This is a genomic window from Caulobacter sp. CCG-8 (assembly GCF_037402475.1).
In the GTDB taxonomy this organism is placed as follows: domain Bacteria; phylum Pseudomonadota; class Alphaproteobacteria; order Caulobacterales; family Caulobacteraceae; genus Caulobacter.
On record NZ_JBBEUD010000014.1, the window covers coordinates 1 to 57,671 of the forward strand.

Below are 57,671 nucleotides of genomic sequence, written 5' to 3' on the forward strand. Positions count from 1 at the left end.
CGGCCGGAGCCGCCGTTCCGCTCGGCGCCAGCTATCGCCGCCCCGCCTCGCCCCGTCGCGCCGCCTCCAGCGTCCGGAGGGACCTATGACCGCCTGCCCCCGTATCGGAGTCCTCGCCGTGAAGCGCCCGCGCCTCGCCTTCCCGATCGCGACCCTGTCGATCGTCCTGGCCGCCCTGGCCGCCCCCGCCCTGGCCCAGCAGGCCGATCCGCACATCCGCACGTTCGCCTACAGCCCCGACCACGTGCAGCGCTTGACCGGCTTCATGGGCTTCCAGACCATGCTGGAGTTCGGCCCCGACGAGCGCATCGAGAACGTCTCGATCGGCGACGCCATGGGCTGGCAGGTGACGCCGAACAAGCGCGCCAACCTGCTGTTCCTCAAGCCCGTCGACCGCGCCCCGGCCACCAACATGACCGTGGTCACCGATCGCCGCCGCTACGTGTTCGAGCTGGCCGTCGCCCCGGCCAAGGCCTCGACCGCCGACGCCGCCTATGTGGTGCGCTTCCGCTACCCGGAAGCCCCGCCAATCGCCGTGGCCGCCGCTCCGGTCAAGCCGGCGCCGGTGGCTCGCAACACCGCCTACAGCCTGCGGGGCGCGCCGGCGCTGCAGCCGGCCCGCGTGTTCGACGACGGCGCTTCGACCTATTTCGCCTGGCCCGCCCAGATCGACCTGCCGGCGATCTTCATCGTCGGCGCCGACGGCGTCGAAGGCCTGGCCAACGCCGTGGTCAAGGACGGCTACCTGGTCGTCGATCAACTCGCGCCCCGTTTCGTCCTGCGCAGCGACAAGGCCCAGGCCGTGATCACCAACGACGCCTTTGGCGCTCCCGTGGGGAAAGCCCGATGACCCAGGACTTCGATCCCCGCCAGTCCCCCGACGTGATCGAGGACCTGGCCGCCGCCGACGCCCAGGCCCGCCCGCTGGTCGCGCGCGGCCCCGGCGTCTCCAACCTGGCCATCCTGGCCGGCTTCGGCGTGATGGGCCTGGCCCTGTTCGCCTGGATGTCCAGCCACCGCGCCGACGCGAAGACGCGCCCGCAAAGGATGGAAGCCGCCATCGTCGCGACGCCGGCGGCCGCCCCCGCGCCGTCGCCCATCGCCAGGGGTCCGCTCTACGCCGTGCCCGCCCCGCAGTTCACGGTCGACAACAGCGCGCCGGTCTCGGCCTCGCCCCCGCCGCCGATGAGCGCGACGGCGACCGGCGCGGCCGTCGACCTGAGCGCCCGCCGCCGCGCCCCGGCCCTGGTGGTCGATTTCGGCGGCGGCGAGCGTCCGGCGATGCTGGTCAAGGCCAGCGTCGAGTCCGGCGCATCCCCCGCCACGAAGATCGGCGGCCTGAACGCGGAGGAACGCTTCGCCGATCGCGTCGGCCTGGACGAGGCGGCCCCGGCCAAGGCCACGGCCATGCAGAACCTGGACGCCGTCGTGCCGCAGGGCGCGGTGATCCCGGCGGTCATGGAGACGGCGATCAACTCCGACCTGCCAGGCCTGGCCCGGGCCATGGTCACCCGCGACGTCAAGAGCTTCGACGGCTCGACCATCCTGATCCCGCGCGGCAGCCGGGTCATCGGCCAGTACAAATCCGGCGTGGCCCTGGGCGCGTCGCGGGTCTTCGTGATCTGGACCCGGGTGATCCGTCCCGACGGCGTGACCATCCAGATCGGCTCGCCCGCCGCCGACCCGCTGGGCCGGGGCGGCCTGGAGGGCAAGGTCGATCGCCACTTCTTCACGCGCTTCGGCGGCTCGATCCTGATGTCGGTGCTCAACGCCGGCGTGGCGGCGGTCAGCAACGTCCACACCAATTCGCAGATCTACATCGGCTCGGCCACCGAGGCGGCGAACCTCGCCAACTCGGCCAAGCCCAGCACGACCTCCCCGACCATCCAGACGCCGCAGGGCGCGCCGGTGACGATCTTCGTCGCCCGCGACCTCGACTTCTCCGGCGTGCGGAATCTCGGCTCATGACGATCCACGCCCTCCAATCGCAGCCTGGCGCCGGCGTCTATCTGGAGGCCTATCTCGCGCCCCTGGCCCCGTGGCTGGCGGAGCCGGGCGTGACGGACCTCTACGTCAACCGCCCGGGCGAACTGTGGGTCGAGCGGCTGGGCGGCGCGGTCGAGCGCATCGACCTCCCGGCCCTGGACGAGACCAATCTGTGGCGGCTGGCCCGCCAGGTCGCCAGCCTGTCGCACCAGGGCGTCAGCCGCGAGCATCCCCTGCTCTCGGCGGTGCTGCCCGACGGCGCGCGCGTCCAGATCGTCGCCGCCCCCGCCACGCGCGGCGGCATGGCCATGGCCATCCGCAAGCACGTGGTCTCGGACCTGTCCCTGGCCGACTACGCTCGGGCCGGCGCCTTCGCCGACGCCACGACGCCGCCGACCAGACCCGACGCGGCGCTGCGGGCGATGCTCGACGCCGGCGACGTCCAAGGCTTCCTGTCGGCCGCCGTGCGGGCGGGCAAGAACATCGTGGTCAGCGGCGGCACCTCCACCGGAAAGACCACCTTCCTCAACGCCCTTCTGAAAGAAGTTCCGCTCGACCAGCGGCTGGTGCTGATCGAGGACGCCCCGGAAATCCGTCTCGTCCACCCCAACGCCGTCGGCCTGGTGGCCGTGCGGGGCGAACAGGGCGAGGCGCGGATCGGGGTCGAGGACCTGCTCCAGGCCACCCTGCGTCTGCGGCCGGACCGCATCATCCTGGGCGAGCTCCGGGGCGCGGAGGCCTTCAGCTTCCTGCGCGCGGTCAGCAGCGGCCACCCGGGCTCGATGACCACGGTCCACGCCGACGACCCGCGCGGGGCCGTCGAACAACTGGCGCTGATGGCCCTCCAGGCCGGCGCCAACCTGCGACGCCAGGACGTGATCGACCATGTCGAGCGCGTCGTCGACGTCTTCGTCCAGCTTCACCGCCAAGGCGGCGTCCGCGCCGTCAGGGAGATCCTCTTCATCGATCGATAGCGGCCGCCTTCACCGCCTTCGTTTCCACTTTCAGCGCGCCTCCGCCGGGGGCGTGATCGGGGAATTGTGCATGCGTAACAAGTATCTTAGCTCCGGAGCCGGCCTGTCCTTGGCCCTGTTCCTCGCCGCCTGCGGCGGCGGAGGAGGCAGCAGCGGCGGCGGAGGCGCGACGTCGTCCGCCCAGGGCGAGGCGAGCGTCCGCATGGCGGCCGCCGCACCCGCGGCGATCACGCCGGCCGAGGCCTCGCGCCTGGCCAAGCAGGCGACGTTCGGCCCGACCCCGGCGCTCATCGACCACATCGTGGCGCTGAAGACCCCGGAAGCCTGGATCGACGAGCAGTTCACGCTGAACGCCAGCACCTACGCGGACCTGGCGGCCAAGCCGGTGGCGACCAACTTCTGCACCGCCCAGGGCCTGACCGGTCAGGACCTGACCAACTGCAACCGCGACAACTTCTCGGCCACGCCGATGGCCATGCGGTTCTACGCCGACGCCATGGGCAAGGACGACCAGCTGCGCCAGCGCGTGGCCTTCGCCCTGTCGCAGATCGTGGTGGCCTCGGACCTGGAGGTGCACACGACCGCCGGTCTGGCGACCTTCAACCAGATTCTGCTGTCGAACGCCTTCGGCAACTACCGCGACATCCTGGCCCAGACGACCCTGAATCCGTTCATGGGCAACTTCCTGGACATGGTCGACAGCAACAAGACCCAGCCCAACGAGAACTACGCCCGCGAACTGATGCAGCTGTTCTCGATCGGCACCGTGATGCTGAACCAGGACGGCAGCCCGCAGCTGGACGCCGGCGGCCAGGTCATCGCCACCTACAGCCCCGCGGACGTCAAGGAGGTCGCCCGGGCGCTATGCGGCTGGACCTACGCCCGCATCGACGGCGCGCCGACCACCGACGGGACCAAGCTCGACTATTCCAAGCCGATGGTGGTCAACACCTCGCGGGTCGACACGGGCGCCAAGACCTTCCTCGGCGCGACGGTCGCGGCCGGCGCCTCGCCGCAGGCCAATGTCGACGCCGTCGTCGACGCGGTGTTCAACCACCCCAACACGGCTCCCTTCATCTCCAAGCGGCTGATCCAGCAGCTGGTGATCGCCAACCCGTCGCCCGCCTATGTGGGTCGGGTCGCGGCGGTGTTCGCCAACAACGGCGCCGGGGTGCGCGGCGACATGAAGGCCGTGATCAAGGCGATCCTGACGGACTCCGAGGCGCGCGGAACCGCGCCCAACCCGGGCAAGGTCAAGGAGCCGGTGTTGTTCTTCACCAGCTTCGGCCGGGCCCTGGGCGTCCAGACCGACGGCTACGCCTTCTACTACCGGGACGCGGTGCTGGGGCAGATGCCGTTCCGCGCCCCGTCGGTGTTCAACTTCTATCCCTACGACTACCCCCTGGCGCAGAGCGCCGGTCTGGTCAGCCCGGCCGGCAAGCTGATGACCACGGCCACGGTCCTGGCCCGCCATAACATCGTCTACGACTGGACGATCAACGGCGACACGGTGCGCACGGAATTCAAGCCGCAGGCGGCCATTCCCGGCACCACCGGCACCACCTTCCCGTGGTCCGAGTGGGAAGCCCTCGCGGCCGACCAGGACAAGCTGCTGGATCGCCTCGATCTGGTGTTCCTGAACGGCACAATGACCAGCGCCCAGCGCAACGCGCTGATCTCGGCGATGAAGATCAACAACGCGGATGCGGCGCTCCAGGCCCGCAAGCGCGCCCAGGCCGCGCTCTACGTGCTGGCCACCTCCCCCCAATTCCAGGTCGATCGGTAACCGCCATGACCCTTTCCCGTCGCGATCTCGGCCGGCTGCTCGCCGGCGCCTCCGCCACCGCCGCCCTGGCCCACCTCGGCGTCACCGCCGCCCTCGCGGACACCTCGACCTACCGCGCCATGGTCGGGGTCTTCCTGTTCGGCGGCAACGACGCCTGGAACATGGTTGTGCCCAACGACAGCCGATACACGGCCTACGCCAGCCAGCGCGGCGCCATCGCGCTGAAGCAGGACACGCTGATGCCGCTGACCGGCACGGCCTTCGCGCTGCATCCGGCCTTCGCGCCGCTGAAGACCGCCTGGGACGAAGGCGCGCTGAGCGCGGTGCTCAACACCGGCACGCTCTACCAGCCCCTCACCAAGAGCCTGTTCCAGAGCCGTCCCGACCTGCGCCCGCTGAACCTGATGTCCCACGAGGACCAGCAGAACGAATGGCAGGGCATGCGGGTGCGCGAGAAGAACCTGGACGGGTTCATGGGCCGCATCCTGGACAAGGCCGTGCAGACCGACGTCCCGGCCCTGATCTCGGTCGCCGGTTCGCAGCTGGCCCTGATCGGCAGGACCGCCTCGCCGCTGGTCCTGCCCTCCTCCGGCGGCATCTCGCGCTACGGCTACGCCACCAGCCCGCCCGACGGCCCGGTGAAGGCGCGCCAGGCCGCCCTGGACGTCTTCGCCGACACGTCCGCCTTCGGCGCCGTCACCGACCTGACCGGTCGCGGCATGTCCTCGGCCTACGCCCAGGCCCGGACGGCCGACACGATCATCAGCGCCGCCAGCTCGACGGTCGACCAGTATTTCAAGAACCCGACCACCGGCGCGGCCCTGACCAGCGACATCGCCAAGCAGCTCCTGCGCGCCGCGCGCATGATCGAGGCGCGCAACACCCTGGGTCACGCCAAGCAGACGTTCTTCGTCAGCCAGGGCGGATACGACACCCACACCAACGAACTGGCGACGCACAGTACGCTCTACGCCGATCTGGCGATGGCCCTGGCCGGCTTCTACAACGCCATGAAGGCCCTGGGCCTGGCCAACAACGTGACCGCTTTCACGATGTCGGACTTCGGCCGGGTGTTCAAACCGAACAGCAACGGCGGCACCGACCACGCCTGGGGCTCGAACCATCTGGTCCTGGGCGCGGCCTTGGCCTCGCGCAAGGTCCACGGGCGCTACCCGGACACCACCTTCGGCGGCCCCGAGGACGCCAATACGGACGGGCGCTGGATACCCAGCATCGCGGTCGAGGAATACATCGGCGCCATCGCGCAGTGGTACGGCGTCAGCGCGAGCGACATGCCGTACGTCTTCCCCAACTGGTCGACCTGGAACGGCGGCGGGCGCGGTCCCGTGCCGCTCTTCGGATAGTCCGGCCGAAGGCCGCGCCCCCTGGGGTCGCGGCCTCGGCGGCCTAGGTTCGGGAAGATCGCCCTTCCTCGAAGGAACGGATCTTCCCGTACCGTCGCCTCACGGCGCCGTTTCGCCGCCCAGGGCCCGGTAGAGGTCGACCCGGTTGACCGCGCCTTCCAGCTGGATGGCGACCATCGTCTTCTGCGCCGCGTAGAGCGTGCGCTGGGCGTCCAGACTGGTCAGGAACGACTCGTCGCCGGCCCGGTAGCGGGCGTTGGCCAGCGTGTAGGTGTCGCTCGCCGCCTCGAGCTGCAGGCGATCGGCGGCCTGCTCGTCGCCGATCGTGCCCAGGCGGGCCAGGGCGTCCGCGGTCTCGCTGAACGCCGACTGGATCGTCTTCTCGTAGGTCGCCAGGGCCGCGTCGCGCTCGGCCTTGGCGAAGGCCACCCCGGCCCGACCCGCGCCGGCCCGGAAGATCGGATAGGTCAGCGCCCCGCCCACCGCGTAGTTGTAAGCTCCCCCCTTGAACAGCGACGACAGGGTCGTGCTGGCGTAGCCCGCCGTCCCGGTCAGCGAGATCGTCGGGAACAGCGCCGCCCGGGCGGCGCCCACCTCGGCGTTCATGGCCCGCAGCTGGTGCTCGGCCTCGGCGATGTCGGGGCGGCGCAGCAGGACATCGGAACTGATCCCGGCCGACAGCTGGGTCAGGGTGGGCGCGGCCTCCTCGATCGAGGTCGACAGCAGGGCCTCGTCGACCGGCGCGCCGACCAGCAACTGCAGGGCGTTGAGGTCCTGGGCGACGGCCGCGCGCTGGCGGGCCACGTCGGCCTGGGCGGCGGCCAGGATGGTCTGGGCCTGGCGCAGATCGGTGCGGGGCGCGACCCCGCCCCTCAGCCGTTCCTGGGTCAGGTCGACGCCGCGTTGGGCGTTGGCGACGGTCTGCTCGGCGATACGCAGCAGGCTGGCGTCGGCGGCGTAGGTCAGCCAGGCCTCGGCCACGTCGCCCACCAGGGTCAGGCGCACGGCCCGGGCGGCCTCCTCGGTAGCCATGTAGCGCTGCAGGGCCGCGCCGGTCAGCGAGCGCACGCGCCCGAACAGGTCCAGCTCGAACGCCGTGACGCCCAGTTGCGCCGAGTAGGAATTGCCCTTGTTCGAGCCCGTATCCGGGCCGTTGTCGCCCGTGCGGGCGTAGCGGCCCGTCACGTCCACCTGCGGGAAGCGGTCGGCCCGCTGGATGCGGTACTGGGCGCGGGCCGCCAGGATGTCGGCGGCGGCGACGCGGAGGTCGCGGTTGTTGGCCAGGGCCTGGTCCACCAGGGTGCGCAGACGCGGATCGGTGAAGACCTCGGCGTAGCGGATCGACGTCGCCGCCTCGGCCGGCGGGGCCGGATAAGGGCCGCCGGTCGGGAACGCCGCCGGCGCGGGCGAGGCCGGCCGCACGTACGGCATCTCCATGGAGCAGCCGGCCAGGACGGCCGAGGCGACGAGCAGGGTCACGACGCGGCGCATCAGGCGGGCTCCTCTTGGCCGGAGGCCGGTGGGACCGGCGGCTCCTCGCCGTGGCCCAGATGCCTGCGTCCTTCCCGCCAGCCGCGGCGCACCAGGATGAAGAACAGCGGGATGTAGAAGATCGCCAGGATCGTCGCCGTCAGCATGCCGCCGATCACCGAGGTGCCGATGGCGATGCGGCTGTTGGCGCCCGCGCCGGTCGAGATGGCCAGCGGCAGGACCCCGAAGATGAAGGCGAGGCTGGTCATGAGGATGGGCCGCAGACGGATCCTGGCGGCGTCGAGCGCCGCCTCCATGATCGGCTGGCCGCGCTTTTCGCCCTGTTCGGCGAACTCGACGATCAGGATGGCGTTCTTGGCCGCCAGGCCCATGGTCGTCAGCAGGCCGATCTGCAGATAGACGTCGTTGATCAGCCCGCGCAGCGTCACCGCCAGCACCGCCCCGACCAGGCCCAGCGGAATGACCAGCAGCACCGCCACCGGGATTGACCAGCTCTCGTAGAGCGCCGCCAGGCACAGGAACACCACCAGCAGCGACAGGGCATAGAGCAGCGGCGCCTGGCCCGAGGACAGCTGCTCCTGATACGACAGGCCCGACCAGGCGATGGTCACGCCCGGGATCTGGGCGGCCAGTTCCTGGATGCGCTTCATGGCCTGACCCGAGCTGCCGCCGTCGCCGGCCGAGCCCGAGAACTCGTAGGACGGGGTGCCGTTGAAGCGCGACAGGGTGGTCGGGGCCTGCGACCACGAGGTCGTCGAGAACGACGAGAACGGCGCCATCTGGCCCGCCGAGCCGCGGACGAACCACTGGCTCAGATCGGAAGGCTCGGAACGATAAGGCGCGTCCCCCTGGACGTAGACGCGCTTGACCCGGCCGCGGTCGACGAAGTCGTTGACGTAGCGGCCGCCCCAGGCGGTCGACAGGGTCGAGTTGACGTCGGCCTGGGTCAGGCCCAGCGAGGCCAGTTTCTGGGCGTCGGTGTCGACCTTGAAGGTGGCCACGTCGGGCAGTTCGGTCAGGCGCACCGACTTCAGGCCCGGATCGTTGTTGGCGGCCTGGAGCAGTTTGTCGCGCGCGGCGTTGAAGTCGGCCCGCGACATGCCGCTGGAGTTCAGCAGCTCCATGGTGAAGCCGTCGGACTGGCCCAGGCCCCGGATGGCCGGTGGCACCAGGGCGAAGACCTGGGCGTCGCGGAAGCCCTGGAAGGCCGAGGAGGCGCGCGCCACGATGGCGTCGGCGGTGTTCTCCTTGCCCTTGCGATCCTTCCAGTCGGTGAAGTTCAGGAAGCCCTGGCCGGTGTTCTGACCGTTGACCCCGCCGCCCCCGCCGCCGCTGACCGTGAACATCGTCTTGACGTTGGCGGTCTCGTTGTCGGTGAAGTAGCGCTCGACCTGGCGCTGGACCTGGGCCGTCCGCCCCTGGGTGGCGCCGGCCGGCAGACGCATCTGCAGCGAGATGCTGCCCTGGTCCTCGGTCGGCAGGAAGCCGGTCGGCAGGCGCACGAACAGCACCGCCAGCAGCACCGCCACCAGGCCGTAGATGGCCAGGAACAGTCCCTTGCGGCCGATCACCGAGCGCACCGCGCCCTGGTAGCGGCGGGCGGTGTCGTCGAAGGCGTCGTTGAAGCGGCGCCCGCCCTGGTGGGCCCATCGGGTCGGGGCCGGGAAGGTCCTGGCCCACCAGCCGCGCGGCTCGCGGTCGTCGACATGCTGCTTGGGCTTGAGCAAGGTCGTGGTCAGGGCCGGGCTGAGGATCAGGGCCACCAGCACCGACAGCACCATGGCCGCCACGATGGTCACCGAGAACTGCCGGTAGATGACACCCGTCGAGCCCCCGAAGAAGGCCATCGGCAGGAACACCGCCGACAGCACCAGGGCGATGGCCACCAGGGCGACGCTGATCTCCTTCATCGACTGGATGGTCGCCTCGCGCGGCGACATGCCCGGATTTTCCTCCATCAGCCGCTCGACGTTCTCGACCACGACAATGGCGTCGTCGACCAGCAGGCCGATGGCCAGCACCAGGCCGAACAGGGTCAGGGTGTTGATCGAGAAGCCCGCCAGGTAGAAGACCGCGAACGTGCCCAGCAGCACCACCGGCACGGCGATGGCCGGCACCAGGGTGGCGCGCCAGTTCTGCAGGAAGACGAACATCACCACGACCACCAGCACGATGGCCTCGAAGAGGGTCTTCACGACCTCCTCGATCGACAGCTTGATGAAGTCGGTGGTGTCGTTGGCGTAGGCGAACTTCAGGCCCGGCGGGAAGGTCTTGGACGCCTTCTCGACCTCGGCCTTGACCAGCTCGGCGGTCTTGAGGGCGTCGGCGCCGGGGGCCAGCAGCACGGCGATGCCGGCGCCGGGGTGGCCGTTGACGCGGCTGCGGGCGTTGTAGTTCTCGGCCCCCAGCTCGACGCGGGCCACGTCGCCGAGCCGGACGTTGGCGCCGTTGGCGTTGGCCTTCAGCACGATGTTGGCGAACTGGGCGGCGGTCTGCAGGCGCGACTGGGCCGTGACCGTGGCGTTCAGCAGCTGGGTGTCGGGCACGGGCTGGCCGCCCAGCTCGCCGGCGGCGACCTCGGTGTTCTGGTTCTGGATGGCGGTGACCACGTCGCCCGGGATCAGGCCGAAACTGGCCAGCTTCTGCGGGTTGAGCCACACGCGCATGGCGTACTGGGCGCCGAAGACGTTGATGTCGCCCACCCCCGGCGTGCGGGCCAGGTTGTCCTGCAGGTTGGAGACCAGGAAGTCGGAGACGTCCTGGTTGGTCAGCTTGTCGGTGGAGTCGTAGACGCCGACCAGCAGCAGGTTGTCGGGATTGGATTTGCGGACCGTGATGCCCTGCTGCTGGACCTGGGTGGGCAGGCGCGAGACGGCCTGCTGCACCTGGTTCTGCACCTGCACCTGGGCGATGTCGGGATCGACGCCCTTCTCGAAGGTGACGGTGATGTTGACCTGGCCGCGCGAGGTCGAGGACGAGCTGAAATACAGCATGCCGTCGATGCCGGTCAGCGACTGCTCGATCACCTGGGTGACGCTGTTCTGGATCGCGTCGGCCGAGGCGCCCGGATAGGTGGCGCGCACCGAGACCTGCGGCGGGGCGACGTCCGGATACTGGGCGATCGGCAGGCGCGTGATCGCACCCGCCCCGGCCAGCATGACGATGATGGCGATGACCCAGGCGAAGATGGGTCGGTCGATGAAGACGCGCGAGAGCATGATCGATCAACCGCCCTTCTTGTCGCCGGGCTTGCGGGGCTTGATGCGCTGGGGCGAGTCGGCGGGCACGGGCTTGACCTGGGCGTGCGGCTTTATCTTACCCAGGCCCTGGGTGATGATCTTGTCGCCCGGCTTGAGCCCCTTGGTCACGACCCAGTCGGGACCCAGGGTGCGCTCGGCGACGATCTTGCGCGGCTCGGCCTTGTTGTCGGGGCCGACGACGAAGACCGTCGCATTGCCCTTGGGATCGCGCGACACGGCCGACTGCGGCGCCAGGAAGGCGGTGGTGTCGACAGCCTGGGCGAAGCTGGCCCGCACGAACATGCCCGGCAGCAGCAGACCCTTGGGATTGGGCATGCGGGCGCGCAGGGTCACCGTGCCGGTGCCCTGGTCGACGACCACTTCGGAGAACTCCACGACGCCGATCTGGTCGTAGTCGCCGCCGTCCTCCAGGGTCAGGCGGACCTGGGCGCTGGTCGGCGCGGCGCCGCCGGCCGCCAGGGCCCGGCGCAGGGCCAGCACGTCGGCGCTGGACTGCTGGATGTCGACATATATCGGGTCCAGCTGCTGGATGGTGGCCAGCGGATCGGCCTGGCTGCTGGTGACCAGCGCCCCGACCGTGAACAGTGAACGGCCGATGCGGCCGCTGATCGGGGCCGGCACGGTGGTGAAGCGCAGGTTGATGCGGGCGGTGTCCAGCGCCGCCTGCTTCTGGGCCACGGTCGCGGCCGCCTGGCGGGCGGCGGCGACGGCGTTGACGTAGTCTTGCTTGCTGACCGCCTCGATGGCGACCAGGGGCTTGTAGCGGTCGGCCTGGGCCTGGGCGGCCTCCTGGTTGGCCTTGGCGCTCTCGAGGTCGGCCTGGGCCTGGTTGGCCGCGGCGCGATAGAGGCTGGAGTCGATCTGGTAGAGCGGTTGGCCGCGCTGGACCAGCGCGCCCTCGGTGAACAGCCGCTTCTCGATCACGCCCGAGATCTGCGGCCGCACCTCCGAGCTCTGATAGGCGACGGTGCGGCCGGTCAGTTCGGTGGTCAGCGGCACGCTGGTCGGCTGCACCACGACATAGCCCACGGTCGCGGGGCCGCCCCTGCCCGCTCCCCCCTTGTCGGGCTTGCCGCCGCAGGCGGCCAAGGCGGCCAGGGCCAGGAGGCCCATCCATCGCAAGTGCGCTCGGCCTCGCGGATTTCCACCTCGTCCCACGACCTCAATCTCCTGCATAACACGGCCATGACCTGGCCCAGATCCTGCCAAGCAGGTCGCGAGAACGGATGGCTAGACTGCGATCGAACCGAGCTCTCACCCCGCCCCTACGGGGCGAAGTTTGCAGGATCATTTCCTACCTGCGGTTCGACGGACATAGTGTGTCGGTGCGTTCGCCCTCATCCCACTGCGCCGCCCCCCACGGCTCGGTCGACTTTCGAAACGCGGTCAGGCGGCGCGGACTCGCCGGAAGACCTCGTCGGCGTCCATGATGGCGCGATAACGGGCGAGCAGCCTGTCCAGGGTGATCTGCTTCACAGGTCGGCCGTCGCGCAACTTCGTCCACGTCGTCTCGCTGACGCCGAAGGTCTCCCGCAGGCAGTCCTTGGTCGTCGCCCGCAGCACGTTGCGCAGATCGAGGAACGTCTGGCGATCCAGCGTCACCATGGGGCGATGCCGAGACGCCCTGCCGAACTCCGCCGTCGGAAAGGCGGATGGGCTGGAGGTCGAGAGCTCTGAACTAGGGTTGGGCTGCATAACGATAACTGTAGGTCCAGGTCACGGTTTGCTGCGGCTGGGCCGCCAGGGTCAAGAAGGGTTCGAAAGCGACGATGCTGCGGATCGACCACAGCTGGAGACTGGTCAGCGGACGGTCCGCGCGCACGCCGTACCCGACGCCATGGGCGTTCCGCACGGAGAGATCATAGGCCGACGACGCAGGATCGCCGACCGCGAACGGCGTCGAGAAGACCTCTTCGGCGCCAAGTGCGCGCTGGTAGGTCAGCGTCTGCCCCTCGACCGCGGCCACGTCCTTCAGCGGCTTGCCGGGCCGCAGGTCGAAGGCCGCGCCCACCCGCAGTCCCGCCTGGGCCGGCGCGCCGCCCAGAGTCAGGAAGTTGTGGTTGAACGTCGTCGTCGTGATCGATTTGGCGCCGATGTTCTTCAGGCTGTGACGGATCTCCAGCACCGGCTGGCCTGGCTGCAGGCGCAGTTCCTTGCTGTAGACATAGCCGTAGCCGCTGATCGGGTCTGACACCGTCTGGGTGAAGACCACCCGGTCGGCCTTTGCCTGGACCTTCCAGGTCCCATGATCGACCAGCTCATAGGCGCGGAACGAACTGTAGTTTGCGCCGTCGGTCGGCTTGCGCAGCACGCCCACGCCGATCTTGACGAAGGTCCCGCCGGGCGCGGCCTCGGCCCAGCCCAGAGGCTGGCTCGGGTCGTAGGCGTCGGCCGGCCCGACGGCCGCGGTGTTGGGCGAGGCGACGATCTCGTCGCCGCGGAAGGCGTAGTCGCGGACATCGGGCGCGACGCCGTCGAACCACAGGCCGTAGTACTCGTGGCCCTTGTAGGTGAGGCTGGCGATCATGCCGGCCCAGTCGAACCGCACGCCGCGATAGAAGCCCTTGTCGGGATCGGGCAACAGCACCGTCGCCGACAACAGCTTGTTGCCGATCTTGACCTGGGGCGCGGCCGCCAGGGCGGTCTTGGCCGGGATCACCGGCGCGTGCGGCGCCGGCGTGGACGCCTGCTGCGCCGCCTGCTGAGCCGCCGCGGGCCCGAGGCCGAGCGCCGCGCCGGCCAGCAGGCCCAGGCAGAGTGCGTGAAGGGTCTTGCGTGCCATCGGACGCCAACCATGCGTTAGAACGAAGGGGTCGCGCCAGGCGCGACCCCTTCAGGGTGGAGAGATCCGCGCCGGGGGGGGCAAGGCGCGGCTCTCTCCGGGGGAGGCGCCTAGAACCTAAAGCGCAGACCGCCGGTGAAGTAGCGGCCGACCACGTCGTAGCCCGTCGGCGTCGGATAGAAGAAGCCGGGGTTTCCGGTGAACGAGGTCGAGGCGTAGACCGGCGGCTGCTTGTCGAACACGTTGGCGACGGTGACGAACGCCGTGGCCTTGTGCTCGTTGTAGACCAGGTCGTAGCTGACGTTCAGATCGACATAGGTGATCGACGGGATGTTCGGGTCCGAATAGACCAGCGTCGGGTTCGAGCTCGGGACCAGCTTGGACCAGTAGCGCGCCGTGACGTTGGCCTGGAACCTGTCCAGCTTGTAGTTCACGGTCAGGTTCACGCGGTTCTTGGCCGGCGCCACCGAGCCCGGGCCGAGGCTCGCCGCCCCCGCCTGGTTCAGGGTCACCGCGCTGGGCAGGGCCCGCGACTTCAGGACCGGCTGGTTCGAGTACAGCATCCGGACGTCGATCTGACCCGGCACCGGCGAATGGATGTCTTCGAGGTTGAAGGCGTAGCCCGCCTCGATGTCGATCCCGTGGGTGTAGGTCTTCGCGATGTTCAGGCTCTGCGTCAGGATCAGGGTCGGGTAGTTCGCGGCCGACCGATCGCTGAAGGGCAGCGGCCGGACGTACAGCGAGCAGAGCACGCTGGTCCCGCCCGAACGTTCGCATTCCTGCTGCGTGGCGGTGTTGTTGCCGCCGACGCTGCCGATCGCGTTGTTGATGACGATGTTGTAGTAGTCCAGCGAGATGCTGAAGCCCGGCAGCCAGTGCGGCTGATAGACGACGCCGGCGACCTGGTTGTCGGCGACCTCGGGCTGCAGGTTCGGGTTGCCCTGGCTGGAGCCGTTGACGAAGCCCGCCACGCCGGTGTGCAGATCGGTGTAGCCCGTCAGGGCCACGGTCTGGCCGGCGTAGAGGTCGTTCAGCGTCGGCGCCCGGATGTCACGCGACTGGACCAGGCGGAAGCGCAGGTCGTCGATCGGGTTCCAGTTCAGGCCCACCTTCCAGGTCTTGGCCACGCCGCTGGTGCTGTAGTCGGTGTAGCGGAAGGCGCCGTTGAACTCGAGGTTCTTGGCCAGGACGACGTCCTTAAGCAGCGGGACGACCGCCTCGATATTGGCTTCCCAGACGCTGTTCGAGCCTTGGGCCGGCGCGACGATGTTCTGGGTCCAGGCCTGGGTGTTGCTGTTGAAGCCGCCGCGCAGGCCGGTGAAGTCGACAGGGTCCTGCGGGTTGGCGTTGGTCGTCTGGACCATGCTCTGCGAGCGGTATTCGTAGCCCGCGGCCACCGAGACCGGGCCGGCCCAGGTGTCGAACAGGTCGCCGGCGACGTTGAACGCCGCGTCGTCCATCTTGTTGATGGTCTGGAACTGGGTGGTGCCCAGCACGTAGTTCATCGCGGCCTGGGACCCGGCGCCCTGGCCGAAGATGTTCAGCGGCACGCACCCGGGATAGAGGCCCGGATTGGTCAGGCTCACGCGGCAGACGATGTTGCCGGCGCCGTCCTTGACCGCGTCGATCGCCGCGTAATAGCGCGGGTTGTTGATGTTGTAGCGGGTCGGCATCCGCAGCCGGCTTTCACCGTGCGTGTAGTAGGCCTCCCAGTTCCATTTGTCGTGGAACTTGCCCTGCAGGCCGAAGGTCGCCTGGAGCGCGTCGGTGAGGGCGTCGATCTCGGCCTTCTGGCCGATATCCACGTCGTAGAGGCCCAGGTTGAACGAAGCGGTGTTGGTGTTGGTCAGCACCGACTGGACGCTGGCCGGCAGGAAGGCGTTGCCGCTGTAGATCGTGATCGCATTGGGGCCGCCGGCGGCGCGGGAGATGTTGCGGCCGCGGTAGACCACGCGGGACTCCGAGCCCGACAGCTGGATGAAGCCGGTGACGTCGTCGCTCAGCTGATACTCGAAGCGGCCGAAGGCCTGGTCGGTGCGCAGGCGCGCCAGCAGGGTGTTGCCGACGACATAGCCGCCGTCGCCGCCGCTGGAGAGGTTGGAGTTGCCCGTCGGGGTGCCCGCGTTGAACGTCGCCAGCGAGCCGTCCGGCATGAACATCTGGCCGGCCAGCGGACCGGTGGTGATCAGGCCGCCGAAGCTGGTGTTGGAGACCCGGCCGTCCCGGATGAGGTGAAACGGATTGGCCGCGGTGCCGTTGCCGGCCTCCTGGTAGATGGAGTCGCCCAGCTCGCGGTCGTACTTCGACTTGATGCCTTCCGACTGGTAGTGCTCGAGGCTCCAGATCACGTGGCCGCGGTCGAAGACGTCGCTGCCGCCGGCCAGGCCGGCGCGCCAGGAGCTGTTGTCGCTGCGCGACGAGGTCCCGCCCTGGACCACGCCCTTCAGGCCCGAGAACTTCCTGTCGAGCACGAAGTTGACGACGCCGGTGACGGCGTCCGAACCGTAGACCGCCGAGGCGCCGCCGGTCACGATATCGACCCGCTGGACCAGCATCTGCGGAATGATGTTGGTGTCGACGTTGCCCGCCGCGTTGGTCGCCGGCACCCGCCGGCCGTCCATCAGGATCAGGGTCCGCTCGACGCCGAAGCCGCGCAGGTTGAGATAGTTGCCCTGGTTGGGCGTGCTGCCGGCGCCGAGCGTCGCCTGGCCGCGGGACCCCGCGAACGCCGGCAGCTTGTTGAGCGCGTCCGGAATGTTGGACGGCGTGTTGGTCTGCAGCGCCTCGGCCGTGGCCACGGTCACCGGCGTGGGCGCGTTGTTGCCGTTCCGGACGATCCGCGACCCCGTAACGACCACTTCCTCAACCGTAGCGTTCGAAGCGTCGCTGGCGTCGCTTTTGGCTTCTTGCGCAAAAGCTTGGGTAGAGATCGCTGCAACGCTCACCCCAAGGAAGAGCATCTTTGTTATTGAAAACGTTTTCATTTCCAACCCCTATTTTCTATTTTATTTGTTTTGCCACCGGATACGTCCGCAAAAACTCGTAGTCAATCGAATTTCTGAGGAATTTATCCTTATTTTTCCTAGACTTAACCCCACAATTACAGACGTGCGGGGGCGTCCGTCGGCGTAGAACGCCGGCGATGGGAGTCGTCCGCGAGCCAACCTGCTCGCAAGTTTTGGTAGGCCCGTCCGCCCTACTTTCGCAGGGAGGCCAGGTACGCGATCAGATTACGCCGGTCATCAGGTTTGGGCGTGGCGATCATCATTCTCGTTCCAGGGACAAAGCCCTGGGGCTTGGCGAGGAAGGCGTCGAGATTGGCCGCGTTCCATTGCGGGCTCGCGGTGGTCAGTGCTGACGAATACTTGAAATTGGGCTGGCCACCGGCCTTGGCGCCGTAGACGCCCACGAGCCGCGGCGCCATGGGTCCGCCGGCGCCGCCCGAGGCGTGGCACATCGCGCAACGCATCTCGAAAACCGCCTTGCCGGCCGCGATGTCGCCCGGCGGGGCCGGCGGGGCCTTGGCTTGAACGGCCTTGGTCTTGGCCGAACCGGCCTTGGTCTGGGCGGCCGCGGGCGAGGCGCCGACGCACACGACCATGGCGGCCATCGCCAGGCTCAGCATCGGCTTGGATCGCAGGGTTTTCATGACGTCGCTCCTGCCAGGATGAGGGACCGTGCGCTTCCCGGGGCGAAAGAGCGGCCCCGACGCTCGCGCGCCAGGGCCAGTTCCGCACGCAGGGACGAGGGCGGGCTGGAGATGGCCGCGACCGCAACGGGCGGCGCGCCATCGAAGAGGGAGGGCGTCGGACGGGTCATCTCAGCGGAACTCCACCGAGACATCGACCGGCCGAGCCAGAAGATGATAGCGAACGGTGACGACCTGCCCGGGCGCGGGCGCGTGGGCGGGGGTGAAGACGCCGACGCTCACGACGTCGCCGGGACGCAGCCGCCCGCCCTCGGCGCGCACCGCGTCACGGGCGAACAGGGCGATGTCGAGCAGGTCGCCCAGGGTCTCGCGCGCGACCGCCTGTTCGATCCGTTCGCCGTTCGCGTCCTTGACGATCGCGTCGATCGAAAGGTTTTCCAGCGCCGCCATGCCCTCCGGCGTCTGGGCCAGCGGATATTCCCGTCCCGCGACGCCGAGGCGCGCGCCCACGTCCAGGGCGGCGATCTGGTCGGCGCCGGGCTTGAAGCCGTCGGCATAGTTGCGGCTGGTCAGCTCGATGAAGGGCTTGAAGCCGCGCAGGGCCCGATAGGCCTCTTCGCGCGTCGTCGCCTCGTTCAGGCTGTCGTCGCCGACGACCAGCAGAAGGTCGGATTCCCAGACGCCGCCGACCCCGAACGCGGCCGGCGCGACCTGGCCTTCCGGCAGGATCATCTTGGCGTAGAGCTCGCCGAACCGCGGCCGCTCGATGCCGAACGCCTTGCGGGCGGCGGCGCTGAACATGCCGACCTTGTAGCCGACGCGCGGCCCCAGGTCCGGCGCCAGGGCGGCGACGAAGGCCTGGCGGAAACAGATCGCCTGGGCCTCGCCCTGGATGTCCAGAGGCCGGATCGGCGTGAGCGTGCGCCACAGGCCGGCGACCTCGGCGGCCTTCGGCTGGACCGGACATGGCGCCGCGAGCGCAGACGTCGCCGCCAAAAGACCGGCGGCGGCTGTCAACACCCCGATCAGGCGTCCCAATCCAGACATGGCCGAAGGGCTCCGCAAGAGACCCGCCTCCCCTACTTGCGCTTGGCCGGCGCGACCGTCAGCGCGTGCGGCGCGACGGTGGCGTCGATGGCGGACTGGGCGATCTCGGGCGTCCAGACGCGGCCGCCCAGCGGCGAGCGCGGGCCGTTGGTCGGGGCCTGGGGCGCGGTGGCCGGACGGCCCTGGAAGTAGAACCAGGACTCCACCTTGTCGCCGGTGTTGATCGCGGCGTGGACGGTCTGGCCGTTGTTGGGCGACAGCAGGCCCATGTTCGCGGGCCAGCGGCGGATCTCGCTGCCCACCTGCATGAAGGTCGGGCCGTCGGTGATCTTGACCCAGCCCTCCTCGGTCTCGGGCGTGTGGGCGTGGGCGCCCGCGACGGTCATCGGGCCCATGTAGACGATCAGGAACCGCTCGCCGAGATCGCTGAACGGCGACTTGGACATGTTGGTCCAGTGCACGCCCTGCTCGATGTAGAGGATCTTGGCGGTGTCGCGCACCAGGATCTCGCCGCCCGCCGGCGTCGGCGGCGAGGCGGTCGACATCATGATCATCTCCAGCGGCGCGTCGCCGACGCTGGCCAGGCGATGGACCGCGCCGGGCGGGATCAGCATCGCGTAGCCCGGCTTGAGGTCCCAGGCCCTGGCGCCGTCGTCCAGCCGCCCCTGGCCGTGGGTGACGTAGATGATCTGCTGCTCGGGCACGCCGTTCAGGGTCGAGGCCTCGCCCGGCTGGATCGTTCCCAGCACGACCTCCTTGCGGTAGCGCAGGACCGCGCCGTCGGGACCGGGCTGACCGGGGTCGCCGGCCGTCAGGATCTTCCGCGTCATGATGGCGTCGCGCGCGATGCGGGTGACCGAGCGCGCCGGGTCGCCGATGAAGCGGTCGACGTCCAGGCCCGTCTGCAGGTTCGACGGCGGCTCGCGGATCAGCGCCGGCGCCGAGGCCGGGGCGGCCGGCGACGCCGGGGCTTGAGCCTGAACGGCGCCGCCCAGGGCGGTGGCGGCCAGCAGGCCGAGCAGCAAGGTCTTCATCGAGGCCCCCTGGGGCTGGAAACGGAAGGTGGACGGGCGACGGTTAGTGGGCGCCCGGCTCGGCCGAATAGTGCTCGACCAGGTAGGCCTGGACGGTGGTCAGGTCGGTGGGCGTGATGTTCAGGCCGTTGCCGACCATGCGCTTGAGGACGCCGGGCCACTCCTCGGCGGCGTGGGGCGTGGCGGTCAGGACGCCCAGGTCGTGGCAGCCCGTGCACGAGCTTTCCAGGATGTCCTTGCCGCTGCGGGCCGGCGCCTCCGGAAACGCCGGCGGCGGGGGCGTGGCGGCCTGGGCGTCCGGCGCCGGCGAGGCGGCTTGCGGCGCCGGGGTCACCGTCTGGGCGCTGGCCCAGCTGAACAGGACCGAGGTCAGGACGGCGGCGGCGAGAACGTTTCGGATCGACATAAGGCGCCTCGTGGGATCAAGCGGTTACTGAAGGGCGTAGGTCACCAGCAGGTCGCTGGTGTTGGGCGAGCCGATATAGGAGCCGCCGGTGGCCACCAGCGACACGTACTGCTTTCCGTCGCGCCCCTTGTAGGTCATCGGGGTGGCGTGGCCCGAGGCGGCCAGCGGGGCCTCCCAGACCTGCTTGCCGGTCTTGGCGTCGAAGGCGCGGAAGCGCTTGTCGTCGGTGGCGGCGATGAAGATCAGCCCGCCGGCGGTCACGATCGGCCCGCCCACATTGGGACGTCCCGTCAGGCGCTTGTCGGCCGGCAGCTTGTCGGTCACGCCCAGGGTCGTGCGCCAGGCGATGTCTCCGGTCGAGACGTTGACCGCCACCAGTTCGCCCCACGGTCCCTTCTGGCACTGCATGCCGCCGTCGCGCACGTCGGCGAACCAGCTGTTGGCCGAGGTGGCCATCTGCAGCTTGCCGTCCGGGGCGAAGGCCAGGAACTGCAGGCTGCCCTGGTTGGTGATGTTGATGACGAAGTTGCCGTTGGCCTTGTCGAAGGCGCCGCCGCCCCAATTGACCCCGCCGCCGGTGCCCGGGAAGGTCACCGTGGCCTCGTTGAAGCCGACCGGCGTGTACATGGTGGTGCCGACCATGCGGTTGTCGGCGACCAGCTTCCTGCAGAAGGCCTCGTGCTCGGGGGTGATGTCCGAGATGTCCTTGTCCAGGTCGACGCCCTGCTTGGCCAGCGGGGGCGGCTTGACCGGGATCGGTTGGGTCGGCGAGGCCACCTCGCCGGGCACATGGCTGGCCGGCACCGGCGTCTCGTTGACCTTGAACAGCGGCTTGCCGGTGGTGCGGTCCAGGATGAACAGGATCGTCGACTTGTTGATCGCCGCCACCGCGGGGATCACCTTGCCGCCCATCTTCACGTCCATCAGCGTGGGCGCGGCCGGCATGTCGTTGTCCCACAGGTCGTGGTGCACGGTCTGGAAGTGCCAGATGTACTTGCCGGTCGCGGCGTCCACGGCCACCAGAGAGGTGCCGTAGAGGCCGTCGCCGATGCGGCCTCGGCCGTCGCGGTCGAAGGCCGGGGTGGCGAACGGCAGGTAGACAATGCCCCGCGCCTCGTCGACGGTCAGCATGTTCCAGGTGTTGACCCCGGCGACGTTCTTCCAGCTGTCGCCCTGCCAGGTGCCGAAGTTCGGCTCGCCAGGCTCGGGGATGGCGTTGAACTTCCACAGGGTCTTGCCGGTGATCACGTCGACGCCGCGCACGTCGCCGCGCGGGCCTTGCGGCGGGTTCTCCTGACCGCGCGAGCCGACGATGACCACGTTCTTATACATGACCGGAAAGGCGTCGGCGCTGAGCTGGCCGTTGGGATAATTGCCCAGCACGTCCGGCGTGCGCAGGCTCAGCACCCCGCCGTCGCCGAAGGTGCTGTTGAGCTTGCCCGTCGCCGGGTCCAGCGTGAACAGCTTCAGGTTCGCGGTGACGATCACCAGGCGCGGGCCGTTGGCCTTGTCGCCGGGCCAGTAGTGGAAGCCCCGCACGGCCCGGCCGCTGGAGATCATCTCGTCGTGCGGCAGGCGGAAGACCCACTTCTCCTTGCCCGTCACCGGATCGAGGGCGACCACGCGGCCGAACGAGGTCGACAGGTACATCGTGCCGTTGACGACCAGGGGCGTGAACTCGCTGGCCGAGCTGGGCACGGGCGGCGCGCCCATGCCGCCGGGGACCGGGGGCGTCGCCGTCCCGGGCGGCGGCTTGACCCCGCCGGGCATCGGCATCGGCCGCACGCCGGCCTGGGCGATCCAGTTGCGCTGGGCGCGGGCCTTCAGGTCCTCGATATCGGGCTTGGGCACATCGGCGGGACGCATGTCGTACGACCAGGCCGGCTTCAGGCGCGAGACGTTGGCCGGGGTGATCTGCTTCAGCGGCGAGAACCGGGTGCCGCCGGCGTCATAGCCGTAGTTCGGCCAGTCCGTGGCGCTCTGGGCCATCGCGGCCGTGCCCGAGACGCCCGCCAGGAGCATCGCGACGAACAGGGATTTGACGGAAGGCGACATGCGGCGGGTCCTGTGAACGCGGGACATAATCAAACGACGGACGGTTTGGTTTTCAGGGCGGGCGCGGCGCCCAGGTCGGCTTCCGACAGAGGGGCGTCGGGGTCGATGAACAGCCAGGCCAGGGCGCCGGCCAGGCACAGCACCGCGGCGAAGACGAACGAGGCGGTCCAGCCGAAGCGATCGGCCAGGAGCGGGGTCAGCGAGGCGGTGACGACGCCGCCCAGCTGGTTGCCCATGTTCATCAGTCCCGAGACCGAGCCGGCGGAACCGCCGCCGATGTCGGCCGACAGGGTCCAGTAGGCGCTCTGCGACAGGTAGAGGGCCCCTGCCCCGCCGGCCAGGAACAGGCTGGCCAGTCGGGCGTCGGCGACCTGGGTGGCCAGGGCCACGAACACGGCCGACAGGGCCAGGGCGAAGGCGGCGGTCCAGCAGCGGCCGATCCGCTTCCCGAACCGGGGCGTCAGGCGGTCGGCGATCCAGCCGCCCAGCGGCGAACACACCGCCATCGCCAGGAACGGCAGCATGCCGTAGATCGCGCTGGCCTTCAGATCCAGGCCCCGGACGCTGGACAGGTATTTGAAGAACCAGGTGAAGAAGATGTACGCGACGTAGCCGTAGGTGAAGTAGCTGAGCGTCAGCAGCGCCACCTGGCGGTCCTTCACGATCTTCAGCCACGGCGCGGGCCGGGCCGCGGCGACGCCATGACCGGCGCCCTGGCGGATGTAGGCCGCCTCGGCCGCGCCGACCGAACGATGGTGCTCGGGACGATCCCGGACGAAGACCAGCCACGCGGCCAGGACGGCCACACCCACCACGGCGGTCACATAGAAGGCCGAGCGCCAACCATGCGCGAGCATCAGGTGGGTGATCAGCGGCGGGGCCACGCCCGCGCCGATCCCGACGCCCGCGAAGATCACGCCGTTGGCCAGGCCGCGCTCCGACCGGGGCACCCAGGTGGCCACCAGGCGGTTGCTGGCGGGGAAGATCACGGCCTCGCCCACGCCCAGCACGAACCGGACGATCATCAGCAAGGTCAGCGAGAAGGTCAGCCCCGAAGGCACCGCGGCGGTCAGCGCCGTCAGCACGCTCCACCAGACGATGCCCACCGCGATCACGCGGTAAGGGCCGAAGCGGTCGGCGATGCGGCCGGCCACGGGCTGGGTGAAGGCGTAGCCCATCACGAAGGCGCTGAACACGCCGCCGAGCTGGAGGTTGGTGAGGCCGAAATCCTTCTGGATCATGGCCGCGGCGATCGAGATGTTGTTGCGGTCGAGGTACGAGACCGCGGCGACCACGAACATCCAGAACACCAGCGTCCACCGGACGCCGCCGACCTTCGATGCGCTCATGACACTGCTCCCACCCATCGGCCCGGTCAGACTTCGTCGAACAGGGAGACGTGGAAATTCTTGTCGGTCAGGGTGTTTTCGATCCCCGGCCATAGCTCGGCGTGGGTCGTGGAGTGGATCCAGATCTGCCGCAGTTCCTCGTTCTCATAGGTCAGCTGGAAGCGGTAGTTGACGCCGTCCGGCAGCTTGTCGCCCTGGATCAGGGTGCGCAGCTTCAGCATCTTCAGATCGATGAAGCCCTTGAACTTGGCTCCGGCCGGTTTGAACTTCTCGTGGAAGTGCTTGAGCATCTCCTGCTCGCGGGCGGGATCGACCTTCAGATCGCAGTAGAGCACGATCGGCTTGGTCTTGGCTTGGGCCGAGGCCCGCCCCACGCCGGCGCCCGCGCCGACGGCGGCGATGACGACAGCGGCCTTGGCGGCCACGCCCATGGCTTTGCGACGGTTCATAGACATCCTCCCAACCCTTTCTTGTTCTTGTGATTATCGGCTGTACAGCGGCGCTTCGCCGGGTATCGCCAGTTGCAGGCGGTACACATTTCCGGCGCCCATGATGTAGGCCGTCTTCCAGTCCGGCCCGCCCCACACGAGGTTGGCCTGGGCCCGGTCGGACGTCTTCAGCTGGCCCAGCACCTTGCCGTTCGGGGCGATGATGCGGATGCCGCCCGGGCCCGAGGTCCAGACGTTGCCCTGGCTGTCGACCTTCAGGCCGTCGGGCACGTCGATCGGGTTGGGGCCGGGATAGGTGATGAAGCGGCGGCCGTTCGACACCGTGCCGTCCGGGTTCACGTCATAGGCGTTGACGAACATCTCCGGCTCGCAGTTGGAGATGTAGAGCGTCTTGCCGTCGGGCGAGAACCCGATCCCGTTCGGGCGCGGCAGGTCGGTGATCACCGGGGTCAGCTTGCCGTTGGCGTAGCGGAACACCGCGTTGAACGGCAGCTCCTTGGCCGGATCCTTGTCCTGCCCCAGCAGACCGTAGGGCGGATCGGTGATCCACAGCGCGCCGTCGGGCGCATAGACCATGTCGTTGGGGCTGTTGAAGCGCTTGCCGTCGTAGCCGGTCAGGAACGGCGTCAGCGTCATGTCGTCGCCGACCTTCGCGATCCGCCGCGCGCCGTGCTGCTCGAGCAGGATGGCGCCGTCCGGGCCGACCACGCTGCCGTTAGACCCCTGGAAGGCGCCGGCGGGCGGGCTCTGCAGTCCGCCGGACTTGTCCAGGAGCAGCCGCACCTTGTTGTCGGCGCCCAGGGCGTAGAGCTTGTTACCCGTCAGGTCCGAGAAGCGCAGCTCGCCCCCGACCCACAGCGGTCCCTCGACGAAGCCGAAGCCTCCGGCCACCTTCTCGAGCGTCGCGCCGGGCGGGATGACGGCGTCGAGCGCGGGATCCAGACGCAGAACGTGAGGCTCAGCGGCCGCGCTGTCGGCCGCCAGGGCCGGGCCGACGCCCATCGCCAGCGAACCGCCGCAGGCGAAAGCCAAAACGCTCGCGGCGACCGCCGCGCGAAGACGCGCTCTCATCAAGTGTTTCCTACCCAACTGACCAAGGCCTCCGCTCCGGAAGCTCGTTATGTAAACGTTATCATTGCATCGACACGTGTCAAGCGGCGCCGCGCGACGGCGTCGATTTCACGCCGAGGGCGGCGGCCCCGTCGAAGCTCTCAGGGTCAATTTCGTCGGCAGAACAAGCTTTTGCTGTACGGCCTCGCCGGCCAGGATCCGGCCCAGTTGCAGCATCGCCTGGCGGCCCAGCGCCATGGTCGGAACGCCGACCGTCGTCAGGGACGGTTCGGTCAGGGCGGCGATTCTCTGGTCGTCGAAACCGACGATGGACAGGTCGCGCGGCGCCTTGAGGCCGGCCCGTCGACAGGCCCGCAGCGCGCCCAGCGCCATCTCGTCGTTCGCCGCGAACACGGCGGTGGGCCGATGCGGGATCATCAGGAAGCGCTCCATCGCCCGCTCCCCGGCCTCGACGGTGAAATCCCCCTGGAACAGCAGCTCCGGATCCAGGGGCGTCCCCGCGGCCGCGAGGGCCCGCCGGAACCCCTGCAGGCGATGCTCCGACATGCTGGACCCCGCCGCGCCGGCGATATGGGCGATGCGCCGATGGCCCAGGGCCAGCAGATGCGAGGTGGCCGCGAACGCCGCCGCCTCGTGGTCGACGCTGACGCTGGGCAGGTATCCGGCGCCGCATTCGTCCAGCGCCACGACGACCGGCGGCATGGGCGGACGCCCCAAATGCAGGCCGCCGGAGTCCACGCTGGTGGCGAGGATCACGCCATCGGCGCGCCGGCTACGGACCCGATCGACGAAGGCCACCTCGCGGTCGCCCCGGCGGTCGCTATGCCCGACGAGCGCGGTGTAGCCCAGCTCGGCGGCGGCCGCCTCCACCCCCCGGAAGATGTCCAGGAAATACGGGCTCAGGCTGGGCACCACCACCAGGACGACCCCTGTCGAGGCGCGCTTCAGGTCCTGGGCGATCACATTGGGACGGTAGCCCAGGCGATCGATCGCCGCGGCGACCAGCTCACGGGTTTCCGGCGTCACCAGCTGGGGCTTAGAGCACGCGCGCGACGCTGTCGCAACGGACACGCCCGCCGCCTCCGCAACCTCCCGAAGAGTGACGGCCCGTTCCCTTTTGCTCATGAAGTCTTGATTCACAATGATCTATGTTGAACCAGGGAGCGCATCGAAGCGTCTCTGAAACTCATATCAAGCAATTCAATCCAATTGTAAACGTTTCCATTTAAAGCAATAGGCGCGGCCGGCGCTATCGGGACATATTACGGCGACGTCGAGCTCAGCCCGGGGGCGGCCCGGTGGTCGATCGGATGATCAGGGAGGTCTGGAGAACCGTGTCCTCCTCCGCCGGCCTGCCGCGCAGGAGGTCCCAGAGCGACAGCATAGACCGGTAGCCGAGTTCCTCGGTCGGCACCTTGATGGTGGTCAGCGAGGGCTCGTAGAGACTGGCGATCCGCTGGTCGTCGAAGCCGATGACCGACACGTCGCGCCCGACCTGCAGGCCGGCGCGCTTGATGGTCTGGATCGCGCCGACGGCCATTTCGTCGTTGGCGGCGAACACCGCGGTCGGCGGCGGATTGCAGGCCAGCAGGGCCTCCATCGCCTCCTCGCCGAACGCGACCGTGAAATTGCCGGCCAGTTGCGGATAGGCGGTCGCGTCCAGCCCCGCGGCAGCCATCGCCGCCTGGAAGCCTTCGAGACGATGCGCCGCCATCGGCGATTTCTGCGGGCCGGCGATGTGGGCGATCCGGCGATGCCCCAGGGCCAGCAGATGGTTGGTGGCGTCCATCGAGGCCTTGCGGTGATCCACGCGCACGGTCGGGAACGCCTGCCCTTCAATCGTCTCGAGCGCGGCGACGACGGGCGGCATGTGCCGCTTGCGGGCCGCCATCAGGCCGGGCTCGGCGCTGGTCACCAGGATCACGCCGTCGGCGCGGCGGCTGGCCACCTGGTCGAGGAACAGCTGCTCGCGCGACGGATCGCGCTCGCTGTGGCCCATCAGCACCGTGTAGCCGCCTTCCCTGGCGCCGCGCTCCACCCCCCGGAAGACCTCCAGGAAGAACGGGCTGAGGCTGGGGACGACCACGAAGACCAGACGGCTCTCGCGCAGACGCAGATCGCGCGCGATCAGGTTGGGCTGGTAGCCCAGCCGGTCTATGGCCGCCAGGACGCGCTCGCGCGTCTCGGCGCGGAGCAGATGCGGATGGGAGAGCGCGCGCGACACCGTGGCCAGAGAGACGCCGAGCTCGGCGGCGACCTGCTTGATGTTCACCGAACCGGAAGGCGGTTGCTTCTTCGTCTGGCCCCTCAAGTGTTTCCGCCCTCGCTATGTGATCAACGTCACACGTTTCTCTTCCTAGAGGACCTTTTCGGACAAGGTCCAGCCCCGACGGGGAGCCGCCTCTGGTTTTGGGCGAAATCCATCCGCTTGGCCGGATTTTTCGTGTCTGGACGCGCCCTCGCCTTTTCGGCGACGCTCCCGTTCCGCCTCTTCGGTTCGCGGCGAGATTCTTGATCCGCCCGAGGTGATGCTTTGTCCGCGCGCTACGTCTTAATCCGTGCGCCGACGCTCGGCGCCGACAAGAAGGGTGGAACATTGAAGAGTTCGTGGTTCGCAATGGCGCTGGCTTCGGCAAGCGCGCTCGCCGTCGCCGGCGCCCAGGCCGCGCCGATCAAGGAGGCCGATCGCGCCGAGCTGATCCGCCGGGTCGACGCCCGCCAGCCGCAGCTCGCGGACGCGGCCATGAAGATCTGGGACTTCGCCGAGCTGGGCTACCTGGAGACCAAGAGCTCGGCCCTGCTGCAGGAGCAGCTGACGGCGGCCGGCTTCACCGTGACGCCGGGCGTGGCCGGTGAACCGACGGCGTTCGTGGCCAGCTTCAAGACGGGCCCCGGCCCGGTCGTGGCCGTGCTGGCCGAATACGACGCCCTGCCCGGCCTGGCCCAGGCCGCCGTTCCCGAGAAGCAGCCCCTGCCCGGCCGCGACGCCGGCCACGGCTGCGGCCACAACCTGTTCGGCGCGGCCTCGGTCAACGGCGCCATCGCCCTCAAGGAATGGATGGTCGCCCACGACGTGAAGGGCGAGCTGCGCGTCTACGGCACGCCGGCCGAGGAAGGCGGCTCGGGCAAGGTCTACATGGTGCGCGAAGGCCTGTTCAAGGACGTCGACATCGCCATTCACTGGCACCCCGGCAACGTCAACAGCGCCGCCCAGGCGCCGTCGCAGGCCAACCTCTCGGGCAAGTTCCGCTTCCACGGGGTGTCGAGCCACGCCGCCGCCTCGCCGTCCAAGGGACGCTCGGCCCTGGACGGCGTCGAGATCATGGACGTGGCCACCAACTTCCTGCGCGAGCACGTGCCGGACGGCACCCGCATCCACTACGTGATCACCAGCGGCGGCAAGGCGCCCAACGTCGTGCCGGACTTCGCCGAGGTCTATTACTACGTCCGCCACGTCGATCCGAAGATCGTCCGCGACGTCTGGGGCCGGGTCGAGAACGCCGCCAGGGGCGCCGCCCTGGCCACCGGCACCACGGTCGACTGGGAGGTCACCGGCGGCGTCTACAGCATGCTGCCCAACGACGCCCTGGGCCGCGCCATGGACGCCAACCTGCGCCGCGTGGGCGGCGAGCAGTGGACGGCCGAGGAGACCGCCTTCGCGACCAAGCTGGCCACCAGCCTGCCAGACGGCGGCGGCGACCTGGCCTCGGTCAAGACCATCGCCCCCTATGATCGCGGCGGCGCCAGCGGCGGTTCGACCGACGTGTCGGACGTCAGCTGGAACGTGCCGACCGTCGGCCTGGTCACCGCCACCTTCGTGCCCGGCTCGCCCGGCCACAGCTGGCAGAACGCCGCCGCCGCCGGCACGACGATCGGCGTGAAGGGCGCCGTGGTCGCCGCCAAGTCCATCGCTCTCACCGGCGCCGACGTGTTCAGCGATCCCAAGCTGGTCGCCAGCGCCAAGGCCGAGCTCAGGCAGCGCCAGGGCACGGGCTTCGTCTACAAGCCCCTGCTGGGCGACCGCGCCCCGCCGCTGGACTACCGCAAGAACGCCGGCGCCGAATAGCAAAAGGGCCGCTCCTCGGAGCGGCCCTTTCTTCTTGACGGATGGGGCGGCGGCTAGCGCGCGCCCACCACCGCGGCGTCGGGACGACGGGTGTCCGCCGCGCCGTAGAACAGGCCGCCGTCGATCAGGATCGACTGGGTGCTGCCCATGGTCATCGACGGCGTCACCTTGTGGCCCTTGGCCTCCAGCAGCGGCACGATGTCGGGCGAGAAGCCGGACTCCAGCTCCAGCGGACCGTCGACGCCCGACTGGTTCATGCGCGGACGCTCGGCCGCCTCGGCCACGTTCAGGCCGTGGTCGATCACGTTGCTGAGCATCTGGGCCATGGTGGCGATGATGTAGCCGCCGCCGGGCGTGCCGGTGACCAGCCACGGCTTGTCGTCCTTGAAGACGATCAGCGGGGTGATGGTCGAGCCCACCCGCTTGCCCGGCTCGGGCTTGTTGGCGGTGCTCGCCTCGGCGCGTTTGCCCCACGAGAAGTTGCCCATCGAGTTGTTGAGCAGGAAGCCCGTGCCCGGCGCCACCACGTGCGCGCCGAACGAGGCGCTGAGCGTGAAGGTGTTGCTGACCGCGTTGCCCTCGGAGTCGGCCACCGAGAAGTGCGTCGTGTTGGGGCTTTCGTAGCGGTAGGGATCGCCGCCCTTCAGGTCCTTGCTCGACAGCGAGGCGGTCATCGAGATCAGCTTGGCGCGCTCGGCCGCGTAGGCCTTGCTGGTCAGGCCGGCGACCGGCGTCGTCCACTGCGGCGGGCCGCCGACGTACTGGCGGTCGGTCCAGCCGATCTTCATGGCCTCGGACAGCACGTGCAGGCTGGCCACGCTGTTGGAGCCCAGGTCCTTCATCGGGAAGGTCTCGAGGATGTTCATCACCTCGGCCAGGGTCACGCCCGAGGCGGTCGGCGGCATGTAGGCGATCTTGTGCCCGCGGTACTCGCCCCAGATCGGCGGCGAGACGTTGGCCTTGTAGGCGGCCAGGTCGTCCATCGAGATCACGCCGCCGCCGGCCTTGACGCCGGCCACCATGCGCTTGCCGACCTCGCCCCTGTAGAAGGCGTCGACGCCCTTGTCGCGGATCTGGGCCAGGCTCCAGGCCAGGTCCGGCTGCGGCAGGCGCTCGCCGGGCTGGTAGGACGAGCCGTCCTTCTTGAAGAAGGCCTTGGCCGCGCCGGGGTCGGCCAGCATCGCCTTGCGCTCGCCGTTCAGGGCGTTGGCTTCGTCGTCGCTGAGGACCACGCCGGCCTTGGCCATCCGCACGGCCGGATCGACGACGACCTTCCAGGGCAGCTTGCCGTAGCGGTGATGCGCTTCCCACAGGCCCGCCACCGTGCCCGGCACGGCCACGCCCTTGAAGCTCTGGCTGAGCTTGCCGCCCGCCTTGCCATCGGGGCCGACCAGCAGGTCCGGCGTCGTGGCCAGGGGGGCCTGGCCGTAATATTCGATGGCGATCGTCTCGTTGGTCTTGGCGACATGGATCAGCATGTAGCCGCCGCCGCCCAGATTGCCGGCGCGCGGCAGGCTGACGGCCTCGGCGAAGGCGGTGGCGACCGCCGCGTCCACGGCGTTGCCGCCCTTGCGCAGGATCTCGGCGCCGACTTCGGCGGCGATGCGGTTCTGGGCGACCACCATGCCGCCGCGGCCGATCTCGGGATGGTGGATCTGGCCGTAGCCGACGATATCGCCGCCGGTGCCCTCCTGGGCCAGGGCCGAAAGCGGCGCGGCGCCCAGCATCAAAGCGGCGGTGAGCGCCAGCAGCGGGCGGCGCAGCGGAGCGCGGAAGCAGTTACGGATCATGGGCATACTCTGGAAAGCAAGGCGGCCCCGGCGTCGGGGGGGATGACGCCGGGGCCTCGGGAGCGTGGACTAGAAGCGCTTGCGGATGCTGGCGTACCAGTACCGGGCGTAGGGCTGGTAGAGGCTGCCCATGTACCCGTTCGACGAGAGGGGGGGCTTCTCGTCGGTGATGTTCCGCACGCCCAGCTTGAGGCTGGTGTCGGACGCCCAACCGTCCGTGAAATCGTACTGGGCGTACAGATTTCCGGTCAGCTGGGAGTCGACGGTCCAGGCCGCGCCCGCCGAGTCGAGCAGCGAGGTGTCCTGCACGTCGCTGGTGTATTGCGTGAAGGCGCCGACGGTGACCTGGTCGAGGCGCCAGGTCAGGGCGGCGGTCCACTTCAGCTCGGGCTTGCCGTTCTGCTTGAGCAGATCGCCGCCCCCAGTGATGGTCGTGCCGGCGTTGATCTTGCCGGCCGAGCGCGCGGCCAGCAGTTCGGCGATGGCCGGCGACGGCGACTGGTAGAACTTCAGCAGCTGGGCCGCGCCGATGTTCACGTCGAAGTCGCCGAACCGGGTGCCGTGCAGGCGCCACATCAGATTGTAGTCGATGCCGCGGGCTTCCTGCGGCAGCAGGTTCTCGTACTGGTCCTTGACGTACAGCACCGTGCCGACCGGCGTCAGGGTCGTGCCGTTGAAGGCGGCGATGTCGTCGGCGGTGGGGGCCGCGCGCACGACGTTCGGGTTCGAGCCGCCCGACATGCGCTCCAGGTAGTCCAGGATCAGGGCGTTGCCCTCGCCGAAGATGCCGACGATGCCCTTCTGCTTCACGCGCCAGTAGTCGACGGTGAAGGTGAAGTGGCCGAACTGGTCGTCGATGAACTTCGGCTCGAACACCACGCCGAAGCCGGTCGAGGTCGAGGTTTCCGGCTTCAGGTCCGGATTGCCCGACCGCTGGGCGGCCGTGCTCTGGGTGCGGGTGCAGTTGCTGAAGCTGGAGATGCGGCCCGCCTGCAGGTCGGCCTCGCAGCGCACATAGTCGGTGCGGGTGTTCGAGCGGGTCACCACCGTGGCGTTGATCTGCTCGAGGTTGGGGGCCTTGAAGCCCTCCGACCACGAACCGCGCAGGCGCAGGCCATCGACCAGGTCCCAGGCCACGGCGACCTTGGGCTTGGCCACGTCGCCGACGTCGCTGTAGTCCTCGTAGCGGCCGGCCAGCTGCATCTCGACATTGCGGACCAGCGGGATGCCCATCTCCGGCGAGATCACCGGCACGGCCAGTTCGGCGTAGGCCGAGGCCACGGTGCGGTGGCCCTTGGTGTCGGGCGAGGTGCTGGTGCCGATCAGGTCGCTGTCATAGGTGACGCCAGTGACCGTGTTCTTGAACTTGATCGTGCCGTCCACGCGGGCGTCGCGATCGTCCTTCTGGGTCTCGCGGCGCGCCTCGATCCCGGCCGCCACGCCGACGTCGCCGGCCGGCAGGTGGAACAGGTCGGCCTTGGAGACCCGGAAGTCCCACGACGCCAGGGTGCTGGTGCTGTCGCGCGTGCTCTTGACCATGATGGCGTTACGCGACGCGGCGTTGCTGGGCGTGCCGTCGCCGACGCTGGGATTGGCCAGGTTGCCGCCGTTGAACGGGTTGTAGGCGTCGGGCGTGGACAGGGCGAGCTGCTTCTGGAGCAGGGTCGCGCTGATGCCGTCGGAGGTGTCCTTCACCTCGGCCTGCGAATAGAGCAGCGCCGTGTCCCAATGCCAGCCGAACTTCTCGCCCTTGAAGCCGCCCAGGAAGCGGCTCTGGGTGTTCTTGACGTCGACCTTGGCCGGGCCGAGGTCGGCGAAGCTGTAGCTGGCCATCGTCACGTTCAGGCCGCCGGCCGGGGCGTTGATGCCCGGCAGACGGTTCGGGTTGGCCACGCCGTTGAAGGTGGTCGGGCCGAAGGGGTTCCAGTAGTTGGTGGTGGGAACCGTCACGACCTGGGCCGAGGTCATGTAGACCGGGCTCTGGAAAGCGTGGGTGGTGGCCGTGTAGTAGCCGACCTCACCGTAGGCCCGGACGTTCTCGGTGATGTCGTAGTTGCCCGTCAGATAAATGTTCAGACGCTTCAGCTCGGGCATGATCGAGGTGCCCGCGCCCGCCTGCGGGTCATAGCGCAGGTTGCGGTCGTCGCCCGAGGTGGCCACCGTGCCGTCGTCGTAGCAGATGCCCGAGCCGGCGCTGGCCAGGCAGCCCGGATTGGTGGTCGGCTGGATGTGGAAGGCGCCGGCCGAGCTGGTGATGGCCGTGCCGTTCTGCGTCACGCGGGCCGCGGCGGTGAAGTTGCCCCAGGGCGTGGTCGTGGCCCGGCCGTCCAGCGAGGCGGCGCCGTCGAAGCGGGTGCCCGCGAACAGCGGACGCTTGTCGGCCGAGGCGGTGAAGTCCTGGTCGCCCGACCGCAGGGCCGTGCGCTGGTTGTAGTTCAGGAACACGGTGACGTTGCCGCGCTCGAAGTTGTGGCCGGCCAGGACGTTCAGGCCGTACTCCTTCAGGTGCGTGCCCTCGGCCATGCCGTACTGGGCCTCGGCCTCGACGCCGCTGTAGTTGTCCTTCAGCACGGTGTTGACCACGCCGGCCACCGCGTCCGAGCCGTAGATGGCGCCGGCGCCGTCACGCAGCACTTCCAGGCGCGACAGGCCGGTGGTGGGGATGGCGTTGGTGTTGAAGGTGATCACCGGCACCAGGTTGGAGCCGTCGGCCTGGCTGGTCGGGTGCGCCACGACGCGGCGGCCGTTCAGCAGGACCAGGGTGTTGCCCGAACCCAGGTTGCGCAGGTTCACCGAACCGATGTCGCCCCGCGCCGAGTTGCTGCTATTGGGGATGTAGCTGGAGTTGTAGTTGACGTCGCCCATCTGGGGGATCGCCCGGAACAGGTCGTCGCCCGACGTCGCGCCGATCGCCTCGATCTGCTTGGCGTCGATCGAGGTCACGGGCAGGGCCGCGGTGACCTTCGAGCCCTCGATGCGGGTGCCGACGACTATGATCTCCTCGACCGCGGCGGCATCGTCCTGCGGCGTCGCCGTCTGGCGGGCCAGCGCCTGGCCGCTCCAGACCGAAGCGGTGAGCGCCGTCGTCACAAGCATGGCGGCGCGGATGGAAGTCCTGGTGTTCATTGCGATTTTATCCCCTCGACCGACGACCGTGCGCCCGGGTGCATATCCGGGACCCCTGACGGCCGCAAAGTCAGACGTAAGCGGCGGAAGGTCCCTCACCCCCACCCGACGTTTTTTCTTCGCGGGGGCGAATTTTCCGGAGGACGGGGCGCCGGACGCCTAGGGTTTGGTCAGGACGATCTGGTCGGGCGAGCGCCGCGCGACACGGGCGACGCCGCTGGCCGCCAGGCCTTCGGCCAGGGCTTCGGGGTCGCCGGCCCGGAACACGCCGCTGATCGGCGTGCGGGCCAGGCCCGCGTCAGCCAGCACCAGCTTGCGGCTGGAATAGCGGTTCAGTTCGGCGGCCACCGCGCCCAGCTCGCTCTCGTCGAACACCAGGTCGCCCTTCAGCCAGCGGGCGGCCTGGGTCGTGTCGATCGCGCGCCGCGACCAGGCGCCCTGGCCGGGCGCGACCAGCCGCTCGCCCGGCGCCAGTATGGCCTGGCGGGCGTCCTGGCGGGCCGTCAGTTCGCGCACCGCCACCTTGCCCTGCAGCAGGGTCACCGTGACGGCCGCGGGCTCGAGGTCAACGTCGAACACCGTGCCCAGCGCCGTGACGCTGCGCCCCTGGGCCGTGACCACGAAGGGGTGGGCCGCGTCGTGGGCGACCTGGAACTGGGCCCGCCCGCGCGAAAGGGTCACGCGACGCGTCTTGCCGTCGAAGGCGGCGGAGATCGCGGAATCGGCGTCGAGCATGACCACCGTGCCGTCCGCCAGGGCGACGCGGCGGACCTGGGCGACCGGCGTCGCATAGTCGATCGCGGCCACTTGCGCCTGCTCGGCCGGCGCGAGGCTGGCCGGCGCCAGGGCCTTCCAGGTGACGCCCAGCGCCACGGCGGCGGCCAGACCGGCGGCGATCGCGACCGGCGCCCAATAGCGCGGGGCGGCGGGCTTGCGCGCCTGGCGACGGGCCTGGGCCAGTGCGGGATGATCGGCCAGCTCGCCCACCAGCGCCCAGGCGCTCTGGGTTTCGTCCCAGGCCTTCCGGTGTTCCGGCGCCGCGTCGATCCAGGCGTCGAAGTCCTGCTGTTCGCGGGCGCTGACCCGCCCCGATCCCAGACGCGCGTGCCAGCCGGCGGCGGCGTCCAGCGCCTGCTCGTCAACCGTTCGCATCGTTCCGTCCTGGATCATCGTCGCTCCGCAGGCGCTCGGTCAGTCGCCGAACCACCTTCATGATGTGTTTCTCGACCGCGCTGACGGAGATCCCCATCACGCGGCTCGCCGCCGAATAGCTCATCTGCTCGAACCGGACGAGGATGAACGCCTGCCGGGACCGCTCGGGCATCGATTCCAGGACGCTCAGGGCCAGGGCCAGCTGTTGCTTCCCTTCCAAGACGCGATCCGGCGACAAAACCTCAACGGGGTGATGAAATTCCGTGAGTTCGGTGTGCTTGGAGCGCTGGCGGGACCGGTCGGCCCGCAGGGTGTCGTTCAGGACGCTGGACGCCACCTGGAAGAGGTAGCCCTCGATATTGTCGATGGGCTCCTTGCTCTGCCGCCGCTCGATGCGCAGCAGAACCTCCTGGACCAGATCGTCGACGTCGCCGCCCCTCCGCCGCATGAAATAGCCACGCAGCATCGGCGCGTACCGCCAGACCTCGGTCTGCGCCGGAGACGGCTCCCCTGCCCCGCTTATCGCCCGTTTCGCGAACACCCGCCCCGGTTCACCCCTGCCCCGCCTCGCGTCAAGTCGCGATCGCGCGTTTCGCCAGCACCTTTAGATTTTTGCCCAATGATCCGCGCTATGCATCATTGGCGCTCAATCTGAGTACACTGTTATACCACGGCCATTCACATCTATCGTCAAATCAACTTAAGATATACTATTCGACAACCTCCCTTGACGCGCGCAATTCTTTTCCTCCTGGGCGCCCTCGCCGCGTCTTCGGCCCTTGCGCCCCAGCCCGCCGGAGCAGCGCCGGCCGGGCCCCGTCAGGCGTTCGCCATCCCGGCGTCCAGCCTGGCCGAGGCGATCAAGCGGGTGGCGCTGCAGAGCGGCAAGCAGGTTCTGTTCTCGGCGGCCGTCGTCGAGGACCGGCGCACGGCCGGCCTGAACGGGACCTTCACGGTCGAGGAGGCGCTGGAGCGGCTGCTGCGCGGGTCCGACCTCGACTACCGCATCGTCGGCGAGCGGATGATCCTGATCACCGCCCGCGCGCCGCCCCCCGCGCCCCAGGTCGCGACGACCGAACGCCCGCGCCTGTCCGCCGGCGAGTCCACCCCCGTCGACACCGTGATCGTCACCGCCGTCTCCGACGAGGCCCCGCCCAATGTCGAGCGCCTGAGCGCCCGCGTCCTGGCCGGCGGCGGCGTCTTCGACCCCGGCGAGGTCGCCCGCCTGTCGCCCGCCCTCAACGCCCTGCCGTCCGGGGCCGGCCAGCTGAAGCTGGCCCTGCGGGGGGTGTACGGCGCGGGCGAGGCGACGACCCCGGTCTATTTCGGCGGCGCCCCGGTCTCGGGTCCGTCCGGCACCAACTCGGACCCGGGCCTGGTGACGCCGGACCTGGCCCTGGTGGACATCAACCACGTCGATGTCCTGCGCGGCCCCCAGGGCTTCGACCACGGCGCCGGGGCGATCGGCGGCGAACTGCGCATCGAACCCAACCCGGCCGTGCTGGGCCGCTACGCCGGGAGCGCCAACCTGCAGGCCCGCTTCGTCCGCGGCGGCGCGGCGGGCGGCATGGTCGCGGTGGCCGAGAACCTGCCGGTCAACGACGACCTGGCCGTCCGCCTAGTGGCTTACCGCCGCGACAACGGCGGCTATATCGACAACGTCCGCCTGGGCCGCGACGACACCAACGACGAGACGACCCAGGGTGTGCGCGTGGCCGTCAAGGCCCGGCTGTCGGACCGGCTCGAGGCGTCGGGCCTGGCCGTCTACCAGCAGCGCCGGATCGGCGACACCTCGGTCTGGAACGGCGCGCTGGGACCCGGACTGTCCGACCGCTACAGCCTCAACAGCAGCGACCACGACCTGGGCCTGTCCAGCCTGACCCTGACGCTGCGCCTGCCCCACACCGTGCTCACCAGCACGACGGCCTATTACGGCTGGAACCTGGGCCGGCGGCTGGATTCCAGCCAGGTGGTCCTGGGCCTGGCCGACGACCCGGCCGGCTGCCGACGCTACTTCGCGATCGAGGCCGAGTGCGGCCCCCAGCAGATCGACGCCTACGCCGCCTACGTCAACAGCCGCGCGCCCAGCGTGCTGGTCCAGGCCACCGAGATCCAGTCGCTGGTCCAAGAGCTGCGCGCCGACGGCGACCTGGGGTCGGGGCGCTGGACGGCCGGCCTGTTCTTCGAGCGCCGCCGCGAGCACACGCGCAGCGCCGCCCACGTCCTGGACGACCAGGGCCAGGTCGACGAGGCCGCCGGCTACACCGGCCTTAGGACCCTGGGGTCGCGCTTCAACCAGGCGGCCGTCTTCGCCCAACTGGTCCAGCCGATCGGCGAGCGGCTGATCCTGACCGCGGGCGGCCGCTACGCCGCCACCCGGCGGGCGGCCTGGACCGACGTGCTGATCCCCAACATCATCAGCGGCTCGACCACTTCGATGCCCGAGCGCGCGGCCGACGGCGGCGAGTTCAACCTGCGGGTCCGCGCCGAATGGCGGCTGGACGACGACGGCGCGCTCTATCTCCAGGCCTCGCAAGGCGCGCGGCCCGGCGGCGTCAACACCACCCCCGACCCGGCCCAGGCGGTGCAGACCTTCACCCCGGACCACCTGTGGAACTACGAGATCGGCGCCCGCCGCGCACTGCTGCGCAATGCCGTGGTCGTCGAGGCGGCGGCCTTCCACATCGACTTCCACGACATGCAGTTCGCCAACGCCACGCCCAAGGGCGCGTTCAGCTATGTGATGAACATCGGCTCCACGCGGATCCAGGGCCTGGAAGCGGCCCTCAAGGCCAACCTCAGTCGCGGCTTCACCCTGGAGTTCAACAGCGCCTTCACCGACGCCCGCCTGACCAGCGTCTCCGATCTGGCGCGGGCGGAGTTCCAGGCCGAGCCCGGCGACCGGGCGCCGAACATCCCGCGCTATCGGCACACCGCGACCCTGGCCTATCGCCACGCCCTGGGGCCCGACACCTCGGCCCTGCTCAGCTGGCAGAACGAGCGGCGCTCGGCTCTCACCTCGGCCTTCCGCCCCGACGACCCGGACTATCTGTACCTGCCCGCCGGCGCGCTCGACACCGTGACCCTGACGATCGACCACGGGCCGACCAGCCTGGCGCTGGCCGTGCGCAACGTCTTCGACAAGGAGACGCCCGACCGGGCGATCTCCAGCGCCTTCGGTCGCGACCAGATCTACGGCGCGACGCCGCGCACCTTGACCCTCACCGTCCGTCGGTCGTGGTAGCCGCCGCAATTTTCCTCGAAGCGGCGAAAGAAAACCGAAAACACCCTGTAATCCTTGATGTTTTCATCCCTCAGTTAAACAGGGCAAATCGGGCTGTTCAGCAGTGCTCGTTATCGCCGCCCGCCGTCGGATCGTAGCGTCGGCCTTCAACTCGAAGGCTTCCCCATGACGCAGAACCCCACCCGCCAACTGAAACTCGGCGCGATCCTGGCCGGGGTCGGCACCGACCACACCCGCTGGCGCGACCCGGCCCTGCCCGGCGACGCCAGCATCGACATCAACTGGTACATCGACAACGCGCGCCTGGCCGAGGCCGCCAAGTTCGACCTGGTGTTCATCGTCGACAGCCCGTTCATCACCCCGGACACCGCGCCCCACTTCCTCAACCGCCTCGAGCCCCTGACCCTGCTGTCGGCCGTCGCGGTCTCGACGTCGAAGATCGGTCTCGTCGGCACCCTGACCACCTCCTACTGGGAGCCCTACAACGTGGCCCGCCAGTTCGGTTCGCTTGACCACATCAGCAAGGGCCGCGCCGGCTGGAACGTGGTGACCACCGGCCTGGAGGGCGCCGCGCGCAACTACGGTCGCGATGAGCACTTCGAGCATGGCGAGCGCTACGAGCGGGCCGGCGAGTTCGTCGATGTCGTTCAGGGCCTGTGGGACAGCTACGAGGACGACGCCTTCCCGCGCGACAAGGCCGCGGGCGTCTTCCTGGACAAGACCAAGCAGCACGCGCTGAACCACAAGGGCAAGCACTTCTCGGTGGCCGGTCCGCTGGCCCTGTCGCGCTCGCCCCAGGGCCAGCCGGTGATCTTCCAGGCTGGGGTCAGCGGTCCGGGTCGCGATCTGGGCGCGCGCATCGCCGAAGGGGTCTTCGCCGGCGTCGACACCTTCGAGGACGCCGTGGAGTACTACGCCGACCTCAAGGCCCGCGCCGCGGCCCTGGGCCGCGATCCCGACCACATCAGCGTCCTGCCGGGCATCGCCCCGATCATCGCCGACACCGACGAGGAGGCCCAGGCCATCGCCGAGGCCAAGGCGGGAAGCCGCGAGATCGACAAGCTGCTGGTCGAGCTGGGCCGGGCCTTCGGCTACCACGACTTCAAGCAGTACCCACTGGACGGCCCGTTCCCGGACGTCAGCAAGCTCAGCCTCAACAGCTACAAGGGCCACGCCGAGCGCATCGTCCGGATCGCCCAGGCCGAGAACCTGACCGTGCGCCAGGCCGCCGAACGCTTCGGGCGCTGGAAGGCCAACTTCGTCGGCTCGCCCCAGACCGTCGCCGACGAGATCGAGCGCTGGTTCGTTGGCCGGGCCGTGGACGGCTTCATCCTGCACGTCACCGGTCCGGGCGACTTCGCCCTGTTCCGCGAGAAGGTCGTGCCCCTTCTGCAGGCCAAGGGCCTGTTCCGCACCGAGTACGAGCACGACACCCTGCGCGGACACCTGGGGCTTCCCGTGCCCGAGCATCGCTGGGCCGCTCAGAAGATCGCGGCGGAATGACCGATGGCCCGGGACCGGCGTGATCCGCCGTTCCTCATCGTACCGGGGTTGTTCAATTCCGGTCCGGACCACTGGCAGAGCCATTGGCAGCGCACGCTGCCGACCGCCGAGCGCGTGGAGCAGTCGGACTGGGAGCGGCCGACCCTGGGCGAGTGGACCGCCGGCCTGGCGGAGGCGGTGCGTCGCAACCCCGGCGCGGTGCTGATCGCCCACAGCCTCGGCTGCGCCGTAGTCGCCCACCTGGCGGCCATCAGCGCCGGCCGGGGCGTCGCCGGCGCCCTGCTGGTCGCGCCCGCCGACGTGAACCGGCACGGCCCGGTGGGCCCGCTCCTGCGGGGCTTCTCGCCGCTGCCGCGCCAGCGACTGCCCTTCCCGACCCTGGTCGTGGCCAGCCGCGACGATCCGTTTGTCGAGATCACCCAGGCGCGCGCCTTCGCCCGGGGATGGGGCGCGCGTTTCGTCGACCTCGGCAGGGCCGGCCACATCAACGTGGAGTCCGGGCACGGCCCCTGGCCCGCCGGGCTGGGCCTGCTGCGCGAACTGGTCGAGGAAACGGAGGCCGCCGCGTTCGTCCCGAGGCTGGATTAGGCGCCATATCCTATCTATTAGATGGGATATGGATTCTCCGCCCGTCGTCGCGGTGATCGGCGCCGGCTTCAGCGGCGTGATGACCGCCCTGCACCTGCTGCGCCAGTCCGAACGGGTGAAGGTGGCGCTGATCGAGCGGCGCAGCCCGATCGGCCTGGGCCCGGCCTACGCCACCGACGACCCGGCCCACCGGCTGAACGTGCGGGCCGGCAATATGAGCGCCTGGCCGGACCGGCCCGACGACTTCGCCCTGTGGCTGAAGGACCAGGCCCTGGACGTCGGCCCGGGCGGCTTCGCGACGCGCGGCGACTACGGCCGCTATCTGCAGCGGCAACTGTCGTCCCTGGCCGGAGGGCCGGAAGCGGTGGGACGCCTGCTGATCACGCCCGACGAGATCACGGCGATCGCGCCCGACGGCGACGGCTGGACCCTGACCTGCGGCATGGGTCGGCCGATCGCCGCCGACGCCGTGGTCCTGGCCCTCGGCAATCCGCCGCCGCGCGCGCCCGACGCCGTCGGACCCGAACTGGAGGCGTCCGACGCCTATGTCGCCGATCCCTGGCGCTGGGATCCCGCCACCGCCCCGGCCGGACGGGGACCGATCCTGCTGCTGGGCAGCGGCCTGACCATGATCGACGCGGCCCTGTCGCTGGACCGCCTGGTGCCGGGCCGCCCCCTGATCGCCCTGTCGCGCCGGGGCCTGACGCCGCGCGAGCACCAGGGCGACCCGCCCTCGCCCCTGCCCGCCCCGCCCGACGCCTCGCTGTCGCCCGTTCGGGCCCTGGCCTGGCTGAGGGCGGCGGCCGACCAGCACGGCTGGCGGACGGCGATCGACGCCGTGCGGCCGGTCTCCCAGGACCTGTGGCGCGGCTGGAGCCTGAAGCGGCGCGCCGCCTTCCTGCGCCACGCCCGCGCCTTCTGGGACGTGCACCGCCACCGCCTGTCGCCCCAGATCGCCGAACAGGTGGCGCGGATGCGGACGGACGGCCGGCTGCGCGTCCTGGCCGGCAAGCTGGAGCGGGTCGACATCCTGGAAGGCGGCCGCGCCGGAGCGGTCTGGCGTCCGCGCGGCGAGACCGACGCCTGGCGGCTGGAGGCGGACCTGGTGGTCAACTGCACCGGCCCGTCGGCGGACGTCGAACGGTCCACCGAGCCGCTGCTGGCCGCCCTGGCCGACCGCGGCCTGATCCGCGCCGATCCCCTGCGGCTGGGGCTGGACATCGACTCCGGCCATCGCGTGATCCACGCCGGAGGGCGCCCGCACGCGACCCTGTTTGCCGTGGGGCCGATCACGCGCGGCGCACTGTGGGAGATCAACGCCGTGCCCGACATCCGCGTCCAGGCCGTCCAGGTCGCGGCGGCCGTGCTGAGCGCGCTGGAGCGCGCCTGACGGGCTCTCCGGCCCGCCCCGGTCTATCAGAAACTCTGATATGACGCCTGAGGATAAGTCTATTGATCCAGTAGGATTTAAGCGCCCTTCTAAGAACAAAGGCGCGCGCGCCGTAACGGCTCATGTCTCATGCCCCTCGCGGTCATCTCTAGAAATTCTGAAGCGTCCGCCCTGCCCGATCTCGACGCGGTCCTGCCCGGCCTCACCGCCGCCTTCGCCGCGACGGCCGCGCGCCACGACCGCGAGGCCAGCTTCCCGACCGCCAATTTCGACGCCTTGCGCGAGGCGGGCCTGCTGGCCCTGACCGCGCCCCGGCGCCTGGGCGGGCTGGAGGCCGACCTGCCCACCGCCCTGAAGGTGGTCTCCGCCGTCGCCCGGGGCGAGCCGGCCACGGCGCTGGTGCTGGTCATGCAGTACCTGTTCCACGCCTCGGTCGAGGGTCGCTCGGGCTGGCCGGAGCATCTGAAGCAGCGGGTCATCGGCGAGGCGATCCGCGACGGGGCCCTGATCAACGCCCTGCGCGTCGAGCCCGACCTGGGCACCCCGGCCCGCGGCGGCCTGCCCGCCACCGTCGCCCGCCGCACGCCCGAGGGCTGGCGGATCAGCGGCCGCAAGATCTACTCCACCGGCTCGACCGCCCTGACCTGGTTCGTGGTCTGGGCCCGTTCGGACGACGACGAACCCCTGGTCGGCGGCTGGCTGGTCCGCGCCGACACCCCGGGCATCGTCATCGAGGAGACCTGGGATCACCTGGGCCTGCGGGCCAGCGCCAGCCACGACGTGGTCTTCGAGGATGTCCTGGTTCCGCTGGACCACGCCCTGGACCCGCAACCCGTCGGCGCCCCGCCGCCGTATCCGGCCAGCTTCGCGGCCTGGTCGGCGGTGCTGACGGCGGCGATCTACGACGCCCAGGCCCGGGCCGCCCGCGACTGGCTGGTCGACTTCCTGGCCAACCGCAAGCCGGCCAACCTGGGCGCGGCGCTCTCGACCCTGCCCCGCTTCCAGGAGGCGGTCGGCGACATCGACGGCCTGCTGCTCTCCAACGACGTGCTGCTGGCCGCGGCCGCGCGCGGCGAGGTCGGCGGGGTCGAGGCCGGCCTGGTCAAGCACCTGGTGACCGAGAACGCCATCAGCGTGGTCGAGAAGGCCCTGAAGCTGACCGGCAATCCGGGCCTGACCCGTCACAACGACCTGGAGCGCCATCATCGCGACGTGCTGTGCGGCCGGGTCCACACCCCGCAGTCCGACGTCGTGCTGACCAGCGCCGGCAAGGCCGCCTTCGCCGCCCACGAAGCGAAGATCGGCGAGGCCGCGCGATGAGCCGCCTGATCGTCGCCAGCCAGCTGCCCGACCTGTTCAACAGCGTCTTCGCCCAGCACGTGGGCGACGCCGAGATCGTGGCCGTGCCGCCGGGCCTAGCCGCGCCCCTGCCCGCCCAGGCCAAGGTCCTGGTCGCCGCCCCGTTCCGCAAGGCCGGCGGCGTGCTGCCGCCCGAGCCGCCCAAGGGCTGGCCGTACGACGTCCAGTGGGTGCAGCTGGTCTCGGTCGGCATCGACTTCTACCCCGACTGGCTGTTCGACGGCCCGGTGGTGACCTCGGCGCGCGGCTCGTCGGCCGTGGCCCTGGCCGAGTTCGCCCTGGCCGCGATCCTGGCCGACGCCAAGCGCCTGCCCGACATCTGGATCGACAAGGCCGCGCGCTGGGCGCCCCAGCCGCTGAAGCTGATCGCCGGGACCACCCTGGGCCTGGTCGGCTTCGGGGCGATCGGCGAGGCCCTGGCCCCGCGCGCCCAGGCCCTGGGCCTGAACGTCATCGCCACCCGCCGTTCGGACAAGCCGATCCCGACGCCGGGCGTCGAGCGCGTGGCCGACCTGAAGACGCTGTTCGCCCGCAGCGACCACGTCGTGCTGGCCGCCCCCGCCACGCCGGAGACCCAGCGCCTGATCGGCCGCGAGGTGCTGTCCGCCGCCAAGCCCGGCCTGCACCTGATCAACATCGCCCGCGGCGCCCTGATCGACGACGAGGCCCTGCTGGAGGCCCTGGACGACGGCCGCGTTTCCCGCGCCAGCCTGGACGTCACCCACCCCGAGCCGCTGACCGAGAGCCATCCGTTCTACAGCCACCCCAAGGTGCGGCTGTCGCCGCACACCTCGGTGCACACGCCCGACACCCGCATCAATCTGGCGACCCGTTTCGCCGAGAACCTCGCCCGCTTTCGGTCCGGCGCGCCCCTGGCCGACGTCGTCGACCTGTCGCGCGGCTACTGAAGGACATCGCCATGACCGCCATCAGCCACGCCCGGGCCTTCCAGAGCCAGGGGCCGCATCCCGCCAAGATCGAGACCGTACTGCCGGAGTTCGGCTCCAAGGTCCTGCCCGTCCAGCCCACCCACGAGCAGGAGCGGCTGTACCGCAAGCAGCGCTTGGCCGCCTCGTACCGCCTGTTCGGGCGCTACGGCTTCGACATGGGCGGGGCCGGCCACATCACCGCCCGCGACCCGGAGCTGACCGACCACTTCTGGGTCAATCCGTTCGGCGTGCACTTCTCGCGCATCAAGGTCTCGGACCTGATGCTGGTCAGCCATTCGGGCGAGATCGTCCAGCCGCCGGCCAAGGTCCCGGCTCGCCTGAACCGCGCCGCCTTCGCGATCCATTCCCAGCTGCACGAGGCCCGCCCCGACGTGGTGGCCGCCGCCCACTCGCATTCGCTGTACGGCAAGGCCTGGTCGGCCCTGGGCCGGCTGCTGGACCCGCTGACCCAGGACTCGGCCGCCTTCTACGAGGACCATGCCCTGTTCGAGGAGTTCTCCGGCGTGGTGCTCGACACCAGCGAGGGCCAGAAGATCGCCAAGACCCTGGGGTCGAAGAAGGCCGTCATCCTGCAGAACCACGGCATCCTGACCGTCGGCCAGTCGGTCGAGGCCGCCGTCTGGCGCTATCTAGCGCTGGAGAACGCCTGCCAGACCCAGCTGCTGGCCGAGGCCGCCGGCCCCACCAAGCCGATGCCGCCCGAGGTCGCGAAGCACACCGCCGGCCAGGTCGGCAGCGAGGCCGGCGGCTTCTGGGCCTTCCAGCCCTACTGGGACGTGGTCACAGAAGAAGAGCCGGACCTGTTCGACTGATGACGCTTTCCCGTCGCCACCTCCTCGCTGGGGGCCTGTCGGTCGCCGGCGTCTCGGCCTTGGCCGCCTGCTCGCCCAAATCCTCCGCGCCCGGTTCGCTCGAGGACCTGACCCTGCGCGCGGCCACCTATCGCGGCAATCTGGACGCCTTCTTCCCGCAGGCCGGCGTCGCCGACACGCCCTACAAGGTCGCCAAGTCGGAGTTCGCCGGCGGCAACCTGATCGCCGAGGCCATCAACGCCGGCGCCCTGGACATCGGGGGCATGAGCGAGATCCCGCCGATCTTCGTCGCCGGATCGCCGAGCAACCAGGTGCGTATCGTCGCCGTGCTGCAGGGCGACGTGAACAACCAGGTCGTGCTGGTCCCCAAGGACAGCAAGGCCCAGGCCTTCGCCGACCTGAAGGGCAAGCGGATCGGCTATGTGAAGGCGACCACCTCGCACTACATCCTGCTGCGCCTGCTGGACGAGGCGGGCCTGGCGTGGAGCGACATCAAGCCCGTCGCCCTGTCGCCGCAGGACGGGCTGGCGGCCTTCTCCAGCGGGGCGATCGACGCCTGGGTGATCTACGGCGTGGTCGTGCAGCAGGCGCGCCAGGCCGGAGCGCGGGTGCTGCGCACGGCCCTGGGCATCCTGTCGGGCAACTACCTGGTCGCCGCCGCCAAGTCGGCGCTGGACGATCCGCTCAAGCGCCAGGCCCTGGGCGACTATCTGGGGCGCTATGCCAAGGCGGCGCAGTGGGCCAACGCCGACGACGCGCGCTGGGCCCAGGCCCGCAGCGTCGCCACCAACGTGCCCGCGGCGCTGTATCTGCGCGAGTTCAGGGAACGCAGCGCCCCGACCCGGCTGCTGCGGATCAGCGACGCGGCCATCGCCTCGCAGCAGGGCGTCGCCGACGCCTTCGCGACCGCCGGCCTGATCCCCGGAAAGGTCGACGTGCGCCCCCTGTGGGACGACCGCCTGAGCGGCGCCCTGCCCGATAAGTAACAGGGCTCATTGAGTATATTTAAGTTCACGATATGAGCTGATCTTAAAGTCTATAGATTTTATATGGTTTGAGGCGCGACCTGTATTCGATGCTTATCCCTCGGAACAATAACGGGGATAATCATGTCGTCACGATATGCTGCATTGTACTGGGTCGTGGGAGCCTCCGCCCTGGCGTTGGCCGGCGCGGCCCAAGCCGCGACGCCGACGGCGCCGGCCGCCGCCGAGATTGACGCCACGGCGGCTCCGGCGGTCGAGCAGGTGATCGTCACCGCCGAACGCCGGGCCACCGACCTGCAGAAGACCGCCATCGCCATCTCAGCCTTCAACCAGCAGGTCCTGGCCGACCGCAAGGTGGACAACATCCGCGACCTGGCGGGCCAGATTCCGAACCTGACCATCAGCCGCGTCACCATCAGCCACACCACCCAGACCTACGCGCTGCGCGGCGTAGGCGAGAGCGATCCGATCCAGGAGCCGGTGCTGGCCGTCTATGTCGACGACGTCTACATCCCGCGCCAGATCGGCTCGATGGTCGAGTTCAACGACCTGGAGCGGGTCGAGGTGCTGCGCGGCCCGCAGGGCACGCTGTACGGCCGCAACTCCAGCGCCGGCGCCCTGCGCATCATCACCCGCGACCCGGGCGACGCCCTGCGCGCCAAGGCCGAGGTGGGCCTGGGCAACTACGGCGCCGTCGACGTGCGCGGCCTGATCGAAGGGCCGCTGATCGAGGGCAAGCTGGCCGGAAGCCTGTCGTACATCCACCACAGCCGCGACGGCGTCACCTTCGACCCGACGCTGAACCACGACGTCAACCGCATCGACCTGGACGCCTATCGCGGCAAGCTGCGCTGGACCCCGACCGACCGCTGGGACGTGCTGTTCACCCTGAACGCCCTGAAGGACCGCAGCGACACCCGCAGCTACGTGCCGGTCAACCAGCCCAACGGCGCGCACCGCATCGACCGCTCCTATTCCGAGGTCGAGCCGACCCAGGACCTGGACCAGATCAGCGGCGCCCTGCGCATCCAGTACGACCTGAACGACCACCTGAAACTGAAGTCGGTGACCTCGTACGGCGGCTTCAACCTCAATCCCGTCAACTACGACAACGACGGCGAGGCGGCGCTGATCCAGAAGAACCTGATCCACTACAACGACCAGTACGCCACTCAGGAAATCCAGCTGAACGGCGACTACGGCAAGCTGACCTTCACCAGCGGCCTGTTCTACCTGCACGAACGGTTCTTCGTTCAGCGCGACGGCTACAGCCGCCGCAACGCCCTGCCGACCGACCCGGTGGTCACGCCCGGGAACTACGGCTTCGCCCGCGCCCACAACATCACCAACACCGACGCCTACGCGGTGTTCGGCGAGGCCAGCTACGCGGTCAGCGACCGCCTGACCCTCACGGGCGGCCTGCGCTGGACCAACGAGGAGAAGGAATTCACCTTCGACAACAAAGTCCTGAACCTGCAGGGCCAGGTGGTGGGCCAGTCGATCGCCGGCCAGGCCGACAAGATTTTCTCGGCCGTCACGCCCAAGCTGTCGGCCCAGTTCCAGTGGACGCCGGACGTCCTGCAGTACCTGACCTGGTCCAAGGGCTTCAAATCGGGCGGCTTCGACAACCGCGCCACGCGGCTGGACCTGGCCACCCGTCCCTTCGCGCCGGAAGAGGTCGACACCTACGAGACCGGCCTGAAGACCGAGGTGCTGGACCACCGCGCGCGGCTGAACCTGGCGGTGTTCTACAACGACTACCAGGACCTGCAGGTCAGCTACAGCGACCCGGCCTATCCGGGCAATTCGATCCGGGGCAACGCCGGCAAGGCCCACACCTACGGCGTGGAACTGGAGGCCGACGTGCGGGCCACATCGCGCCTGAGCCTCCAGGCCTCGGCGGGCTACCTGTTCGCGGTCTACGACACCTACAAGAACGCCGGCGGGGTCGGGGTGAACGCCGACGGCCACCGGCTGCTGAACTCGCCGCGCTGGAGCCTCTCGGGCGCCCTGACCTACGACGTGCCGATCGAGATCCCCGGCGCGCTCCGCGTCGGCCTGAACGCCCAGTTCCAGACCAAGACCTATTTCAACGCCCTGCAGCGCCCGCAGGACGAGGCCCCGGCCCAGACCTTCCTGAACGGGGTGGTCACCTGGCAGACCCCGGACCCGCGCTGGAGCGTGGTGCTGTCGGGCCGCAACCTGCTGGATTCCGACGAGCCGGTCAGCGTCACCTACACGCCGGCCACCGGGGTCTACTACAAGAACTATCCCGATCCCCGGACCTGGCTGGTCACGCTGAAATACGCCCTGTGATCCAACGCCACCCTAGCCAGGGCCTTCCCCGACGAGGGCCTTGGCGTAGTGGTGGCGCTCGAGGATGGGCCGGCAGAACCGCAAGGTTCCGTCGATCACCGCGGGCTCGGTCAGGATGGCCTTGAACCAGGCGTTGGCCTCGGCCGCGGTCGCGTGGATCAGCGTGATGCGGTAGCTGTGCTTGCCGGTGACGGCGGCGGCGAGGGAGACGTGCGGGTCGCCGGCCAGCCTGTCCTCCAGCCGCCGCAGGTCGCCGGCGCTGGCCAGCCGGGTCCGCAGGTCGACGATGCCGTGGCAGGCCGCTTCAGGCAGGCGGACGCGGTCCACCAGCCTGAGCATGCCGTTCTGCCGCAGGCGCGTAAGCATGCGGAAGGCGGTCGTCGGCGAGACGTTGAACAGCCGCGCCATCTCCATGGTCGTCGGCAGGGGCATGCCCTCGAGCCGCGCCATGATCTGGAGGTCCGCCTCCAGGCCGTCCCGCACGGGGGCGGCGCTTCGCGAAGATTGCAGCGGTCCGGGTCTGAGCTGGTTCACGGAGGCCTCGCCTGGTCTTCAGACGGACACCCCTCGCCCTTCCGCGACCGGACGACCTAAGCCCAGACGCGCACCGACGGCAATCGAAATTTTCTGATCAGAGAATTATATCTCTAATAGAGAATCTTGCTCGCGTCACGGTCGGGCGGCCTTCGGCGTGAACAGCAGGTCCTGGTAGTCCCAGCTGAAGTCGGCGATCGGCGAGACCGGCTTCATCGTCACGCGCTCGACACCGCCGTCGGCGTCCAGGCCGAAGGTGACGTAGGCCGGCTCCAGCGCCTTGTCGTCGAAGCGGGTGATGAAGGTGTCGTACTGCCAGTGCTCCAGCCGGCCGGCCATGCGCGGGGTCGACTTGAAGTCGATGCGCAGGCCGTCCGGCCCCTGCGTCACCGCGATGTCGCCGTACCAGGGATCGGCGTAGGTTCCGGCATATTTCGCGGTCGGCAGCGACGGCCCCACGCCCGCCGGCTTGGCCTGCACGCCGCCCAGGCTCTTCAGCGCCCCGGCGACCAGCTGCTTCTTGTAGGCGATGTAGCGGTCGGTCCACGGCTCGGGCTTCAGGTCCAGATAGTGGTCCAGCAGCTCGTTCATCAGGCCGCGCGGCAGCTCGCCGTCCTCGCTGTTCAGCTCGATCGAGAAGCCGACGTTGCGGCTGGGGATCAGCACCACCACGGTCTTGAAGCCGAACACCGCGCCGCTGTGCCAGACGATCTGCGTCCCGCGATAGTCCTGGAGCTCCCAGCCCAGGGCGTAGAGCGAATAGGTCGGCTTGGTGACCTCCATGCCCGGCGGGACCTTGTCGAGCGGCTGGATCACCTCCGGCCGCCACATGGCCTCGTGCTGGGCCTCGCTGAACAGGCGCTTGCCGTCGGGCAGCGCGCCGTGGGCCAGCTGCAGCTTCAGCCATTTGGCCATGTCGTTGGCGCTGACGGCCATGCCGCCGGCGGGCGCGGCGGCGGTGGACAGCTCGTCGCGCTCGTCGAGCACCTCCTGCGTCCCCGCCCCGCGCAGGCCGCCGTCCATGCGGGCGTGCGGTTGGGCGCGGTTGGCGATCTGGAAGCGGCGCCCGTCGGTGGTCGCGCCGGTCATGCCCGCCGCGACCAGTACGTGCTCGCGCGTGTAGTCCTCCCAGGTCTGGCCGCTGACCGCCTCGATCAGCTGGCCGGCCACCATGTAGAGGACGTTGTCGTAGGCGTAGCCGCTGCGGAAGCTGGTGGCGGGCTTGAGATAGCGCAGGCGGCGCACGGCCTCCGCGCGCGGGATGTTGCTGCGCGGCACGAACAGCAGGTCGCCCTGCCCCAGGCCCAGGCCGCTGCGGTGGACCAGCAGGTCGCGCACGGTCATCTCGCGCGTCACCCAGGGATCGTACATCTGGAAGCCCGGCAGGCGGTCGGCGACCTTGTCGTCCCACGACAGCTTGCCGGCGTCGACCAGGGTGGCCAGGGCGGCGGTCGTGAAGGCCTTGCCGGTCGAGCCCGTCATGAACAGGGTGTCGGCGTCGATCTTCTCGGGCGCGCCCAGCCGGCGCACGCCCCAACCCTTGGCCAGCACGGTCTGGCCCTCGTCGACGATGGCGATCGACAGGCCCGGCGCGCCGACCTTCTGGCGCAGCTGCTCGACATGGGCGTCGAAGCCCTTGGGCGGCTGGACGACGGGACCGGCGGCGGCCCCAACAGCAGCAAGCGGCGCGGCCTGCAGGGCGGCGGCGAGGATGAGGCTGATCATGGGACCTCCGGAAGCAGGGCGGGACGTCGTCGGACGAGTTGGAGCAGGCCCACCGTCGCCAGCGGCACGACGTAGAAGGCGATCAGGGCGTAGGCCAGCAGGCGATACCCGCCGGCGATCAGGCCGACCAGCCCGACCCGCTCGGCCAGCACCATGCAGAAGACCAGCAGGCCGAGGGCGCACAGGGCGCGGGCGCGAACGCCGAACGTCCGCCCCAGCCGGGCCTGGACGGCGCCGGCGACGCGCTCGTTGATGGCGTGGACCGCCCCCGTGCCGCTCTCCAGCAGGGCCGCGAACACCATCAGCTGGAACAGCAGGCGGAACACCGGCAGGTCCAGCTTGGCCAGCAGCACGTCGGACGGCAGGGCCGCCCCGCCGACCTCGGGCGCGTAGGCGCACATGCTGACGAAGAAGACGACGGCCGGGATCATGGCCAGCGGCCCGGCGACCAGGCCGGCGACGACGGCGTCGCGGTCGCTGAGCAGGTGCCGCGTCATCGGCAGGACGATGACCGCCCCGATGATGTTGTAGCCGGCGTAGGTGGCGCCGCCGACCAGGGCGTCGCCCCCGACCCGGACCGGGACGGCGAAGGCGGCGGCGATGTCGTGGCCGAAGGTCGTCAGGGCCAGCACCAGGAAGACGCCGTAGACGCCGTACAGCAGGATCGAGACCCAGGCGAACAGCTGCTCGACCACCCGGGTGCCGAACGCGGCGAACAGGGTGACCCCCGCCAGCAGGGCCAGCATGCCGGCCCACCGGGGCGCGTCGAACACCGCGTGGCCGATCTCGCCCGCCGCCGCGCCGAACACCGCCAGGACCAGCACGACGAACAGGGCGTAGGCCAGCTCGAAGGCGACCCAGCCGCGCCCCAGCAGGGCCTTGAAGAAGGTGCGGTAGTCCCGCGCCCCGCTGGCCCGTGCGAACAGGAAGGTCAGGACGCACATGCCGCTCCAGACCAGCGTCGCCAGGGCCAGGCCGGCCAGGCCGCCCCAGGGACCGGCCGGCAGGAAGAACTCGGCGATCTCGCGTCCGGTCGCATAGCCGCCGCCGATGACGGCGGCCTTGAACGCCAGGCCGGGCAGCAGCCAGCGGCTGAACCAGCCGGACGCCTTGCCGGTCATGCCAGGCCCCTCATGCGAGACAGGCGTCCAGCAGCCGCTCGAACGCCGGTCCGCCCCGCAGGGGGTCGGCGGTCGGCAGGCCCAGCCGCGCGGCCGTCGCCTCGATCTCGGCCCGGGCCGCCTCGGGCGACAGCTTGCCGGTGTTGAGGCTGATCCCCGCGCAACGGATGTTCGGACTGGTCACCCTCCCCAGGGCCACGGTCGCGGCGATCACCGCCTCGATCGACGGGACGGCGTGGCCGGGATGGCCGAGGATCTCGGTGCGGCCCGGCTCGTGGCAGACCACGAAGACGTCCGGCTGGCTGCCCTGCAGCAGGCCCACCGACACCGCGCCATAGGCCGGATGCAGCAGCGAGCCCTGCCCCTCGATGACGTCGATGTGGCTCGGCGCGGCGGCGGGAGTGAGCATCTCGGCCGCGCCGGCGATGAAGTCGGAGACCACCGCGTCGATCGGCAGGCCGGCGCCGGCGATCATGATCCCCGTCTGGCCCGTGGCGCGGAAGTCGACGTCCAGCCCCCTGCCCTTCAGCCCCCGCGTGATCGCCAGGGCCGCGTACTTCTTGCCCAGGGCGCAGTCTGTGCCGACGGTCAGGATACGGCGTCCGGCCCGGGGCTTGCCGGTTCCGACCGGGATCCCCGGCGGCGGCGTGCGCACGTCGATCAGCCGCCGACCCGCCCGCGCGGCGGCGGCCTTGAGCTCGGGAATGTCCGACAGGCGCGCGTGCATGCCCGAAACGAGGTCCAGCCCCGCCTCCAGCGCCTCGACGAGACCGGCGACCCAAGCCGGCGGGATGACCCCGCCGACATTGGCCACGCCGATCACCAGGCCCCGCGCGCCCTCGGCCGCGGCCTGGGCGGGGGTCAGGGCCGGAAGGCCGGTGCTGACCCCCGCCCCGGGCAGGGCGAACTCGCCGACGCATCGCTCGGCGACCCAGTCGCGCAGGCCGAACGCGGTCTTGGCGTAGCCCGGCTCGACCGTGTCGCCGAGGAACAGCAGGTAGGGCGACGGCAGGCCGCCCGCCTCTTCCGGCGCCTCGTCACGCGGAACTCTGGCGATGGCGCTCATCCGATCAGAAGCCGGCCGTCAGGCTGACGCCGATGGTGCGCGGCCGGATCACGCCCGTCCCGATCGCCCCGCCCGGATAGATCGGCAGGCCGCTGGAGGTCACCGCGCTGGTCGAGGTCTTGCCGTCGGAGTCGGTCAGGTTCTTGACGTAGGCCTCCAGCTCGACCTGGCCGAAGCTGATCCCCGCGCGCAGATCGACAACCTCGTAGGACGCCACCTTGCGCTGGTGGCCGTTGGCGGCCTGGAAGTCGGCGTCGTAGGCGCCGGTCTGCTTGCCCATCACCCGCAGCGAGGCGCCGACATAGGCGTCCTTGCCGTCGATCGTCCAGCTGTAGTCGCCGTTGAGGCCCAGGCTGACCTTCGGCGTGAACGGCAGCTGGTCGCCCTTCTTGCCGCCGACCAGGTCGCTGGTGTCGCCCGACAGCTTGGCGTCGGTGTAGGCGCCGTTGGCCGACACCGTCAGGCCGGACGTCAGCCGCGCGGTGGCGTTGAACTCGACGCCGTTGCTCTTGGCGTCGGCGCCGTTGGCGTTGATGCCGAAGTTGTTGACCACGGTCAGCAGTTGGATGCCCTTCCAGTCGATGTGGTAGGCCGACAGGTCCAGGCTGAAGCGGTGATCGGCGGTCTCGCCCTTGTAGCCCGCCTCGTAGCTGGTGACGGTGTCCGGATCGAAGCTGGCCGGGGTGCCCGCCGGGGCGCTGGGCGGGATCACGTTCGGACCGCCGGGCCGGTAGCCCTTGGCGATCCGCGCGTAGATCGCGCGGCGATCGTCCAGCTTGAACTTCGGCGCCAGCGAATAGGTGAAGACGTTGTCGGACGAGCGCAGGTCGCTGGCGACCGGCGTCCCGCCGGCCAGCACGCCGTCGGCCTCCTGGGTGGCGCTCTGCTTGTTGTGGCTGTAGCGGCCGCCGACGTCGACGTCGAAGCGGTCGCCCAGATGCAGGGTGGCGTTGGCGAAGCCGGCGTATTCCTTGTAGCGCGAATACAGGTTCAGCTCGGCCAGCAGCGGCAGGGTGGTCAGCCTGGTCAGGGTCCCGGGCTGGACGGCCACGTACTCCTGGAAGATCAGGCCCTTCTCGTCGGTGAAGTAGCCGCCGACCAGCCAGTCGAAGGCCGAGCCGGGGTTCGAGGCCAGGCGGACTTCCTGGGTCCATTTCTCGTTGTTGGTGTCCTGGCCCAGATAGAGTTCGTTGGGCTCGCCGAACACCAGCTCGATCAGGGGGCTCAGGAACGTCGCGTCGTCGCTCTTGGTCTGTTTCAGGCTGCTGTAGCTGGTGGACGAGGTCAGGGTGGCCGCGCCGAAATCGTAGTTCAGCACGCCGTTGTAGACGCGGTACTTGATGTCCGAGAAGCTCGGGACGAACTGCGACAGGGTCGGCCGGCCGTACAGGGTCTTTAGGGTGTCGGGATCGCTCTCGACCTCGCCCGAAGCGTCGGCCTTGATGTCCTGGGCCATGGCGGTCAGGCGCAGATCGAAGGCGTCGTTCGGCTTGAACAGCAGCGAAGCGCGACCGCCGTAGACCTTGCCGTCGTTGATGTCGCTCTCGACGTCCGAACCGCCGGTGCCGATCGAGTCGATGAAGCCGCCCTCCTTGCGGTAGAAACCCGAGGCCCGCACCGCCACCGTCTGGCTCAGCGGGATGTTGACCACCGCCGTGGTGCGGTACGACAGGTCGCCGCCCTTGGTGTCCTCGAGCGCGACCTGGGCCTTGGCGCTGTAGCCGCTGGTGTCGGGCGCGTTGGTGACGAACTTCAGCAAACCGCCCATCGAGCTGGCGCCGTACAGCGTGCCCTGCGGGCCGCGCAGCACCTCGATGCGGGACACGTCGAAAGTGTCGAAGTCGCCGGCCAGCACCCCGCCGTTGACCAGGGCGCTGCTCGAGCCAAACGGCGTCTCGTCCATGTAGACGGCCACGGTCGAGGCCACCCCGCCGGCGTTGACGCCGCGCAGGACCAGACGTCCCTGGCCCGGCGTGGCCTGGACCAGCTGCAGACCGGGAACCAGCTTCAGATAGTCGGTGAAGTTGGTGGCCTGCTGGGTCTCCAGCGTCTCGCCGGACACCACCGAGATGGACTGCGGGATGTCGATCAGCGTCTGCTCGCGCTTCTGCGCGGTGACGACGATCTCCTCGACGGTCGTCACCGCCGACCGGGACGCGTCGTCCGCGGCGAAGGCCGGGGTCTGGATCAGCAGCGCGCCGATGGCGCTGGAGATCATCAAGGTCGTACGACGAAGCTTCATTTCATTCCCCCTCGTTGAAGCGCCCGACGTCCCCGGAGCGGTGATCGCTCCCATCGGCGCTGGGGTCCGCTCGGATTTTCCCGTGCTCGACCCGGCCCATTACGCAAATGTAATCCTAATTAGGCCACTGTTATCCCACTCAGAGAATTGTCAATGACGATTGCGCGACGAGGCGGACGGCCCGTGCGCTTCGGCGCGGCGCGCCCAAGGATCGACCAGCCGCAGGAGGATCGAGGCCGTGACGGCCAGGCCCGCCAGCAGGGCGAAATAGGCCGTGTGCGGCATCCGGCTCCACAAGGTGCCGACCAGTCCTGCGCTGAGGCTGCCGGCGAAGATGGTCAGGTACCAGGCCGCCACCGTGGTCGCCCCGAACCCGGGCGGGGCCAGGCGCGCGAACAGGCCCAGCCCCGTGGGCAGGATGAACAACTCGCCGAAGGTGTAGACCCCGAAGAACGCCACCAGCCACAGCCAGTGCGCCTTGCCCCCGGCCAGGGCCGAGACGGCGCAGAGCATCAGATAGGCGCCGGCCACGATCAGGGCCCCGGTCGCCATGCGCAGGGCCGGCGAGGTGTCGCGCCCTGCGTCGGCCCGCTTCTTCCATCCGGCCAGCAGCATCGGCGTCATGGCCATGACCAGCAGCGGGTTCAGCGACTGGAACCAGGTCATCGGCACGGTCCAGGACCCCAGGGTCCGGTCGACGCCCGCGTCGGCCCACAGGGCCACCGTGTTGCCGGCCTGTTCGTAAGCCCCGCGGAAGACGGTCACCGACAGGGCGACGGCGGCCAGGACCAGCACGGTCGGCAAGGCCATGCGCCCGCGCGCGGGCTCGACCGCGCCGGCCTGCACCCTGCCCTGCTCGGCCGGCAGGTAGCGCTGGCCCCACAGATAGATCAGCAGCCCCGCCAGCATGCCCAGGCCCGCCGCCGCGAAGCCGACGTGCCAGCCGAACACCTCGCCCAGGGTCCCGCACAGCAGGGGCGCCAGGAAGCCGCCGATGTTGATGCCCAGGTAATAGACGTTGTAGGCCCAGCCCCGCCGGGGGTCGCCCTCGGCGTAGAGATCGTTGATCTGGCTGGGCAGGGTCGGCAGGAACAAGCCGTTGCCCAGGGCGATGGTGGCCAGGGCGACGTAGAGCAGGTCCGGGAAGCTCATCATGAAATGGCCGGCGGCCATGACGCTGGCGCCGATGATGATCGCTCGGCGCTTGCCCAGCAGGCGGTCGGCGATCACCCCGCCGACGATGGGCGTGAAATAGGCGCAGGCCGTATAGGTCCCGTAGATCAGGGACGCCGAGCCCTGGGCGATCAGCAGCTGCTTGGTCATGTAGTAGACCAGCAGCGCCCGCATGCCGAAGTAGGAGAACTGCTCCCACATGTTCGTCAGGAACAGGACGGTCAGGCCGCGCGGCTGACCGAACCACGGCGGGGCGTCGAGAGCCTTGCCGCTCATGCCGCGGCCGCCGAGGCCGGAGCGCCCCAGACGTCCTCACCCGCCCAGACGGTCCCGTCGCGATAGACAACGCCGGGCGGCCGGTCCTGGGCCAGGAAGGTCGGGCCGTCCAGGTCGACCAGGTCGCACACCTGGCCCAGCACGAAGCCCGGACCGGTGGACAGGCTGGTGCCGACCATGGTGCCGACCATGACGCCGAGGCCCAGCCGCCGGGCCTTGGCCGCCATCAGCAGGCCCTCGGTCAGACCGCCGCACTTGTCGAGCTTGATGTTGATCACCTGGAAGCGGCCGACCGCCGCCGCCACGTCGGGCAGGCATACCGCGCTCTCGTCGGCGGCGATCGGGATGGGGCTGTCGAAGCCCTCCAGCTCGGACTCATGGCCGCGCGCCAGGGGTTGCTCCAGCAGCGAGACGCGCTGCTCGACCAGGGTCTCGACCAGGGCGTCCAGGTCCGCGCGGACGAATCCCTGGTTGCCGTCGACGCCCAGCCAGGCGTCCGGCCGGGCCGCGCGGATCGCCCGCACCCGCGCCTGGTCCAGGGCCAGGTCGCCGGTCAGCTTGATCTTGATCGACCGCGCCTGGGTGTAGCCGACCGCGCCCTTGGCCATGGCCTCGGGGGTGTCGGCCCCGAGGGTGAAGGTGGTGCGCAGCGGCCGGGGAGCGTCCAGCCCCGCCAGCCGCCAGACCGGCTGGCCGGTCACCGCCGCCTCCAGCTCCCAGAGGGCGCAGTCGACGGCGTTGCGGGCCCCGCCCGGCGGCAGGATGAAGCGCAGGGCCTCGCGGGTCGGCCCGGCCTCGATCGCCTCCCGGACCGACTCGATCTGGGCCCGCATGCCGTCGACCGTCTCGCCCAGGAAGAAGACCCCGGACGCTTCGCCGCGTCCCTTGGCCCGGCCGTCCGACAGCGTCACGACGATGATGTCGGACGTGTCGAACACATGGCCCGCGATCCGGAACGGCTGGGCCAGCCGCAGCGTCTCGGCGGCGATGTCCAGGGTCAGCCGGCCCATCAATAGTGCACCGACATCGCCAGGAGGTGGAAGGTCACGGCGACATAGAGCAGCAGCAGCGGGGCCAGCAGCATCACCACGCTCCAGGCCTTGCGGACCCAACCGCGACCGTCGGTCCAGGTCAGCCACAGGTTCCAGCCGGCGGCAGCCAGGGCCAGCGGCAGGACGACCCAGCCCAGCCCCTGGAGCAGCAGCAGCACCCCGTCCATCCCGCCGGCCATGGCCGCCGCGCTGGAGGTCAGCTTGGTCACGCCGACGCCCCAGCCGACGATCAGGGCCAGCAGCAGGCCCGCCCCGGCGCGCGCGGCCCGCGAGGCGGTCAGCGCCTTGCCCGAGATGTCGGCCTTGGTCTTGTAGCGACGACGCACCAGGGCCACGACCGGCCAGTAGAGGAAGGTCAGCAGCAGCACGCCGACGCTGGCCGCGATCGCGGGCAGCAGCCAGGCGCCGTCCTGGCCCGCCGGGATGCGGTCGAAGACCATGAATGGCGAGCCGAAGTCCCAGCTCCAGCGGACGGGCTTGCCGTCGACCACCTGGGC

General features: G+C 69.8%; 44 protein-coding genes (1 of these 44 running past the window's edge). 16 read left to right on the forward strand and 28 right to left on the reverse strand.

Going from position 1 to position 57,671, the window contains the following annotated elements; translation table 11 throughout:
• The first annotated feature begins 118 nt into the window (after nucleotides 1-118).
• The 5 genes from WAE60_RS14690 to WAE60_RS14710 all read left to right on the forward strand — a co-directional run bounded on the left by WAE60_RS14690 (nucleotide 119) and on the right by WAE60_RS14710 (nucleotide 6,110).
• Nucleotides 119-850 carry a TrbG/VirB9 family P-type conjugative transfer protein gene (locus tag WAE60_RS14690; RefSeq protein WP_337687298.1) on the forward strand — a complete coding sequence of 244 codons (732 nt, stop codon included), beginning with the start codon at nucleotides 119-121 and terminating at the stop codon, nucleotides 848-850.
• Nucleotides 847-1,968: a TrbI/VirB10 family protein gene (locus tag WAE60_RS14695; RefSeq protein WP_337687299.1), complete on the forward strand. Its 1,122-nt coding sequence runs from the start codon at nucleotides 847-849 to the stop codon at nucleotides 1,966-1,968. The genes WAE60_RS14690 and WAE60_RS14695 overlap by 4 nt, the downstream gene beginning before the upstream one ends.
• Nucleotides 1,965-2,960 carry a P-type DNA transfer ATPase VirB11 gene (virB11, locus tag WAE60_RS14700; protein ID WP_051695679.1) on the forward strand — a complete coding sequence of 332 codons (996 nt, stop codon included), beginning with the start codon at nucleotides 1,965-1,967 and terminating at the stop codon, nucleotides 2,958-2,960. Before WAE60_RS14695 ends, virB11 begins: the two co-directional genes overlap by 4 nt.
• A gap of 70 nt (nucleotides 2,961-3,030) precedes the next feature.
• Complete coding sequence (locus tag WAE60_RS14705; RefSeq protein WP_337687302.1) at nucleotides 3,031-4,746, forward strand: DUF1800 domain-containing protein; 1,716 nt, start codon at nucleotides 3,031-3,033, stop codon at nucleotides 4,744-4,746.
• A 5-nt stretch (nucleotides 4,747-4,751) separates the two neighbouring features.
• Entirely contained in the window at nucleotides 4,752-6,110 is a 1,359-nt protein-coding gene (locus tag WAE60_RS14710) for a DUF1501 domain-containing protein (RefSeq protein ID WP_337687304.1), read from the forward strand.
• Between the two features lie 99 nt (nucleotides 6,111-6,209).
• On the opposite strand, the gene WAE60_RS14715 is transcribed toward WAE60_RS14710, so the two are convergent.
• The 6 genes from WAE60_RS14715 to WAE60_RS14740 all read right to left on the reverse strand — a co-directional run bounded on the left by WAE60_RS14715 (nucleotide 6,210) and on the right by WAE60_RS14740 (nucleotide 16,447).
• Nucleotides 6,210-7,601, reverse strand: a complete 1,392-nt coding sequence (locus WAE60_RS14715) for an efflux transporter outer membrane subunit (RefSeq protein WP_337687306.1) — start codon at nucleotides 7,599-7,601, stop codon at nucleotides 6,210-6,212.
• The gene (locus WAE60_RS14720; protein ID WP_337687308.1) at nucleotides 7,601-10,819 is read right to left on the reverse strand and encodes a multidrug efflux RND transporter permease subunit; all 3,219 of its coding nucleotides are present in this window, start codon (nucleotides 10,817-10,819) and stop codon (nucleotides 7,601-7,603) included. Before WAE60_RS14720 ends, WAE60_RS14715 begins: the two co-directional genes overlap by 1 nt.
• Nucleotides 10,820-10,825: 6 nt before the next feature.
• Nucleotides 10,826-11,974: an efflux RND transporter periplasmic adaptor subunit gene (locus WAE60_RS14725; RefSeq protein ID WP_029912888.1), complete on the reverse strand. Its 1,149-nt coding sequence runs from the start codon at nucleotides 11,972-11,974 to the stop codon at nucleotides 10,826-10,828.
• A gap of 273 nt (nucleotides 11,975-12,247) precedes the next feature.
• Nucleotides 12,248-12,466: a hypothetical protein gene (locus WAE60_RS14730; RefSeq protein WP_337687311.1), complete on the reverse strand. Its 219-nt coding sequence runs from the start codon at nucleotides 12,464-12,466 to the stop codon at nucleotides 12,248-12,250.
• A gap of 73 nt (nucleotides 12,467-12,539) precedes the next feature.
• A complete protein-coding gene (locus WAE60_RS14735) occupies nucleotides 12,540-13,643 on the reverse strand; it encodes a hypothetical protein (protein ID WP_337687313.1) in 1,104 nt (367 codons plus the stop codon).
• A gap of 110 nt (nucleotides 13,644-13,753) precedes the next feature.
• Nucleotides 13,754-16,447 carry a TonB-dependent receptor gene (locus WAE60_RS14740; RefSeq protein WP_337687314.1) on the reverse strand — a complete coding sequence of 898 codons (2,694 nt, stop codon included), beginning with the start codon at nucleotides 16,445-16,447 and terminating at the stop codon, nucleotides 13,754-13,756.
• On the opposite strand from WAE60_RS14740, the gene WAE60_RS14745 reads away from it, so the two are divergent.
• The gene (locus WAE60_RS14745) at nucleotides 16,434-16,775 is read left to right on the forward strand and encodes a hypothetical protein (protein ID WP_197026703.1); all 342 of its coding nucleotides are present in this window, start codon (nucleotides 16,434-16,436) and stop codon (nucleotides 16,773-16,775) included. The two genes, WAE60_RS14740 and WAE60_RS14745, sit on opposite strands and share 14 nt — an antisense overlap.
• Nucleotides 16,776-16,839: 64 nt before the next feature.
• On the opposite strand, the gene WAE60_RS14750 is transcribed toward WAE60_RS14745, so the two are convergent.
• From WAE60_RS14750 to WAE60_RS14795, 10 genes are all read right to left on the reverse strand, one after another.
• Complete coding sequence (locus WAE60_RS14750; RefSeq protein ID WP_029912881.1) at nucleotides 16,840-17,292, reverse strand: c-type cytochrome; 453 nt, start codon at nucleotides 17,290-17,292, stop codon at nucleotides 16,840-16,842.
• A 171-nt stretch (nucleotides 17,293-17,463) separates the two neighbouring features.
• Entirely contained in the window at nucleotides 17,464-18,339 is an 876-nt protein-coding gene (locus WAE60_RS14755; RefSeq protein WP_337687316.1) for a hypothetical protein, read from the reverse strand.
• 32 nt (nucleotides 18,340-18,371) lie between these two features.
• Entirely contained in the window at nucleotides 18,372-19,373 is a 1,002-nt protein-coding gene (locus tag WAE60_RS14760) for a cupin domain-containing protein (protein WP_337687317.1), read from the reverse strand.
• Between the two features lie 43 nt (nucleotides 19,374-19,416).
• Nucleotides 19,417-19,779: a cytochrome c gene (locus WAE60_RS14765; protein ID WP_337687318.1), complete on the reverse strand. Its 363-nt coding sequence runs from the start codon at nucleotides 19,777-19,779 to the stop codon at nucleotides 19,417-19,419.
• A 24-nt stretch (nucleotides 19,780-19,803) separates the two neighbouring features.
• Nucleotides 19,804-21,834, reverse strand: coding sequence for a PQQ-binding-like beta-propeller repeat protein (locus WAE60_RS14770; RefSeq protein ID WP_337687321.1), 2,031 nt, complete (start codon nucleotides 21,832-21,834; stop codon nucleotides 19,804-19,806).
• Nucleotides 21,835-21,863: 29 nt separating this feature from the next.
• Nucleotides 21,864-23,183 carry an MFS transporter gene (locus WAE60_RS14775; RefSeq protein ID WP_081916784.1) on the reverse strand — a complete coding sequence of 440 codons (1,320 nt, stop codon included), beginning with the start codon at nucleotides 23,181-23,183 and terminating at the stop codon, nucleotides 21,864-21,866.
• Between the two features lie 26 nt (nucleotides 23,184-23,209).
• Entirely contained in the window at nucleotides 23,210-23,632 is a 423-nt protein-coding gene (locus WAE60_RS14780) for a hypothetical protein (RefSeq protein ID WP_029912864.1), read from the reverse strand.
• A 33-nt stretch (nucleotides 23,633-23,665) separates the two neighbouring features.
• Nucleotides 23,666-24,703 (reverse strand): SMP-30/gluconolactonase/LRE family protein, encoded by a 1,038-nt coding sequence (locus tag WAE60_RS14785; protein ID WP_029912861.1) that lies wholly within the window; start codon nucleotides 24,701-24,703, stop codon nucleotides 23,666-23,668.
• A 108-nt stretch (nucleotides 24,704-24,811) separates the two neighbouring features.
• Nucleotides 24,812-25,828, reverse strand: coding sequence for a LacI family DNA-binding transcriptional regulator (locus tag WAE60_RS14790; protein ID WP_337687325.1), 1,017 nt, complete (start codon nucleotides 25,826-25,828; stop codon nucleotides 24,812-24,814).
• Between the two features lie 154 nt (nucleotides 25,829-25,982).
• Entirely contained in the window at nucleotides 25,983-27,014 is a 1,032-nt protein-coding gene (locus WAE60_RS14795; protein WP_081916782.1) for a LacI family DNA-binding transcriptional regulator, read from the reverse strand.
• A 306-nt stretch (nucleotides 27,015-27,320) separates the two neighbouring features.
• Here WAE60_RS14795 and WAE60_RS14800 point away from each other — a divergent pair, with 306 nt between their 5' ends.
• Complete coding sequence (locus WAE60_RS14800; protein ID WP_337687327.1) at nucleotides 27,321-28,769, forward strand: amidohydrolase; 1,449 nt, start codon at nucleotides 27,321-27,323, stop codon at nucleotides 28,767-28,769.
• A 53-nt stretch (nucleotides 28,770-28,822) separates the two neighbouring features.
• On the opposite strand, the gene ggt is transcribed toward WAE60_RS14800, so the two are convergent.
• The 4 genes from ggt to WAE60_RS14820 form a co-directional block, all read right to left on the reverse strand.
• Nucleotides 28,823-30,559, reverse strand: a complete 1,737-nt coding sequence (gene ggt / locus WAE60_RS14805; protein ID WP_337687330.1) for a gamma-glutamyltransferase — start codon at nucleotides 30,557-30,559, stop codon at nucleotides 28,823-28,825.
• Nucleotides 30,560-30,628: 69 nt separating this feature from the next.
• Entirely contained in the window at nucleotides 30,629-33,685 is a 3,057-nt protein-coding gene (locus WAE60_RS14810) for a TonB-dependent receptor (RefSeq protein ID WP_029912848.1), read from the reverse strand.
• Between the two features lie 159 nt (nucleotides 33,686-33,844).
• Nucleotides 33,845-34,837, reverse strand: a complete 993-nt coding sequence (locus tag WAE60_RS14815) for a FecR domain-containing protein (protein WP_337687332.1) — start codon at nucleotides 34,835-34,837, stop codon at nucleotides 33,845-33,847.
• The gene (locus WAE60_RS14820) at nucleotides 34,824-35,303 is read right to left on the reverse strand and encodes a sigma-70 family RNA polymerase sigma factor (protein WP_337687335.1); all 480 of its coding nucleotides are present in this window, start codon (nucleotides 35,301-35,303) and stop codon (nucleotides 34,824-34,826) included. Before WAE60_RS14820 ends, WAE60_RS14815 begins: the two co-directional genes overlap by 14 nt.
• Before the next feature lie 261 nt (nucleotides 35,304-35,564).
• On the opposite strand from WAE60_RS14820, the gene WAE60_RS14825 reads away from it, so the two are divergent.
• From WAE60_RS14825 to WAE60_RS14865, 9 genes are all read left to right on the forward strand, one after another.
• Nucleotides 35,565-38,081, forward strand: coding sequence for a TonB-dependent receptor (locus WAE60_RS14825; RefSeq protein WP_337687336.1), 2,517 nt, complete (start codon nucleotides 35,565-35,567; stop codon nucleotides 38,079-38,081).
• A gap of 165 nt (nucleotides 38,082-38,246) precedes the next feature.
• On the forward strand, nucleotides 38,247-39,584 hold the full coding sequence (locus WAE60_RS14830; RefSeq protein WP_029912835.1) for an LLM class flavin-dependent oxidoreductase: 1,338 nt from the start codon (nucleotides 38,247-38,249) through the stop codon (nucleotides 39,582-39,584).
• Between the two features lie 3 nt (nucleotides 39,585-39,587).
• Entirely contained in the window at nucleotides 39,588-40,172 is a 585-nt protein-coding gene (locus WAE60_RS14835; RefSeq protein ID WP_029912832.1) for an alpha/beta hydrolase, read from the forward strand.
• A gap of 28 nt (nucleotides 40,173-40,200) precedes the next feature.
• Nucleotides 40,201-41,562: an FAD-dependent oxidoreductase gene (locus WAE60_RS14840; RefSeq protein WP_337687337.1), complete on the forward strand. Its 1,362-nt coding sequence runs from the start codon at nucleotides 40,201-40,203 to the stop codon at nucleotides 41,560-41,562.
• 129 nt (nucleotides 41,563-41,691) lie between these two features.
• Nucleotides 41,692-42,882: an acyl-CoA dehydrogenase family protein gene (locus tag WAE60_RS14845; RefSeq protein ID WP_337687339.1), complete on the forward strand. Its 1,191-nt coding sequence runs from the start codon at nucleotides 41,692-41,694 to the stop codon at nucleotides 42,880-42,882.
• Nucleotides 42,879-43,829, forward strand: a complete 951-nt coding sequence (locus WAE60_RS14850) for a D-isomer specific 2-hydroxyacid dehydrogenase family protein (protein WP_337687342.1) — start codon at nucleotides 42,879-42,881, stop codon at nucleotides 43,827-43,829. The genes WAE60_RS14845 and WAE60_RS14850 overlap by 4 nt, the downstream gene beginning before the upstream one ends.
• A gap of 11 nt (nucleotides 43,830-43,840) precedes the next feature.
• Nucleotides 43,841-44,683: a class II aldolase/adducin family protein gene (locus WAE60_RS14855; protein WP_337687344.1), complete on the forward strand. Its 843-nt coding sequence runs from the start codon at nucleotides 43,841-43,843 to the stop codon at nucleotides 44,681-44,683.
• Nucleotides 44,683-45,669, forward strand: a complete 987-nt coding sequence (locus WAE60_RS14860; RefSeq protein ID WP_337687345.1) for an ABC transporter substrate-binding protein — start codon at nucleotides 44,683-44,685, stop codon at nucleotides 45,667-45,669. The genes WAE60_RS14855 and WAE60_RS14860 overlap by 1 nt, the downstream gene beginning before the upstream one ends.
• 123 nt (nucleotides 45,670-45,792) lie before the next feature.
• Nucleotides 45,793-47,985: a TonB-dependent receptor gene (locus tag WAE60_RS14865; protein WP_337687347.1), complete on the forward strand. Its 2,193-nt coding sequence runs from the start codon at nucleotides 45,793-45,795 to the stop codon at nucleotides 47,983-47,985.
• Nucleotides 47,986-47,997: 12 nt separating this feature from the next.
• Here the strand turns inward: WAE60_RS14865 and WAE60_RS14870 are convergent, their stop codons facing one another.
• From WAE60_RS14870 to WAE60_RS14905, 8 genes are all read right to left on the reverse strand, one after another.
• On the reverse strand, nucleotides 47,998-48,519 hold the full coding sequence (locus tag WAE60_RS14870; protein WP_337687348.1) for a hypothetical protein: 522 nt from the start codon (nucleotides 48,517-48,519) through the stop codon (nucleotides 47,998-48,000).
• Between the two features lie 135 nt (nucleotides 48,520-48,654).
• A complete protein-coding gene (locus tag WAE60_RS14875; protein WP_337687349.1) occupies nucleotides 48,655-50,244 on the reverse strand; it encodes a serine hydrolase in 1,590 nt (529 codons plus the stop codon).
• On the reverse strand, nucleotides 50,241-51,365 hold the full coding sequence (locus tag WAE60_RS14880) for a hypothetical protein (RefSeq protein ID WP_337687350.1): 1,125 nt from the start codon (nucleotides 51,363-51,365) through the stop codon (nucleotides 50,241-50,243). The genes WAE60_RS14875 and WAE60_RS14880 overlap by 4 nt, the downstream gene beginning before the upstream one ends.
• Before the next feature lie 10 nt (nucleotides 51,366-51,375).
• Complete coding sequence (locus WAE60_RS14885; protein WP_337687352.1) at nucleotides 51,376-52,431, reverse strand: DUF1611 domain-containing protein; 1,056 nt, start codon at nucleotides 52,429-52,431, stop codon at nucleotides 51,376-51,378.
• 4 nt (nucleotides 52,432-52,435) lie between these two features.
• Nucleotides 52,436-54,673 (reverse strand): TonB-dependent receptor, encoded by a 2,238-nt coding sequence (locus tag WAE60_RS14890; protein ID WP_337687354.1) that lies wholly within the window; start codon nucleotides 54,671-54,673, stop codon nucleotides 52,436-52,438.
• A 150-nt stretch (nucleotides 54,674-54,823) separates the two neighbouring features.
• Complete coding sequence (locus tag WAE60_RS14895; RefSeq protein ID WP_337687356.1) at nucleotides 54,824-56,122, reverse strand: peptide MFS transporter; 1,299 nt, start codon at nucleotides 56,120-56,122, stop codon at nucleotides 54,824-54,826.
• Nucleotides 56,119-57,132, reverse strand: coding sequence for a dipeptide epimerase (locus tag WAE60_RS14900; protein ID WP_337687358.1), 1,014 nt, complete (start codon nucleotides 57,130-57,132; stop codon nucleotides 56,119-56,121). The genes WAE60_RS14895 and WAE60_RS14900 overlap by 4 nt, the downstream gene beginning before the upstream one ends.
• Nucleotides 57,132-57,671: the 3' portion of a serine hydrolase domain-containing protein gene (locus WAE60_RS14905; protein WP_337687359.1), read on the reverse strand. 1,497 nt of this gene lie beyond the right edge of the window; the window shows 540 of its 2,037 coding nt (coding positions 1,498-2,037); its start codon lies off the right edge, out of view; the stop codon is at nucleotides 57,132-57,134. Before WAE60_RS14905 ends, WAE60_RS14900 begins: the two co-directional genes overlap by 1 nt.

Bases quoted from the DNA above. Each gene is read 5' to 3' on its own strand.
- WAE60_RS14695 (WP_337687299.1), top strand. From the start codon at position 847: ATGACCCAGGACTTCGATCCCCGCCAGTCCCCCGACGTGATCGAGGAC.
- virB11 (WP_051695679.1), top strand. From the start codon at position 1,965: ATGACGATCCACGCCCTCCAATCGCAGCCTGGCGCCGGCGTCTATCTG.
- WAE60_RS14705 (WP_337687302.1), top strand. From the start codon at position 3,031: ATGCGTAACAAGTATCTTAGCTCCGGAGCCGGCCTGTCCTTGGCCCTG.
- WAE60_RS14710 (WP_337687304.1), top strand. From the start codon at position 4,752: ATGACCCTTTCCCGTCGCGATCTCGGCCGGCTGCTCGCCGGCGCCTCC.
- WAE60_RS14715 (WP_337687306.1), bottom strand. From the start codon at position 7,601: ATGCGCCGCGTCGTGACCCTGCTCGTCGCCTCGGCCGTCCTGGCCGGC.
- WAE60_RS14720 (WP_337687308.1), bottom strand. From the start codon at position 10,819: ATGCTCTCGCGCGTCTTCATCGACCGACCCATCTTCGCCTGGGTCATC.
- WAE60_RS14725 (WP_029912888.1), bottom strand. From the start codon at position 11,974: ATGGGCCTCCTGGCCCTGGCCGCCTTGGCCGCCTGCGGCGGCAAGCCC.
- WAE60_RS14730 (WP_337687311.1), bottom strand. From the start codon at position 12,466: ATGGTGACGCTGGATCGCCAGACGTTCCTCGATCTGCGCAACGTGCTG.
- WAE60_RS14735 (WP_337687313.1), bottom strand. From the start codon at position 13,643: ATGGCACGCAAGACCCTTCACGCACTCTGCCTGGGCCTGCTGGCCGGC.
- WAE60_RS14750 (WP_029912881.1), bottom strand. From the start codon at position 17,292: ATGAAAACCCTGCGATCCAAGCCGATGCTGAGCCTGGCGATGGCCGCC.
- WAE60_RS14755 (WP_337687316.1), bottom strand. From the start codon at position 18,339: ATGTCTGGATTGGGACGCCTGATCGGGGTGTTGACAGCCGCCGCCGGT.
- WAE60_RS14760 (WP_337687317.1), bottom strand. From the start codon at position 19,373: ATGAAGACCTTGCTGCTCGGCCTGCTGGCCGCCACCGCCCTGGGCGGC.
- WAE60_RS14765 (WP_337687318.1), bottom strand. From the start codon at position 19,779: ATGTCGATCCGAAACGTTCTCGCCGCCGCCGTCCTGACCTCGGTCCTG.
- WAE60_RS14770 (WP_337687321.1), bottom strand. From the start codon at position 21,834: ATGTCGCCTTCCGTCAAATCCCTGTTCGTCGCGATGCTCCTGGCGGGC.
- WAE60_RS14775 (WP_081916784.1), bottom strand. From the start codon at position 23,183: ATGAGCGCATCGAAGGTCGGCGGCGTCCGGTGGACGCTGGTGTTCTGG.
- WAE60_RS14780 (WP_029912864.1), bottom strand. From the start codon at position 23,632: ATGAACCGTCGCAAAGCCATGGGCGTGGCCGCCAAGGCCGCTGTCGTC.
- WAE60_RS14785 (WP_029912861.1), bottom strand. From the start codon at position 24,703: ATGAGAGCGCGTCTTCGCGCGGCGGTCGCCGCGAGCGTTTTGGCTTTC.
- WAE60_RS14790 (WP_337687325.1), bottom strand. From the start codon at position 25,828: ATGAGCAAAAGGGAACGGGCCGTCACTCTTCGGGAGGTTGCGGAGGCG.
- WAE60_RS14800 (WP_337687327.1), top strand. From the start codon at position 27,321: ATGGCGCTGGCTTCGGCAAGCGCGCTCGCCGTCGCCGGCGCCCAGGCC.
- ggt (WP_337687330.1), bottom strand. From the start codon at position 30,559: ATGATCCGTAACTGCTTCCGCGCTCCGCTGCGCCGCCCGCTGCTGGCG.
- WAE60_RS14810 (WP_029912848.1), bottom strand. From the start codon at position 33,685: ATGAACACCAGGACTTCCATCCGCGCCGCCATGCTTGTGACGACGGCG.
- WAE60_RS14815 (WP_337687332.1), bottom strand. From the start codon at position 34,837: ATGCGAACGGTTGACGAGCAGGCGCTGGACGCCGCCGCCGGCTGGCAC.
- WAE60_RS14820 (WP_337687335.1), bottom strand. From the start codon at position 35,303: ATGCTGCGTGGCTATTTCATGCGGCGGAGGGGCGGCGACGTCGACGAT.
- WAE60_RS14830 (WP_029912835.1), top strand. From the start codon at position 38,247: ATGACGCAGAACCCCACCCGCCAACTGAAACTCGGCGCGATCCTGGCC.
- WAE60_RS14835 (WP_029912832.1), top strand. From the start codon at position 39,588: ATGGCCCGGGACCGGCGTGATCCGCCGTTCCTCATCGTACCGGGGTTG.
- WAE60_RS14840 (WP_337687337.1), top strand. From the start codon at position 40,201: ATGGATTCTCCGCCCGTCGTCGCGGTGATCGGCGCCGGCTTCAGCGGC.
- WAE60_RS14845 (WP_337687339.1), top strand. From the start codon at position 41,692: ATGCCCCTCGCGGTCATCTCTAGAAATTCTGAAGCGTCCGCCCTGCCC.
- WAE60_RS14850 (WP_337687342.1), top strand. From the start codon at position 42,879: ATGAGCCGCCTGATCGTCGCCAGCCAGCTGCCCGACCTGTTCAACAGC.
- WAE60_RS14855 (WP_337687344.1), top strand. From the start codon at position 43,841: ATGACCGCCATCAGCCACGCCCGGGCCTTCCAGAGCCAGGGGCCGCAT.
- WAE60_RS14860 (WP_337687345.1), top strand. From the start codon at position 44,683: ATGACGCTTTCCCGTCGCCACCTCCTCGCTGGGGGCCTGTCGGTCGCC.
- WAE60_RS14865 (WP_337687347.1), top strand. From the start codon at position 45,793: ATGTCGTCACGATATGCTGCATTGTACTGGGTCGTGGGAGCCTCCGCC.
- WAE60_RS14875 (WP_337687349.1), bottom strand. From the start codon at position 50,244: ATGATCAGCCTCATCCTCGCCGCCGCCCTGCAGGCCGCGCCGCTTGCT.
- WAE60_RS14880 (WP_337687350.1), bottom strand. From the start codon at position 51,365: ATGACCGGCAAGGCGTCCGGCTGGTTCAGCCGCTGGCTGCTGCCCGGC.
- WAE60_RS14885 (WP_337687352.1), bottom strand. From the start codon at position 52,431: ATGAGCGCCATCGCCAGAGTTCCGCGTGACGAGGCGCCGGAAGAGGCG.
- WAE60_RS14890 (WP_337687354.1), bottom strand. From the start codon at position 54,673: ATGAAGCTTCGTCGTACGACCTTGATGATCTCCAGCGCCATCGGCGCG.
- WAE60_RS14895 (WP_337687356.1), bottom strand. From the start codon at position 56,122: ATGAGCGGCAAGGCTCTCGACGCCCCGCCGTGGTTCGGTCAGCCGCGC.
- WAE60_RS14900 (WP_337687358.1), bottom strand. From the start codon at position 57,132: ATGGGCCGGCTGACCCTGGACATCGCCGCCGAGACGCTGCGGCTGGCC.